The 57671-nt window shown below is 62.3% G+C and carries 46 protein-coding genes (2 of these 46 cut by a window edge); 25 read left to right on the plus strand and 21 right to left on the minus strand.

Annotation, left to right across the window (positions count from 1 at the left end; translation table 11 throughout):
• The 11 genes in view from GM668_RS10825 to GM668_RS10875 are tightly spaced (at most 19 nt apart) and all read right to left on the minus strand, a layout consistent with a single transcriptional unit that may run on beyond the window.
• Positions 1 to 162, minus strand: the beginning of a protein-coding gene (locus GM668_RS10825) for an XrtA/PEP-CTERM system amidotransferase (RefSeq protein ID WP_155438962.1). 1737 nt of this gene lie to the left of the window's left edge; only the first 162 of its 1899 coding nucleotides appear in the window; the start codon lies at positions 160 to 162; the stop codon falls past the left edge of the window.
• Positions 163 to 177: 15 nt separating this feature from the next.
• On the minus strand, positions 178 to 1326 hold the full coding sequence (locus GM668_RS10830) for a TIGR03088 family PEP-CTERM/XrtA system glycosyltransferase (RefSeq protein WP_155438963.1): 1149 nt from the start codon (positions 1324 to 1326) through the stop codon (positions 178 to 180).
• Between the two features lie 12 nt (positions 1327 to 1338).
• On the minus strand, positions 1339 to 2904 hold the full coding sequence (gene xrtA, locus GM668_RS10835; RefSeq protein WP_155438964.1) for an exosortase A: 1566 nt from the start codon (positions 2902 to 2904) through the stop codon (positions 1339 to 1341).
• Positions 2898 to 4100 carry a TIGR03087 family PEP-CTERM/XrtA system glycosyltransferase gene (locus GM668_RS10840; protein ID WP_155438965.1) on the minus strand — a complete coding sequence of 401 codons (1203 nt, stop codon included), beginning with the start codon at positions 4098 to 4100 and terminating at the stop codon, positions 2898 to 2900. The genes xrtA and GM668_RS10840 overlap by 7 nt, the downstream gene beginning before the upstream one ends.
• A 2-nt stretch (positions 4101 to 4102) precedes the next feature.
• Positions 4103 to 5188: a FemAB family XrtA/PEP-CTERM system-associated protein gene (locus tag GM668_RS10845; RefSeq protein WP_155438966.1), complete on the minus strand. Its 1086-nt coding sequence runs from the start codon at positions 5186 to 5188 to the stop codon at positions 4103 to 4105.
• A gap of 3 nt (positions 5189 to 5191) precedes the next feature.
• A complete protein-coding gene (locus GM668_RS10850; RefSeq protein WP_155438967.1) occupies positions 5192 to 6043 on the minus strand; it encodes an XrtA system polysaccharide deacetylase in 852 nt (283 codons plus the stop codon).
• A complete protein-coding gene (gene wecB, locus GM668_RS10855) occupies positions 6040 to 7197 on the minus strand; it encodes a non-hydrolyzing UDP-N-acetylglucosamine 2-epimerase (protein WP_155438968.1) in 1158 nt (385 codons plus the stop codon). Before wecB ends, GM668_RS10850 begins: the two co-directional genes overlap by 4 nt.
• A gap of 7 nt (positions 7198 to 7204) precedes the next feature.
• Entirely contained in the window at positions 7205 to 8230 is a 1026-nt protein-coding gene (locus GM668_RS10860) for an XrtA/PEP-CTERM system-associated ATPase (protein WP_155438969.1), read from the minus strand.
• 13 nt (positions 8231 to 8243) lie between these two features.
• Positions 8244 to 9827: a TIGR03016 family PEP-CTERM system-associated outer membrane protein gene (locus GM668_RS10865; RefSeq protein ID WP_155438970.1), complete on the minus strand. Its 1584-nt coding sequence runs from the start codon at positions 9825 to 9827 to the stop codon at positions 8244 to 8246.
• The gene (locus GM668_RS10870) at positions 9808 to 10797 is read right to left on the minus strand and encodes an XrtA-associated tyrosine autokinase (protein ID WP_155438971.1); all 990 of its coding nucleotides are present in this window, start codon (positions 10795 to 10797) and stop codon (positions 9808 to 9810) included. The genes GM668_RS10865 and GM668_RS10870 overlap by 20 nt, the downstream gene beginning before the upstream one ends.
• Before the next feature lie 19 nt (positions 10798 to 10816).
• On the minus strand, positions 10817 to 12355 hold the full coding sequence (locus GM668_RS10875; protein ID WP_155438972.1) for an XrtA system polysaccharide chain length determinant: 1539 nt from the start codon (positions 12353 to 12355) through the stop codon (positions 10817 to 10819).
• A gap of 291 nt (positions 12356 to 12646) precedes the next feature.
• On the opposite strand from GM668_RS10875, the gene GM668_RS10880 reads away from it, so the two are divergent.
• The 8 genes from GM668_RS10880 (at position 12647) to GM668_RS10915 (ending at position 19827) form a co-directional block, all read left to right on the plus strand.
• Positions 12647 to 13414 carry a S1 family peptidase gene (locus GM668_RS10880; protein ID WP_155438973.1) on the plus strand — a complete coding sequence of 256 codons (768 nt, stop codon included), beginning with the start codon at positions 12647 to 12649 and terminating at the stop codon, positions 13412 to 13414.
• A gap of 99 nt (positions 13415 to 13513) precedes the next feature.
• Positions 13514 to 14122 (plus strand): XrtA/PEP-CTERM system exopolysaccharide export protein, encoded by a 609-nt coding sequence (locus GM668_RS10885; RefSeq protein ID WP_155438974.1) that lies wholly within the window; start codon positions 13514 to 13516, stop codon positions 14120 to 14122.
• Between the two features lie 205 nt (positions 14123 to 14327).
• Entirely contained in the window at positions 14328 to 14966 is a 639-nt protein-coding gene (locus GM668_RS10890; RefSeq protein WP_155438975.1) for a hypothetical protein, read from the plus strand.
• Entirely contained in the window at positions 14966 to 15247 is a 282-nt protein-coding gene (locus GM668_RS10895; protein WP_155438976.1) for an HPr-rel-A system PqqD family peptide chaperone, read from the plus strand. Before GM668_RS10890 ends, GM668_RS10895 begins: the two co-directional genes overlap by 1 nt.
• Positions 15220 to 16158, plus strand: coding sequence for an HprK-related kinase A (locus GM668_RS10900; RefSeq protein WP_229499166.1), 939 nt, complete (start codon positions 15220 to 15222; stop codon positions 16156 to 16158). Before GM668_RS10895 ends, GM668_RS10900 begins: the two co-directional genes overlap by 28 nt.
• Entirely contained in the window at positions 16155 to 17267 is a 1113-nt protein-coding gene (locus tag GM668_RS10905) for a nucleotidyltransferase domain-containing protein (RefSeq protein WP_155438977.1), read from the plus strand. Before GM668_RS10900 ends, GM668_RS10905 begins: the two co-directional genes overlap by 4 nt.
• A gap of 82 nt (positions 17268 to 17349) precedes the next feature.
• Entirely contained in the window at positions 17350 to 18195 is an 846-nt protein-coding gene (locus GM668_RS10910; RefSeq protein ID WP_155438978.1) for a lytic transglycosylase domain-containing protein, read from the plus strand.
• Positions 18196 to 18201: 6 nt separating this feature from the next.
• Entirely contained in the window at positions 18202 to 19827 is a 1626-nt protein-coding gene (locus GM668_RS10915) for an FAD-binding oxidoreductase (protein ID WP_155438979.1), read from the plus strand.
• Between the two features lie 54 nt (positions 19828 to 19881).
• On the opposite strand, the gene GM668_RS31160 is transcribed toward GM668_RS10915, so the two are convergent.
• From GM668_RS31160 to GM668_RS10945, 6 genes are all read right to left on the minus strand, one after another.
• Entirely contained in the window at positions 19882 to 20670 is a 789-nt protein-coding gene (locus tag GM668_RS31160) for a PEP-CTERM sorting domain-containing protein (protein WP_229499168.1), read from the minus strand.
• Between the two features lie 243 nt (positions 20671 to 20913).
• Complete coding sequence (locus GM668_RS10925; RefSeq protein WP_371868682.1) at positions 20914 to 21564, minus strand: N-acyl amino acid synthase FeeM domain-containing protein; 651 nt, start codon at positions 21562 to 21564, stop codon at positions 20914 to 20916.
• Between the two features lie 51 nt (positions 21565 to 21615).
• Entirely contained in the window at positions 21616 to 22377 is a 762-nt protein-coding gene (locus tag GM668_RS10930; RefSeq protein ID WP_229499170.1) for an N-acyl amino acid synthase FeeM domain-containing protein, read from the minus strand.
• 106 nt (positions 22378 to 22483) lie between these two features.
• Positions 22484 to 25255, minus strand: a complete 2772-nt coding sequence (gene prsT / locus GM668_RS10935) for an XrtA/PEP-CTERM system TPR-repeat protein PrsT (protein WP_155438980.1) — start codon at positions 25253 to 25255, stop codon at positions 22484 to 22486.
• A 181-nt stretch (positions 25256 to 25436) separates the two neighbouring features.
• A complete protein-coding gene (locus GM668_RS10940) occupies positions 25437 to 26687 on the minus strand; it encodes a pyridoxal-dependent decarboxylase, exosortase A system-associated (protein WP_155438981.1) in 1251 nt (416 codons plus the stop codon).
• Positions 26688 to 26689: 2 nt separating this feature from the next.
• Positions 26690 to 28267, minus strand: coding sequence for an acyl-CoA ligase (AMP-forming), exosortase A system-associated (locus tag GM668_RS10945; protein ID WP_155438982.1), 1578 nt, complete (start codon positions 28265 to 28267; stop codon positions 26690 to 26692).
• Positions 28268 to 28363: 96 nt separating this feature from the next.
• On the opposite strand from GM668_RS10945, the gene GM668_RS10950 reads away from it, so the two are divergent.
• Genes GM668_RS10950 through GM668_RS10980 form a run of 7 tightly spaced genes read left to right on the plus strand, consistent with a single transcriptional unit; the run spans position 28364 to position 32776 of the window.
• Positions 28364 to 29395, plus strand: coding sequence for a GNAT family N-acetyltransferase (locus GM668_RS10950; protein WP_155438983.1), 1032 nt, complete (start codon positions 28364 to 28366; stop codon positions 29393 to 29395).
• Between the two features lie 3 nt (positions 29396 to 29398).
• Positions 29399 to 29650 carry an acyl carrier protein gene (locus tag GM668_RS10955; protein ID WP_155438984.1) on the plus strand — a complete coding sequence of 84 codons (252 nt, stop codon included), beginning with the start codon at positions 29399 to 29401 and terminating at the stop codon, positions 29648 to 29650.
• Positions 29647 to 30510, plus strand: coding sequence for a hydrolase 2, exosortase A system-associated (locus tag GM668_RS10960; RefSeq protein WP_155438985.1), 864 nt, complete (start codon positions 29647 to 29649; stop codon positions 30508 to 30510). Before GM668_RS10955 ends, GM668_RS10960 begins: the two co-directional genes overlap by 4 nt.
• Entirely contained in the window at positions 30500 to 31417 is a 918-nt protein-coding gene (locus tag GM668_RS10965; RefSeq protein WP_229499172.1) for a hydrolase 1, exosortase A system-associated, read from the plus strand. Before GM668_RS10960 ends, GM668_RS10965 begins: the two co-directional genes overlap by 11 nt.
• Before the next feature lie 28 nt (positions 31418 to 31445).
• Entirely contained in the window at positions 31446 to 32168 is a 723-nt protein-coding gene (locus GM668_RS10970) for a tetratricopeptide repeat protein (protein ID WP_155438986.1), read from the plus strand.
• Between the two features lie 3 nt (positions 32169 to 32171).
• Positions 32172 to 32489, plus strand: coding sequence for a hypothetical protein (locus GM668_RS10975; protein WP_155438987.1), 318 nt, complete (start codon positions 32172 to 32174; stop codon positions 32487 to 32489).
• A 2-nt stretch (positions 32490 to 32491) separates the two neighbouring features.
• On the plus strand, positions 32492 to 32776 hold the full coding sequence (locus tag GM668_RS10980) for a 2Fe-2S iron-sulfur cluster-binding protein (RefSeq protein WP_155438988.1): 285 nt from the start codon (positions 32492 to 32494) through the stop codon (positions 32774 to 32776).
• Between the two features lie 2 nt (positions 32777 to 32778).
• On the opposite strand, the gene GM668_RS10985 is transcribed toward GM668_RS10980, so the two are convergent.
• A complete protein-coding gene (locus GM668_RS10985; RefSeq protein WP_155438989.1) occupies positions 32779 to 33105 on the minus strand; it encodes a hypothetical protein in 327 nt (108 codons plus the stop codon).
• A gap of 123 nt (positions 33106 to 33228) precedes the next feature.
• On the opposite strand from GM668_RS10985, the gene GM668_RS10990 reads away from it, so the two are divergent.
• Entirely contained in the window at positions 33229 to 33498 is a 270-nt protein-coding gene (locus GM668_RS10990) for a ubiquitin family protein (protein WP_155438990.1), read from the plus strand.
• Between the two features lies 1 nt (position 33499).
• Positions 33500 to 34585 carry a WD40/YVTN/BNR-like repeat-containing protein gene (locus tag GM668_RS10995; protein WP_155438991.1) on the plus strand — a complete coding sequence of 362 codons (1086 nt, stop codon included), beginning with the start codon at positions 33500 to 33502 and terminating at the stop codon, positions 34583 to 34585.
• Here the strand turns inward: GM668_RS10995 and GM668_RS11000 are convergent, their stop codons facing one another.
• The gene (locus GM668_RS11000) at positions 34586 to 35584 is read right to left on the minus strand and encodes a D-2-hydroxyacid dehydrogenase family protein (RefSeq protein WP_155438992.1); all 999 of its coding nucleotides are present in this window, start codon (positions 35582 to 35584) and stop codon (positions 34586 to 34588) included.
• 354 nt (positions 35585 to 35938) lie between these two features.
• Here GM668_RS11000 and GM668_RS11005 point away from each other — a divergent pair, with 354 nt between their 5' ends.
• Together GM668_RS11005 and GM668_RS11010 are read left to right on the plus strand one after the other, a co-directional pair.
• Entirely contained in the window at positions 35939 to 37792 is a 1854-nt protein-coding gene (locus GM668_RS11005) for a phosphoenolpyruvate carboxykinase (GTP) (protein ID WP_155438993.1), read from the plus strand.
• Positions 37793 to 37908: 116 nt separating this feature from the next.
• A complete protein-coding gene (locus GM668_RS11010; RefSeq protein ID WP_155438994.1) occupies positions 37909 to 38631 on the plus strand; it encodes a hypothetical protein in 723 nt (240 codons plus the stop codon).
• Between the two features lie 3 nt (positions 38632 to 38634).
• Here GM668_RS11010 and GM668_RS11015 read toward each other — a convergent pair whose 3' ends face one another.
• Positions 38635 to 39144: an Mpo1 family 2-hydroxy fatty acid dioxygenase gene (locus GM668_RS11015; RefSeq protein ID WP_155438995.1), complete on the minus strand. Its 510-nt coding sequence runs from the start codon at positions 39142 to 39144 to the stop codon at positions 38635 to 38637.
• Between the two features lie 89 nt (positions 39145 to 39233).
• Here GM668_RS11015 and GM668_RS11020 point away from each other — a divergent pair, with 89 nt between their 5' ends.
• Positions 39234 to 39929 carry a Crp/Fnr family transcriptional regulator gene (locus tag GM668_RS11020; protein WP_155438996.1) on the plus strand — a complete coding sequence of 232 codons (696 nt, stop codon included), beginning with the start codon at positions 39234 to 39236 and terminating at the stop codon, positions 39927 to 39929.
• On the opposite strand, the gene GM668_RS11025 is transcribed toward GM668_RS11020, so the two are convergent.
• A complete protein-coding gene (locus tag GM668_RS11025; protein ID WP_229499174.1) occupies positions 39930 to 40814 on the minus strand; it encodes a substrate-binding periplasmic protein in 885 nt (294 codons plus the stop codon).
• Positions 40815 to 41058: 244 nt separating this feature from the next.
• On the opposite strand from GM668_RS11025, the gene GM668_RS11030 reads away from it, so the two are divergent.
• The 5 genes from GM668_RS11030 to GM668_RS11050 form a co-directional block, all read left to right on the plus strand.
• Positions 41059 to 49224: a hypothetical protein gene (locus GM668_RS11030; protein ID WP_155438997.1), complete on the plus strand. Its 8166-nt coding sequence runs from the start codon at positions 41059 to 41061 to the stop codon at positions 49222 to 49224.
• Positions 49225 to 49240: 16 nt separating this feature from the next.
• Positions 49241 to 52666: a hypothetical protein gene (locus tag GM668_RS11035; RefSeq protein ID WP_155438998.1), complete on the plus strand. Its 3426-nt coding sequence runs from the start codon at positions 49241 to 49243 to the stop codon at positions 52664 to 52666.
• A gap of 9 nt (positions 52667 to 52675) precedes the next feature.
• A complete protein-coding gene (locus GM668_RS11040; protein ID WP_155438999.1) occupies positions 52676 to 56581 on the plus strand; it encodes a phospholipase D-like domain-containing protein in 3906 nt (1301 codons plus the stop codon).
• A 32-nt stretch (positions 56582 to 56613) separates the two neighbouring features.
• The gene (locus GM668_RS11045) at positions 56614 to 57231 is read left to right on the plus strand and encodes a TetR/AcrR family transcriptional regulator (RefSeq protein WP_155439000.1); all 618 of its coding nucleotides are present in this window, start codon (positions 56614 to 56616) and stop codon (positions 57229 to 57231) included.
• 187 nt (positions 57232 to 57418) lie between these two features.
• A protein-coding gene (locus tag GM668_RS11050) for a 2-hydroxychromene-2-carboxylate isomerase (protein WP_155439001.1) crosses the window boundary here: on the plus strand, positions 57419 to 57671 show its 5' end (the start). The gene runs 440 nt beyond the window's last position; only the first 253 of its 693 coding nucleotides appear in the window; it begins with the start codon at positions 57419 to 57421; the stop codon falls past the right edge of the window.

Here is a 57671-nt window from a genome sequence, read left to right on the forward strand (position 1 = left end):
GATCACGGACAGGCGGCGGTGGCCCATGCCCAGCGCTTTTTCCGTGTACAGCTCGCCCTCATCCGGCCCGCGGTGATGCTGGCTTTCATTCATGCGGTGCAGCGCCGCGCGGTCGATGTCGCGCGTGCCATGGGTATCAAAAATTCCGACAATTCCACACATGTTGCATTCCTAAAGTCAGTGGGCCGCGCGGCCGGCCTTGCGCAGGCACAGCGCATCGTACAGTCCCAGATAAGCGTCCAGCATAGCCGCCATGCTGTATTGCTGTAGCACGCGCTGGCGCGCGGCCGCGCCATGGCTGCGCGCCAGCGCCGGATCTTGCACATAACGGGCAAACGCGGCGGCCAGCGCTTCCGTATCGCCTTGCGGCACCAGGCTGCCTTGCATGCCATCGGTCATGACTTCCGGGATGCCGCCCACGCGGGTGGCCACCACGGGCATCGCGCACGCCATCGCTTCCAGCATCGAGACCGGCGTGCCTTCGGCCAGCGACGGCAGCGCAAACAGCGAAAAGCCGTGCAACTGGCGGGCAATGTCGCTGCGCGCGCCGGGCAGCCACACCACGTCCGTCAAACCCAGTTGCGCCACCTGGGCGCGGACTTTTTCCAGCAGCGGGCCATCGCCGATGATACTGAGGCGCAGCCGGCCTGCCTGGTCCGGCAATAGTTCGCGCAGGCGGGCAAACGCCTGCACCAGGCCCGCATGGTTTTTCACGTCCTGCACGCGCGCCACGGTGCCGATGACGAAATGTTCGGCTGTCCAGGGCGCATCGCAGGCATCGAATGGCGCCGGCGAGAATTTGTCCGTATCGACGCCATTCTTGATCAACAGCGACTTGTCGGCGGGGATGCGCACCACCTGGTCCAGCCATTTTTTCAAGTCGTCCGACACGGGGATATAGCGGTCGACGAACGGCAGCATCAGGCGGCGCAGCAGGTTGTGCTTCGGATTGAGGCCGTGCGGGTCGCTGGCGTCGCGGCCATGTTCCGCGTGGATGCGCACCGGCGTGCCGGCCAGCATGGCCGCTGCCGCATATTCCAGCGTCGCGAGGTTATACGTGTGCAGCACCGTGGGTTTCAGGCGGCGCAGCAGTTTCCACAACGTGACGTGGATGCCCAGCGCCAGGCCGGGCGGCTTGTTCAGCGCAATGACTTCCACGCCGGGCTGCGTGATTTTTTTCACGAAATCGGAATAGCGGGTCAGGCACACAACGGCATGCCGGTATTTTTCCGGCGGCATGCGGTTGATGCAATCGACCAGCAGGGTTTCCAGTCCGCCGACGTCGAGCGAATACACGAGGTGGACGACCAAAGGGCGTTGAACCATGCCAGGTCCTCCTTAGCGGCGCTGCGCTGCTTGCAGCGCGCTGTCGATGGCAGGCAATTGCGCCTGCAGGAAAGCACGCAACGTGGCGCGCGCTGCTTCGGCCCCTTCCGCCGTCGGGCGGGCCAGCGGTGTCGATACCAGCACGGTGGCGCCGTCATCGCCGCGCCACGTCAGCTTGTACCACGCCTGCCACAGCTTGCCGCCATAGTTGCTGGCGGTATCGTGGCCGCCTACGCGCAGCCAGTACCACACCAGCTGGTCGCCTTCCGGACCGCTGATGCGCGCTTCGCGCAGCGCCAGCGTGCGGCCATTCACCGCCACCTGGGCCGTGCCGTTGGCCACCACGTGGTTCGCCTCTTTTTCACCGGTCAGCTTGTTGGAAGAGCTGATCAGCGCCTTGCTGTTGCTCTGGTTACGGTAAGCCATGATGTGGACGGCCACGGGCGCGCCATCGGCTGCCTGCACCACCTGGCTGATGCTGGCGTCGGCCGGCATGTAGCGCGGCTCCCAGGTGGAATATGGCTTGGCCGGCGGCAGTGGCAGCGACAGCGCCAGTTGCGGTACGGCGGGGTTGTAGTTGACGTGGTCGTTGTATGCGGCCATGACCGGCCAGATGGCGGCCACCGCCACCGTCACCAGCGCGGCAATGGCGCTAGTGCGCGTCGGCACGGCAGGCTGCGCGGCCGCCGCCTGGATGGTGGCCGGCGCCGCCGCCTCTTCATCTTCGCGCCAATAGCCGCCGATCCAGAACATCAGCAGCATGACGAGGCCGAAGAACAGCCAGCCATAAATCAAGTGATCGACGCCGACCGCCAAGGTCATGCCGCTGTAGTGGCCCAGCAAGACGATCATGACGGCCCGCAAGCCATTGGCAATCACGGGCACCACCAGCGACAGCAGCACGAAGCAGGCGCGCCGCCACGTGCTGGTGTACGTCAGGTACGCGTACAGGAAGCCCAGCGTGATCGACGACACCAGGTAGCGCAAGCCGCTGCACGCTTCCACGACGGACCAGTTACCGCTGGGGATTTCAAAGTGCGTGCCGTTGCGCAGCACGGGCATGCCCATCAACTGCAACGTCCACACCGTGAAGTCCGCCGTGAAATTGATCAGCGGGTCGATCAGCACTTCGCCAAAGGGCACGGCAGCCAGCAGGAACAGCAGCGGGAACGCAAACGAGCGCGCCAGCTGCACGCCGACGATGGCCAGCACGGCCAGCGGCAGCATGGCGACGAATGCATATTGCATCACGACTTGCACTTCACCCATGCGCGCCAGCAGCCACGCGGCGCCGGCCAAGCCCAGGGCCACCAGCGCAGGCCAGTATGGACGGGGCGGATACAGCGCCAGGTTGTCACGGCGGCGCCAGATCAGCCACAGGCTGATGGGCAAAATCACGTAGCCGTGCATGAAGGTTTCCGAACTGTTCCAGATCGCCACCAGCGAGGCGGCGGTGGCGAAGTACAGCGCCACCATCAACAGCAGCGCCGCTGCCGCCAGCACGGCGGCATGGCGGGCAGCGGGCGGCGCCGATGGAATGGAGATGGCCGGCGCGGCGGCGGGGGTATTGGTCAGCATAGCTTGGCCTCGATGCTGGCCAGGTTGGTTTGCCAGCTATAGCGTTGCAGCACACGCGCACGCGCGGCCGCGCCGACGGCGCGCGCACCATCCGGCTGTTGCAATTGAGTGATGACGGCTTGCGCGAAATCGTCCGGACTTTCCGCCAGCAGCAATTCGCTGCCCGGCGTCGCGTCGATGCCTTCCAGCGCTTGCGGCGACACGATGCATGCCTTGGCCATGGCCATCGCTTCCAGCACTTTATTCTGGATGCCGCGCGCCACGCGCAGCGGGGCGACCGACAGTTCCGCGTGCGCCAGGTAGGGCCGCACGTCGGGCACGGTGCCCGTCACGATGACGCTGTTGGCTTTCGCCAGCGCCTGCACGGCGGGCGATGGACGCGCGCCGACGATGTAGAAACGCAGGCCGGGCACGGCTTGCTGCACTTTGGGCAGTACTTGCGCCGTAAACCATTCGACCGCATCGATATTCGGCCAGTAATCCATCGCACCGGTAAACACGATGGCGCGCTCGCCATCGGCAAACGGCGACGCATACGCATGGTCCGGCGAAAAATACGCGGTATCGACACCGTTATTGAAGTAGCCGATGCGGGACGTGCTTTCCGGGGCCAGGCGGGTAAACAGCGCCGCTTCCGGCGCGGACACGAACAGCGCCGCATCGCTGCTAGCCGCCACTTCGCGCTCATAGCGCAGCAATTGCGTGGCTTCATAGCGGAACAGCAGGCTGGCCGGCCACGGTTTTTTCTCCGCGTATTCGCGCCATTTTTCAGAATCCACGTCGACGAAATCCACCACGCGGTGCGCTTGCGGATAATCGGCCGCATATTGCGCCATGGCCGAGGAAAACACGACGATGCGGTCGATCTTGTTCGCGCGCACGGTCTGGTCGACCCACGCGCGCAATTTGCTGTCGCGGTAATAGTCGAGCGACAGTGAGCGGCGTCCCAGCAGCGCGCCCAGGCTGCGCACGCGCGCCAGCTTCGGGTTCAGGTTGGCGAAATGGCTGCTGGCGCACAGTTGCTGTACGTGCGGCACGTGCTGCCAGTCATCCGCGTCATCGATGAACGTGGCCAAATGCACGCGGTAGCGCTGCGACAAGTGCTTGAGGATATGGTACGAGCGGATCTTGTCGCCCTTATTTGGCGGATAAGGGATACGGTGGACCAGCAACAGGAGATCTTGTTGGGCTTGCATGCTTATCCCAGGCTGCGGACGATGAACGGGCCGAGGAAATTGGCCACCGGCAGCGGCAGCTTTTTCCACATTTTGATGAACAACTGGTATTTCGGGTTCAGCGGGTTATTGTCCGGCAGTTCCGTCGACGCGATCAGCTTGTATTCATAGGCCAGTTGCGTCGGCTCAAAGCCCCAGTTCTTCTTGAAGTCGAATGCGCCCGTGCCGCGCTTGCTGCGGCCGAAATCAAAGATGCGCACGCCGCGCGAAGCTGCATATTGCATCAGGTTCCAGTACATGAAGTCATTGCCCGCGCATTCGCGCGCCGCTGGCAAGCTGCCGCCGTAATACGGCAACACTTCATCGCGCCAGTAAAAACTCATGACGCCGGCAATCAATTCATCGCCGCGCAAAATCACACGGATTTCGCATTCCTCGCCAAACACTTCCTTGATGACGGCAAAGTATTTTTTGGAAAACACGGGCGTGCCAAGGCGGTGCACACTGACGGAATACGCGGTGAAGAAACGGTCGACATTGTCTTCCACGACAGCGCGCAAGCCGCACTTGATGCCTTTACGGACCATCGCGCGCTGCTTGCGGGGAATCGCATTCATATTGGTTTCATCATCCGCCGAGATTTCTTTGCGGAAGGTGACGTACAGTTCTTTCTGGTACCACGATGCATCGCCGGGATGGGCCGGCGACAGGTTGCGGTATTCCAGGTGGCCCACATTCAATTCGCGCGCCAGCTTTTCCGCTGCCGCATCGAGCATGGGACGCGCCGCGTCATCGGTGGCGGCCACGCCGCCCAGCACGCAAAACGGCAGCGACGCCAGCGAGTGGCCAAATAAACGGCTTTTGACTTCCGCCAGGCACAGGATGCCGACAATGTGGCCATCGCGTTCCGCATAATAAAACCACGTCTTGTGGCCATACACGCGGTCGATAATGGTTTGCCAGCCGGCGCGGTGGAAGAACGTGGCTTCCGGGCAGGCGGCCACAAACGCGTCCCAGCGCGCCATGTCGGCCGGCTGCATCAGCTTGACGGTCAGGGCGCGCGTGCCGGGCGCGGCCGGAGGGGCCGCAGCGTGGTCTGCTAATTGCATGGTTTATGCCTGTTTCAGGAAAATGCGGTCCATCCGGTCCCACGCGAAGTCGCGCGTCAGGGCCTGGATGCGGCTATCCATTTTTGCCAGGTTGACGTAATGACGGAAGCGGGTTTTCAAGTTGATGCCGTCCGGGCGCGGCTGGCCAGGATCGATTTCCCACGGGTGGAAATAGAAAATCGCGGGCTGGCCATCGCGCTGGTTCACTTGCTGCATCATCCAGCGCGACAGCGCGTACGGGAACAGGCGGAAATAGCCGCCGCCGCCGGCCGGCATGTTGCGCTGGCCCATGCGGACCGTCGTGATCGGCACTTCCAGCAAGCCTTCGCTGCCATTCGGGTGCCACGCAAAGCGGGGCGCATCGGGCATGCCGTAGTGGTCGTGCTGCACGGGATAGATACTGGAACTGTAGCGGTAGCCGGCGTCATGCAGCGCTTCCAGCGCCCACAGGTTGCCGGGGCCGATGGAAAAGCTGGGCGCGCGGTAACCCAGCACTTGCTGGCCGCCGATATCTTCCAGGATGGCCTTGGCCGACCCGATGTCTTGCATGAATTGCGCACGGTCCTGGTCCGATGCGCGCAAATGGCCATAGCCATGGCTGGCCAGTTCGTGGCCGCCCGCGACGATGCGCTTGACCATGGCGGGATAGCGTTCGGCAATCCAGCCCAGCGTAAAGAACGTGGCTTTGACATTGCCTTCTTCGAGGATGGCCAGGATGCGGTCCACATTGCGTTCGACGCGGCATTCGCGCGTGGGCCAGCTGTCGCGTTCGATATAAGGGGCAAACGCCGACACCTGGAAGTAATCTTCCACGTCGATGGTCATGGCGTTGCGGATAGGAGCTGATGTACTCATGGTCGTCCGTTCTGCAGCCAGGACAGCGTGGCTTGCGCGATGCGTACCGCCGCCTGGCCGTCCCAGTAGTGCGGCACGCGTCCGGCTTTGCCGCCGCCTGCCAGCAATTGATCATAAATGGCCAGGATGCGCTGCGCATCCGTGCCGGCAATGGTATTGGTACCCTGTTCGACCGTGATGGGCCGTTCAGTGTTGTCGCGCAAGGTGATGCAAGGCACGCCGAGCGCAGTGGTTTCTTCCTGGATGCCGCCGGAATCCGTCAGCACGACGCGCGCCGACCGCATCAGTCCCAGCATTTCCAGGTAGCCCTGGGGCGGCAGCAGCAGCACATCTTGCCGCGCCAACAGGTGTTGCAAGCCGTGCCGCTCGATGGCGGCGCGGGTGCGGGGGTGCAGCGGCAGCACCACCGGCGTACGGCCGGCTATGTGCGCCACGGTGTCCAGCAAGCCACGCAACACGGCCGCATCATCGACGTTTGCCGGACGGTGCAAGGTCACGACGGCATAGCCGTCGGGGGCCGACGTGAAGCCGGGGCGGCCTGCCGCAGCCACGGTCTGTTCCGCCGGCGCCGCGTTGGGCAAGTTACCCAGCAAGGTATCGATCATCACGTTGCCCACGTAATGGATGCGCTCCGCTGCAATCCCTTCGCGCAGCAAATGGCCTTGCGCGGCGGGCTCCGTCGTGAACAGCAGCGCGGCAATCTGGTCCGTCAGCACGCGGTTGATTTCTTCCGGCATCGTGCGGTCAAAACTGCGCAGACCCGCTTCCACGTGGATCACGGGGGTACCCCGCTTGACGGCCACCAAGGTGCAGGCCAAGGTGGAATTCACGTCGCCCACCACCAATACCGCGTGCGGCTGCAACGCGTCGAGCACAGGTTCGAACTTGCACATGATGTCGGCAGTTTGCTGCGCATGGCTGCCGGAGCCTGCCGCCAGGTTCACGTCCGGTTCGGGAATACCCAATTCAGCAAAGAATTGCGCACTCATGGCTTCGTCGTAGTGCTGGCCCGTATGCACGAGCTTGACGTCCACTTGCGGGCCCAGCGCCTGCAGCGCTTTCATGACCGGGGCAATCTTCATGAAATTCGGCCGTGCACCGGCCACGCAGGCGATACGGTACGGCAGGGCGACACTGTCCGGCGGCAGGCTCATGGTGCAATCAATCGTTGTTGTCCTGGCTGGACGGCGTGCTGGCGCCGGCCGGCTGGGCGACAATTTTTTTCAAGATATTCAATACCGACACGACCGACTTTTCCAGCCGCATCATGCGTTCATCCATGGCATCCGGATAGCTGGCAATCGCGGCAGCCAGCTCCGCTTCGTCGCTGTGGCGCGCATCAGGGGCGGCGGCAGCCACTGCTGCCGGCGGCGGCTGGAATTCCGCCTGGATGTCGCGGATCACATCATCGACATGTTTGTCGTTGAACTCATGCAACTCTTCCAGGAAGCCCATCAGCATCAAACGGTCGCACAAATGGTTCGTCATGCGGGGAATGCCGCCCGAATATTCATAAATCGCCGCATGGGCTGCCGGCGTGAACGACGGGTTATTGTTCCAGCCCACCGTATGCAAGCGGTGTTCGATATACGCCTGGGTTTCCACGGCGTCCATCGGACCCAGGTGATACGTGGCAATCACGCGCTGGCGCAATTGCTGCATGTCCGGGCTGTGCAGCGTCGTGCGGAATTCCGGCTGGCCCAGCAGGAAGGTTTGCAGCAGCGATTTATCGTCGGTCTGGAAGTTTGACAGCATGCGCAATTCTTCCACCGTGCGCGGCGACAGGTTTTGCGCTTCATCGACCACCAGCAGCGCGCGCTTGCCTTGCGCATCGCACGTGCGCAGGAACGTTTCCAGGCGGCTCAGCAGGGCGCTCTTGTTGGCGTCTTCGGCCGGCAAGCCAAACGCGGACACCACCATGCGCAGCACGTCTTCCGCATTCAAGTGCGTATTGACCAGGTGCGCGGCTACGATGTGCTGCGCTTCCAAGGTGCTGAGCATGTTGCGCACCAGCGTGGTCTTGCCTGCGCCGACTTCACCCGTGATGACGATAAAGCCTTCGCCTTGCGACAAGCCATATTCCAGGTAAGCCATGGCCCGTTTATGGCCTTTGCTTCCAAAGAAGAAATGGGGATCGGGGCGCAGTCGGAACGGCTTGTCGCTGAGCCCATAATAACTTTCATACATCCTGCAGACTCCGCTAGAACTGTTTGTTAAGGGTCGCTGAGACAGCGTTTTCCGTGTACTGGGCGATGCCCAGGCCGCCCTTGATGCGGCGCAAGTCGATCGCGGCGCTCAGCTTGGGCTGCAATTGACGTGTCAGCCCGACGCGTATGCTGCGGTTGAGGTTGCTGGTATGCGCTGACAGCGAGCGCATGCGCGACACATCGGCCGTGGCCCGCAAGCCGTCGCGCGACGTCAGGCGCCACGTCAGGGTCGCGTTGGCGCCCGTCTGGCTGGTATTTTCATTCAATTGCGACAGCGAGCTACCCAGCAAATTCGAATCCACGACGGCGCTCGACAAGGCATTGCGGCGCATATCCTGCAGCGTCAGCACGGTGGTTGCATGGGCGCCATTCATGACCAGTGCTGCCTGGAATTGCTTTTGCAGGAAGTAGCGGTTGCTGAAGTAATTGATATTGTTGGCCAGCGACGATGGCAGGCCGGCCGCCTGGATATACGCTTCCACCACCTGGCGCCGCGCAACGGGATCCGCGATGGTGGAAGAAAACATCCGGTCCAGCGTCGTGAACGTATCGATGGTCGACGGCAGCAGGAATTGCTGGCGCGTACTGGTCACGGCATCGTTGTAATTCAGTGTCCAGATCGACGCGCGGGCACGGTATTGCGCTTCCAGCAAGTAGCTGTTGCCGTAGAAATGCCTGCCGGCGCTGGCTTTCACGTGGGTCCGCGTGCTGGGCTGCCATTCCATCCCGACTTCCCACGCCGCACCGCTATTGCGGCCGCCCAGCGCCTGATAATCAAAGCTGTCATAGCCGGCCTGGGCCGTTAAGTTGAATTGTGCACTGGCCAGCCAGCGCAGATTGGCGCTGGCATTTTCACTGGTGGACGAACCGCCCACGGCCGTCGTGGCCAATCCCTGTTGTTTGCTCTTGCTCGCTTGCAATCCCCAACCCAGCTGGCGGAATGCCGTGCCGCTGTTGATACTCAGCGAATACGTATCGCCGGTCGAATTATTCAAACCGGATTTGGACGACGTCACGCGGTCATAGGCATAGCGCAATTCCGCATTGGCATACGGGCCAAAGCGGTGTTTGAAGTAAGGGCTGACGCGGGCGGTTTTGACTTCCACAAAATTGTCGGTCGCAAACGAGTTGCCTGCGGTCGGCGACAGGGCGCCAAAGATCGACACGTTTTGCTGCGAAATGTTGGCCGTCGCGTCCACAAACAGCAATTCTTCGATCAGCTTGCCTTTGGCTTCAGCGGACAAGTTCTGGGTGCCATGCTGCGTGCCGCCGACTGCCTTGTCGGCATATTCGTAAAACTGCTTGCTATAAGTGGCGTGCAAATCCAGGCGCGGCCCTTTATTGTCCAGGCTGAACGCCGGCGACAGGGTCGTGACCCAGTTCTCCTGCGCGACCGGGCGCAAGGCAATGTTGTCGGAATACGTTTCTGACAATGAAAATTGCGGGATAAATTTCCAGTCTGCCCGGCATGCGGGCGACAGCGCCAGCAGGGCCAGGGCGACAGCTGCCGGCGCCGGCGCCAGCCGTGGCGCGCGCGGGACGGCACGGCCGAGCCAATTAACCGTAGTGATAGTCATACGTTTCCGTACCTGGGAACTCGCGGGTCTTGTTGTAAATCAGATTAACGTTCGGCAACCCTTCCAGCTGGCGCAGCGATTCTTTCACGGCGTGCTGGGTCGTACGTTCCGCTTCTACCACGACAACAATCTGGCCCATGTGACCGGCCAGCACGTGGGCTTCACTGGTCAGCAGCAGGGGCGGCGAGTCGAAAATCACGATACGGTCAGGATAGCGGTTGGCAATTTCATGGACCAGATTCGTCATCGTCTGGCTGGCCAGCAATTCCGTAGCGCGGGACGAGTTTGTACCCGCAGGCAAGATCGTGAAAGTATCGACATTGGTCCGCAACATGACTTCCTGCATGTCGAGCTTGTCGTCGAGCAGCAAATCCATCAAACCGCGCTGGGCCGGCAAGCCCAGCGTGCGCAGAACGGAAGGGCGCGCCACGTCGGCGTCCACCAGCAGCACGGTATGGTCCAGTTCCATGGCGATACTCATCGCCAGGTTGATGGAACAGAAGGTCTTGCCTTCGCCAGGCAGGGAGCTGGTGACCATGATCAGGTTGCCTGGATTTTCCCCCGGGTCGCGCTGCGCCAGGGCGCGCTTGATCAGCGGGCGCTTGATGATACGGAAATCCTCGACCAGCATGGTGCGGCCGCCGGCGGCAGTCACCAGGCCGATTTCCTGCATGCGCTTCAAGTCTAGTTCGACGCGCTTGGTGTTACGGCGCACGGGTTTTTCAGCGGGGGCGGCAGCTGCTTCGGGTGCAACCGCCGGTGCTGCCGGTTCCTGCGCTGTCACCGGCGTTACCGGCGTTTCCGCCACGGCCGGCGCGGCTGCCAGTTCCGCCGCTGGCTGCACTGCAGGTTGATCCACGGGCTGGGCTACCGTCTTCCCTTCCAACGGGGCTTGCTGTGCGGGCGCATCCGGTGCAGCGGCGGGCTGTTTGTTTTCCAGGCGGCTTGCCGCCCGTTCAATAATGCTCATTTCGTTCCCCGTACAAGGACTAAGACTTCAGCAGCAACGCTGCCATGACGCCGCCATAGGCTGTAAACAACAGGGCGACTGCCGCAGAGAAGGCATACAGGCGGCGGCGGCGGCGGATTTTTTGCTCGTCGGTCCAATTCATGCTGATACTGCCCAGGATGGGCAAGCCGGTCGCGGCTCGCAACGCATTTTGCGTCACGAAGGTTGGGCGAACCTGGCTCATCAGTAATGCCACGCCCAGGCCCGCAACCAGCGCACCGGCAAACACCAGCGACATCAGGCGCGGACGCTGCGGGCCGGTCGGCACGGTCGGCGCTGTCGGCGGGTCAATCACGCGGAAGCTCATCATGTCGGTGGCGGACGTCAAGTCGCCCGACAGGCGGGCCGCTTCACGGCGTTCCACCAGTTTCGTATAGTTTTCCTTGTTCACCGCGTAATCGCGGTTCAGCTGGGCCAGTTGCGCTTCCACTTCCGGCGCCGCAACGCTCTGCGTGCGTGCCGAGCCCAGGCGCGATGCATATTCATTGACGCGGGCCTTCAGCGAGGCCACGCGCGCTTCTTCGACGGACAGGGCAACGTTCATTTGCTGCATCATCGGGCTGAAATTCGCGCCCGGATCATTCGGCCGCCCGCCGCGCTTCTTGGCTTCTTCCTTCTTGCGTGCTTGCAACTGCGCCAGCAAGCGCTTGCTCGACACGATGTCCGGATGCTCTTCCGTGTATTGCATGCGCAACTGGTCCAGATTCTTTTCCAGCGCCTGAATGCGGCCGTCGAGTTCCGGATTGATGGAATCAGTGTCCGACGTGGTGGCGGCAGCCACAGGCGCCGGATCTTCGCCGGCGATCTGCCGTTTCAGTGCATTGCGCGCCTGCTCCGCTTCCGCCAGTTCCAGCTTAGCTTGGCTCAGCTTGTCGGACAGATCCGTGATGATGGAGCTGTAATCGCTGCCCTGGCGCGGCAGCACGTTCATGTGCTGGATTTTGAATTCCTTCAGCGCATTTTCACCGGCAGCCAGCTTTTCTTCGTACGTCTTGATTTGCTCGTCAATAAATTGCACGGCCTTGTCGGACTCTTGTTTCTTGCCGCCGAATGAGCCTTCCACGAAGATCGTCAGCAGCGACTGCACGATTTCCTTGCCCAGCTTGGGATTGGAATTGCTATAGGAAATCGTGTAAATGTCGTCGCGTTCCGTACCCGTGATTTTGATGGCCGAAGTCAATTCGTCGACCATTTGTTCATGGTCTTGCACCGTCTTGTTTTTGATGTCGAGGTCGACCATGCGCATCACGCGCTCGACGTTCGGGCGGCTGATCAGCGTGCGGCGCATGAATTGCACCTGCTGTTCCACGTTGGGCACCGTGGTCATGGTGGAGAGCAGCGGTTTCAAGATACTTTGGGTATCGACATACACGCGTGCGGATGCCTGGTAGGAATCCGGCAACCGGTAGACGACCGTCCAGCCGATCACGGAAATTGCCCACGTGATCCCAACCGCGTACCAGCGGTATTTGCCTATCGCCTTCAGGAACGTCAGGATAAGGGCCTGTAATTCTGCCATGCGTCTATCTCACCTAAGGTGCTGTAGCAAGCCTGTACTTGCCTAAAATACATCAAAACTGTTCTATGATACAGGAGAAATGATTGCTTGTTGCTACTAATATGCATGGGAACTCAGCTGTGCGGCGGGGATAGCGGAGATCATGAATTCTGAAACAATCATTTCTGATAGAACAATTTTGCCCAAGTATGGATTGTGACAGGAAGTGCCTGCCATGTGTGGGTATTCTCCTATCGTGCTGCACGGAAAATCTGATATTGTGACGGCGCCCCAACTACCCGCCACGCCGCCATGCCGATCCGCTTGCTGTGCCTCTGCTTCTCGCTGTTTTTTGCACTGGAGCCGGCCCGTGCTGCGGATCTGAGCACCACCATTGCGGCAGTCAAGCCCTCCATCGTTGCCATCGGCACATCATTGCCAACCCGTAGCCCGGCCGTGATTTTCTTTGGCACCGGATGGGTGACGGGCGATGGCCTCAGTGTCATCACCAACGCCCACGTGGTCAGCAATGCCATTAAAGCGGACCAGAAAGAAAGCCTGGGCATCGTGATTGCGGGCGAGGGCAATACCATTGCATTCCGCGCCGCCACCTTGGCCGGTGTCGATCCCGACCATGACCTGGCGCATTTGCGGCTGGCGGGCGGCCCGCCGTTGCCAGCCTTGAAACTGGGCGATTCCGCAACGTTGCGCGAAGGACGCGAACTGGCGCTGACCGGGTTTCCTCTGGGAATGGTACTAGGATTGCACCATGTCACGCACAGGGCGACGCTGTCCGCCATCACGCCGATCATCATCCCATCGATCGGGGCGCGCCAGCTCGATGCGCGCGCTATTGTGCAATTGGCGCGGCCTTTCGATATCTTCCAGCTGGACGGAACCGCCTATCCCGGCAATAGCGGCAGCCCTGTCTACGACCCGGCTGACGGCACTGTCTACGCTGTTATTAATATGGGGTTCGTCAAAGGCTTCAAGGAAGCCGCCATTACCAATCCCAGCGGCATTTCCTATGCGATTCCCGGGCGCTATGTGTCCGCACTGCTGCAAAGAGCTGCCCAATAGTAAATATTCCTGCTAGCATACATGGCAAACATGTAACAACAGGCCGGTACATTGCTGTGCCGCAGACCCGTGAAGAGGACCCGAGTGAAAATTTTCAAAATGCAAACTTTCAAGTGGCTGGCATGTGGCGCGGTCGCGCTGGCTGGCCTGATGCTGGGTGGATGCGCCACCAAGGCCACCTTGCCGACTGAACTGGCGCCTGTGGGGGATTACCTGATTGGCCCGGGCGATAACGTCAATATCGTCGTGTGGCGTAATCCGGAAGTGTCGCAAACCGTACCGGTCCGTCCGGACGGAAAGATCTCGACACCGCTGGTCGAAGATTTGCAAGCCAGCGGCAAGACGCCGACGGAACTGGCGCGTGATATTGAAAAAGCGTTGTCTAAGTTCATCCAGCAGCCTGTCGTGACTGTCGTGGTCACGGGCTTTGTCGGCACGTATGGCGAACAAATCCGCGTCATCGGCCAGGCGGCCAAACCGCAAGCCTTGCCTTACCGTGTCGATATGTCGCTGATGGATGTACTGATTGCTGTCGGCGGCGTGACGGAATTTGCTGCGGGCAACCGCGCCAGCATCATCCGCATGGTTGATGGAAAGCAGCAAAAATTTAATGTGCGACTCAATGACTTGATCAAGGATGGCGATATTTCCGCCAATGTCCCGATGCGCCCGGGCGACGTTCTTGTGATTCCGGAAAGTTTCTTCTAAGTAACGACTGTTAACAATGTCGAGATTTCTTACAGCTTTTGCGCTAGACTAAAGTGTGACGGTAACCAAGTTACTATTTCTTGCGCTAAGTCTTTGATACTAAACAAAGCTTAAGTACGCAAAGCTGTATGGAATAATTATTGCTTGATATTCGGCAAATAATTCCTGGCCGCTACCCGTGGCCTATCGATAGAGGACAGATATCGTGAGTAACCAAGAGCATCCAGAAGGGGGCGCAAGCGCCCCACAGGCCGACGCCCCGGTGTTTGCTGGTGCGGCGCGGCGCCGCTTTACCAAGGCGGGCGCAGTTGCGGTGGGTGCCGTACTGACGCTCAAGAGCCAGCCGGGTTTAGCGGAAGGCAATAGCTGCATCTTTGCCACGCCGTCCGCTGCCGGTTCGTTTGCCGTGACCCACAGCCGTGCCCCGACGGTAGGCAGCTGTGGCGGCCGGTCGCACGGCTGGTGGAAGCAATACAGGAACAAACCGTATTGGCCGGTGCGGGTGCCGCCGGTTGCGGGTGCGACCGCCATCAGCATGTGGGACTGGAAGTTCCAGTACCTGTTCCCATGCTCGTCGAGTTCCTCGTTTTACAACAAAACGCTGGGTTATGTGATTAACCTGGGCAGCGGCGACGCGCAAACCGTGGCCCGCCACTGTATTGCGGCCTGGCTGAACGCCAACGCGGGTTATTCCACCCCCTATCTGTCCGCCGATAAAGTTGTCGAGATCTGGACCAAGTATTGCACCAGCGGCTTCCAGCCTATCGCGGGCGGCAAGATCTGGACGGTTGACGACATTGCCCGCTACTTGCAAGGTAGCTGGGGGCAGGGCACCGGCTTTTAATGCCAGCGCTGTGGCGCCTGACGCCGGGATTAACCCTGCGCTACCGCACCTGGGATAACGAAGCGTACGTGCTGTATCACAATCTGACGAGCGATACGCATCTGATGGATGCGGCCGCCATTGAAGTACTGGAGGCGCTGCGCAGCGCGCCAGCCCCGATCGAGGCGCTGGCGCAAGCGCTCCGCCTCGATGCCTCCCACCTTGAACCGCTGAGCGAGCTACTTGCTGAGTTGCAAGAGATTGCTCTGGTTGAATGCCTGCCTGTTCCCTTGCCTGCATGACGACGATCGGCTCCCTGTCCCGCGCCGAATTGGGTGCGCGCATGGCCCGCGAGGGCATTGTCCTGCAAACCGGCTGTTTTTCCGTGCACCTGCGTTCGTCCGTGCCGGCGCTGGCCGATGGCATCGCGCTGATGTACCGCGATTTTCCCGTGCATGCCGCGGATGCGTTCTCGGATTTTCAAATTGAAATCGTGCGCCCCGCCACCTTGCGGCGCTGGTACCGGCCCCAGGTGAACATGCTGTTCGATGGCCATGCGCTGTTCCAGCCTTTGCCGCTGGCGCAAGCGTTTCCCATGTTTGAATGGGGGTTGAACTGGTGCGTGGCGAACCGGGCCCACCGTTACCTGATGATTCATGCCGCCGTGCTGGAACGCGGCGGGCGCGCCGTGATCTTGCCGGCGCCGCCGGGATCGGGCAAAAGCACGCTGTGCGCGGCACTGGCGCACCGCGGGTGGCGCTTGCTGTCCGATGAGCTGACCCTGGTGCGGCCGGACGATGGCTTGATCGTGCCCGTGCCCCGTCCCATCAGCCTGAAAAATGCGTCGATCACCGTCATGCAGCAATACCTGGATCAGCCAGTGTTCAGCCCCCCCGTGGCCGATACCATGAAAGGCACGGTGGCCCACTTGCGCACGCCCACCGACGCCGTGACGCGCGGCGCCGAATGCGCGCGGCCCGGATGGATCGTCTTCCCCCGCTACGAGGCCGGTGCAGCGTCCACTCTGGAAACACTGGAGCGCGCCCACACGCACATGGAAATGGCCAAGAACGCCTTTAATTACAGCTTGCTGGGCGCCCGCGGCTTTGACATGCTGGCCGACCTGGTCAGCCATGTGCGCAGTTACCGCTATACCTACAGTGCATTGGATGACGCCATGGCAGTGTTTGACGAGTTGGCGGCCCAGCCATGACAACCTTGCCGCTGGCCGTCATGGCCTTCCGTGATCCGCGCTGCCTGGCCGGACTGTCTGCGCCCGAATGGCACTTGCTGTTACGCCAGTTGATTGCCTGCAACCTCAATGCCCGGCTGTATTACATGCTGGAACAGCGCGGCGAACTGGCGCTAGTTCCGCCGCCCGTGCGCGAACATTTGGAATGGGTGCGTGTTATTGCCGAGAGGCACACGCAGGCAGCCCTGTGGGAAGTGCGGCAAATCCGTATGGCGCTGGCCGGCATCGGCGTGCCGCTGATCTTGCTGAAAGGCGCCGCGTATACGATCGCCCGCCTGCCGTCCGCGCCCGGACGGCTGTATTCCGACATCGATATTCTGGTCGATGAAGCGCAATTGCCGGACGTGGAGTCCGAGCTGATGCTCAGTGGCTGGGCCTCCACGCACCATGATGCGTATGACCAGCGCTATTACCGGGAATGGATGCATGAATTGCCGCCCATGGTGCATGTGCACCGGCAAACCGCCATCGACGTCCACCATGCCATCTTGCCCCGCACGGCGCCCGTGCATCCTGATCCTGCCAGGCTGCGCGCCGGCGCCGTACCGGTGCCGGACATGGAGGGCGTCTACGTGCTGGCGCCGGAAGACATGGTGCTGCACAGTGCGACCCACTTGTTCTTTGACGGCGACCTGGATCACGGCTTGCGCGACCTGGTCGACCTCGATGCGCTGTTGCGCCATTTCGCCAGCCGTCCCGGCTTTTGGGCGGGGCTGGCGGAGCGCGCCCGGCTATTGCAGTTAACGCGCCCCTTGTTTTACGCGCTGCGCTATACGTCCAGCCTGCTGGGTACGCCATTGCCGCCGGAAGCCGTGGAAGCCGGCGAGGCAGGCCGCCCTAATTCTTTGCTTCTGGCATTGATGGATGGCTTGTTTCACCGTGCACTGATGCCGATGCACACCAGCTGCAATGACCGGTGGAGTGGCACGGCCCGCTTCCTCATTTATTTGCGGGGCAACTGGCTGCGCATGCCGCCGCTCTTGTTGGCGCGCCATTTGTTCCATAAGGCATTTATTTCGCCCAAGAAAAAGGACGAAGACTTGTTGGCGCGCGCAGAAGGTGATGCGTAACGCGCGTCTTACGTTAGCTCAAATTTACGCTGTTCAGTTGCTACAATGACTGTTGTGCTGTCTGTCATGGGGAGCAGCAGTCATGAAGCGAGAGACGTGCTTTATCGTATTGTGGGCAGCATGTGCCGCCGGCGCGGCTGCACCATCCGATGACACGGCAGCGGACCTGATGGCCAGCGCCGCCCGTTATGAACATGGCGAAGGCGTGGCGCGCGATCCTGCCCATGCGCGGGAATTGTATTGCGAAGCAGCACGCATGGGATCGGCGCCGGCCCAGTATGCGCTGGGCTGGATGCTGGCCAATGGCCGCGGCGGTCCCCGCGATGATGGCAGCGCCCGCCACTTGTTTGCGCTGGCTGCAGCCCAAGGTCACGCGCAGGCGCAAACCATGATGGGGCAAATGACGGCGCTGCCCGTCGCGCCGGCTTGCCTGTTGCCGGCATTGCCACCCCCGCCGAAATTTGAATTGCCGCCTGTGTCGCTGTGGACGCCGAATCCGCAAGTGGCGCGGCTGGTGGGGCGCCTGGCGCCGGAATTCAATGTCGATCCCTTGCTGGCGCTGGCCATCATTTCCGTTGAGTCCGGTTTTAACAGCCGCGCGGTCTCACCCAGGCAGGCGCAGGGCCTGATGCAGTTGATTCCTGAAACCGCGCAGCGTTTCCAGGTGCGGGATGTGTTCAATGAGGAACAAAACGTGCGCGGAGGTCTCGCTTACCTCCGCTGGCTGCTGGCTTATTTCAAGGGCAATGTTACTCTAGTGACAGCCGCATATAATGCTGGTGAGAAAGCCGTTGACCGTTATGGTGGTGTGCCGCCGTATCCGGAAACGCGCGATTACGTGAAAAAAATTTCCACCTTGTATCACCAAACCGTCCACCCTTATCAACGCGACCTGTTGCCAGTGACATCGCCCATAGCCGCCAAGTGAGTCCATATGACCCCGCCACTCGACCCTAATCCTCTCGACCTTGCCTGCGCCGCCTGGCGCGCCATTCCCGGCGTTGCGGAAGTGTTGTCGCAAGAAGCCGCCCAGCAAGCTTATGGCGCGGATACGGGCGGCAGCACCCGCACCATCCGCGCGGCTGTCCGTATCGTCCAGAATGACGGGGAAGATACCTGCGTCTCGGCTGTCATGCGTGTTGCCAGTCAGCATGGCATTGCCGTTCACCCGATCAGCACGGGCCACAACTGGGGGTACGGCACGGCCTTGCCGGCCGGCGACGGCAGCGTGATCCTCGACTTGGGCGGGCTGAAAGAAATGAATTTTGATGCGGAGCTGGGCGTAGTGACGTTGCAGCCTGGCGTCACGCAGGCAATGCTGGCGGAATTCCTAGATGCCAACAACCACCAATACATGGTGCCGGTCACCGGCGCCGGCCCCAGCTGCAGCTTGCTCAGCAATGCGCTGGAGCGGGGTTATGGCGTGACGCCGCACACGGACCACTTTGGCGCCGTGACGGATATCGAAGCTGTGCTGGCCGATGGCAGCCTGTACCGCACGACGTTGCGCGAAGCGGGGACGAAAGAGCTGGCGAGCCTGTTCAAGTGGGGTCTCGGCCCGCATACGGCGCCACTGTTTACGCAAAGCGGGTATGGCGTCGTGACGCGCATGAGCATTGTGCTGGCGCGCCGGCCCGAAGTCGTCAAAGTGTGCCTGTTCAACTTGAAAGATGATGCGCTGCTGGAAACTGCAGTGGAACGCGTGCGCCATATCCTGCGTTCGCTGCCGGGCACGGTGGGCGGTATCAATTTGATGAACCGGCACCGCGTGCTGGCCATGAATGCGCCGTATCCGGATACGCCGCCGGACGGCAATGGCCAGATTCCGCTGGACGTGATTGAAACCCTCGGCCGCCAATACCAGATCGCGCCGTGGACTGGCTTTTGCACGCTGTATGGCACCAAGACCATGGTGGCGGCCGCGCAAAAGGAAATCAAACGGGCGCTGGCCGGCGTTGGCACGCGCATGTTGTTCTTGAGTCCTGGCAATGCCCGCACGTTGGCCAAGCTGGCGAAATTGTTGCCTGGTGGCGCCGGGCAGCGGCTCGGCAGTACGGCGGCGACCCTGGCCAAGTCGCTGGACCTGGTGGCGGGGCGTCCCAATGAAACCGCGCTGCCGCTGGCGTACTGGCGCAATCCCGGCAAGCAGCCGGATGATGGACGCGATCCTGGCCGCGATGGCTGCGGCTTGCTGTGGTACGCGCCGCTGGTGCCGATGCGGCCGCAATATGCGCGAGCGTATGTGAATCTGGTGACGCGCGTGGCGAAAAAGCACGGCATGGAACCGCTGCTGACGTTTACTTCCGTTAATGAACGTCTATTCGACAGTACGGTGCCGCTGCTGTTTGACCGCAGCCAGCCGGAAGCGGTGGCGCGGGCGCGTGCTTGTTACAAGGAATTACTGGAAGAAGGGCGCAAGATCGGCGTGTTCCCATACCGGGTCGGCGTCGATACCATGGCCGCCATTAAGGTCAACCAGACGCATTCGGCAGCTTTCCATGCCAAACTCAAGCAAGCGCTGGATCCCGCCAACCTGGTGGCGCCTGGACGTTACCAATAAGCCGAAAAAAAACTGCCCGGCATGCCGGGCAGTTTTACTGGTCGAACGAGACGATTAAGCCTTGTTGCTGCGGCGACGCACAGCGCTGGCGCCCAGCAGGCCCAGGCCCAGCAGTGCCAGCGAACCTGGCTCAGGAATGGTGTTGCCTTTCAGCGAACCGTTACCGCCAGCCGAATAAGCCGTGTCAGGCTCGAAGAATGCATTCGCCGTGTACGCGAGCGTATTTGGCATGAAATTGCCGGCAGCAGAACCGCCGATCACTTCCAGAACCGCGCTGACGACGCCGTCGGTCACGTCACCGCTCTTGAAGGCAACGGAATTGATCTTCAGGTCGAGCCACAGCGAACCCGAGACGGCATCGTTAACTGCAGCTTGGCTGTCAACTGGAGGGTTGAAGTCAGGGGTCAGGCTGTTGACATACAGGCGTGCCCATGCGTTGGTAACATCAAAAGTTTGATTGTTGTTCAAACCGATGCCGCCAAAGGCGTAGGTCACTTCGCAATTCGTGCAGAAGTTTTTGCCGTTAGCGTAGCTGTTGGCATTGACGCGATAAACTTGGCCAGCGCCCTTCAGGTAAAAACCGGTAGCGGACGACGAGCCATTCAGGCTGGAGAAAACGGTGCCGATCGAGACCGCGTCAGTGAAATCAGGGGCGGTGCCAGCAGTCTCAACTTTGGTACCGAACCATTGGGTGAAGTCATACTGAGCGATGAAATCTTTCTCCGAACCTTTTACATAGTCCGGATCCCAGGTCACGCCACCAACCGTAATCGGGGTAGCTTGTGCAGCGGAAAAGGCCAGTGCCAGCGCAGAACCGATCATCGCTTTTTTGAGCAGTTTCATAAAAAATCTCCTTGTTGGATTCAAAACGCTTGCCATATTGGCCAGCACACTCAACATTAAGCAATTCGCATGCCAAGCAGTGAAAAGATTTGCAAGTATTTGAATTAATAGGATTTTGAAAAAAACATGCGCGAATGCGAATGGATTTCAAGTCAGCAGCTGTAAAGAATTCCGACACATTGATCCAGCGTATCGCCGGGGCGTGACCATGCTCATGGCGCTGGCTTCGCGCAGCCGGAGACCTTACTTGGTTTTGTTGAGCAGGCGGTCGGTCAAGCTGGCAGCGTCGGCCGGCGGCAGGAAGTGCGGATACAGCGAACGCACGGTACTGGTGGGAGATGCGGTGCCGCCCAGCTTGGCAATTTGCTCAGCCACGTGGTCCATGCTGGTCCACAGCAGGAAACTGGGTGCGTTGACCCGCTTGTTGATGCGCTGTTCGCCCAGGCACTGGAAGCCCAGCATGGTTTCGTAATAGCGGCGGTGGCGTGGATTGACTTCAATAAACACGTCCGTACAGCGGTGCTTGGTATGGCTGTAGATAAACATCACGTGGCACAGCGATGCCAGTGTCTGCCGGGAATTGGCGCCCGGCGCGATGGCCAGCTTGGTGATTTCGCACACGCGGCCTCCCTGCATGCGGTAGCCGTCAATCACATCCTTGAAATCCGCGTCGGCCAGCAAGCCCTCGGCCGAGTCAAAACCCAGCGTCACCGTGCCTACTGTTTCGCCCCGTTCCGTGGCAAACAGTGTGACGCGATGCGGATGTTCTTCCACCCGGTGCGTGCCGGCATAGCCGCGCCACGCGTACATCTTCCCCAGCAACTGACTGGCGGAAAATCGCGTTTCGTCGGTATCGGCAAGGCGGATGCTATGCGCAGGGTCAGGGATAGTCACCGGGAAAATATAACAGAACCCGCATGATGCGGGCGCACGGCTGAGGCTGCCTCAGCCGCCAGGTTGATCCAATTTCAGCAAGCGGTTTGCCAGGCCGGTTTCTTCTCGGCGCGACAGGAAGTACGGATACAGTGAGCGTTCATTGCCCGGATGGTCGCTGGTACCGCCCAGCCGCGCAATCTCCGCATTGACGTGCGCCATACTAACCCATAACAGGTACGCCGGGGCATCGACTCGCGGATTCGTGCGCACATCGCCGATCGCCTTAAATCCCAGCATGGCTTCGTAATAGCGGCGGTGGCGCGGATTGACTTCAATGAACACGTCTGTGCAATGGTGGCGGTAATGCGCAAAGATAAATAAGACGTGGAACAGCGAGGCCAGCGCCATTTTGGAGCGCAGCGTGGGATCAAACGCCAGCTTGGTAATTTCGCAGACCTTGCCGCCGCGCAAACGCACTTTCTGAATTTCGTCGTGGAAAATCTCATCGGCCAGTATGCCGGCATCGGAATCAATGCCGATGGTGACGGTCCCAATCACATTGCCCTTGTCCGTGGCAGACAAGGTAATGCGGTTGGGATTTTCTTCGACCTTGTGCTTGTCGCCATAGCCACGCCAGCCATACATCTTGTTGATCAACATGCTGGCGGAATTACGTCCGACATCGGTGTCGGCAAGACGGATGGCAAAATGATCTTGCTGCATGATGACTTCGTTGCCAAGGGCAAGCGGTTCCATGCAGACGACGTGGGATCGGGGGGCCGGCGGCTTGATGGTCAAGCCGTGCTCTGGCGCCTCGTCATTGTGGTCCATGGGATTTCTCCTGGGTACTGCGTCGGTAGGGAAGAGGGGCGGGCTGAAGCTTATCGTACCGCTCCCTTAGCACATCGGCAAATCAAATGTCTGCCGTGCGCCACCATTATTGCAATTGTTTCAGCAATGCGCGTGCATCGTCGGCTTTGCTGAACGGGGCATTGCTGGCCAGCGCTTGTTCCACTTCTTTGCGCGCACCCGCTTTATCGCCCGACTTGAACAATGCCATCGCCAAGTGATAGCGGATTTCACTCGATTGCGGCGCCTTGGTGCTGGCTTGCTGCAACAGCTGCGTCGCGCGTTTGACGTCGCCGCCCTGTTCCACGAGGATCCAGCCCAGCGTATCCATGATGGCCGGCTCCGTGTTCGCTGCCTTGTAAGCGGCTTCTGCCGTTGCCAGCGCGCGGCTATCCTTGGTCTGCTGGTACGCAAAGGCCAGGTTATTCAAGACCGCCGGGTTATTCGGCGCATCCTTGGCCATGGCTTCCAGTTGCTCGGCAGCTTGCTTGTATTGCTTGTCACGCAGGCTCAATTCCACTTGGAGGAATTGCAAGCGCGCATCTTTGGGGAATTGCTGAATGGCCTGGGCCAGGCGCTTGTCTGCTTCCGCGTTTTTGCCGGCGGCGCGCTGCGCATTGATGACGCGGGTCAATGAATCAATGGATTTCGCCATCGCCAGCGATTTCTCATACAGCGGTAGCGCTTGGGCCGGCTTGCCTGTCTTCATCAGGATATCGCCTTCCACCAGATACCCGGCTGCCGCTTCTGGATGTTTCTTTTGAATGGCGCGGGCCTGGGCAAGAGCCTGGTCGACTTGTTTTTTGTTGAACAGCAATTCCGCATAGGCGATCTGGGCAACAGGATAATCCGGCTGCAATTGCAGGGCTTTCTTGATGTCGTCTTCGGCGGCCGTCGGATTTTTCAACATCATGTGCAGGTTGGCAATGGCAACTTGTACCGCAGCATTTTTCGGCTGGGCGCCGGCCAGCTTGCTGTACGTTTCCAGCGCGCCATCCGTATCTTTATTGGCCATTTGCGATTTCGCCAGCAATTCCATCAATTCCACATTGTTGGGATTAGTCGCCAACATCTTGCGCGCCAAGGTCAATGCTTTTTGCTGCTGGTTAGTCGACAGATATTGTGTAATCAAACGGCTGGCAGGACCCACTGCATCCGGATTTTCCGTCTGTGCCAATTCCAGCCAGCGGGTTGCTTCCGGAACATTTTTCTCCATCGCAGAGAGCGCCGCCATGGCCGTCATGGCGTCAATGCTCTTCTTGTTCTTGTCGAGGAAGCGCTGCAACGCGGCCTTGGCTTCGGCAGGTTTTTTCTCCGCCATGGCCAGCAGCGCCAGGTTGCCCGTTGCAGAGTAATAATCCGGCTTCAAGCTGGCGGCTTTTTCAAAGCTGGCTTTTGCGCCGGCAAGATCTTTCTTGCCGACTTGCACCAAGCCCTTCAACTCAATGACCACTTCATTGTCCGGGAATTTCTTTTCCAGTTCCGCCACCGTGTTGGCGGCCTTGTCGAAATTCTTTTGGGCCAACTGCGCGCGGGCCAGCACCATGCCTGCCTGCGGCGTCTTATCGAGTTTCACAGCCGTCTCGAGTTCCGCCATGCCTTTGGCTTCCTCGCCTTTTTGCAGCTTGCTGATGCCCAGCTGCACGTGCAAACCAGCCGATTCCGGCGCCTTGCTGGACGCTTTTTCAAAGTATTCCGACGCCTTGTTAAAGTCGCGCGCCTGCATATAAGTTTCGCCTGCCAGTGCATACACTTGCAGGTCGTCGGAATCGCCTTTCAGCGCCGGTGTCAGCACACTGAGCGCATCCGGGCTCTGGCCGGTTTTCAACAGGGCGCTAGCCAGCATCTTGCGGGCGTAAACGTTGTCCGGGTTTTTTTCCAAGTACTTGCGCAGATGCTGTTCCGCCTGCTGCACGGAACCCATACGCAGCGCGAGTGCACCCGCCAGCAAGATGGTGGGCATATGGTCCGGCGCCACACGCAAGACTTTTTGCACGCTTTCCTGGGCCGCTGAATTCTTGTTTTGCGAGAAATCCAGCAACGCTTGCGTGTAGGTGACCAGCATGCTGCCCGGGGTGATTTTCTTGGCCTTGTCCAGGTCAGCCTGGGCTTTGTCGTACTGGCCGGCCGTCAATTCCAGATAGGCTTTTTCAATGTGCGCGGAGCGGTGGTTAGGCTTGGCGGCAATGACTTTATCGTACTGGGCAATGGCTTCGTCCGTCTTGCGCTGCACGCGCAGCAAGTCGGCTTTGAACATCAGCGCTTCCGGGCTTTGCGGCGCGACAGCCAATGCCTCGTCGGCCAGGCGCATGGCGCCTTCTTCATCGCCATTGATCTTTGCCAGGCGGCCTTTGGCAGCCAGCAGCAGCGGATTTTTAGGTTCGGCTTGCAAAGCCTGGTCCAGCAAGGCAACGGACTCTTCCCGCTTGCCCAAGGCCAGCAGCGCTTCCGCGCGGTACAGCGTCAGGTCGCCGCCCATCTTTTTCGATTCTTCCGCCGTTTCGTCCAGCACTTTTTGCGGCTGGTTTTGCAACAGCAGCGCGCGCGCCAGGATGGGGGCGGTTTTGTCGGACGCATACTTGAGGCTGATGGCGCGGCGGATTTCTTTTTCCGCGGCGGCGCCATCGCCATTTTCAATATAGGCGGACGCCAGCATGAAGCGCGCTTCCGCATCGTCGGGGTTGGCCAGCAGCGCGTTTTTCAACTGGATCATGGCGGCGTTGATGTCGCCTTTTTGCTGATACTGCTTGGCTTGCGCGACCAGCGTCTCACTCGATTCTTGTTTTTTGCATGCAACCAGTCCGGTGGACAGGGCTGCGACCATGGTGGCGAGCGCCAGCTTATTTACGCGATGGGACATACGATTCCTTTGAGTGAAGGGCTGCACACGATGGACGTGAGCTTGCCAACATACCATCCATTATGTTGGCATGTAACACGCGGTGTAGCAATAGAAATAACAATGCATGGCAGGCACTGCGGGCGATATAGTTACCCAGCTGTCACACTGTCGTCATCGAGCGGGTGGTAGCGCCCAACAGTCAGCCGCGGCGGCCAACCAGCACTTCCGCCGCAGCCGGGTGGCTGAGGAACGCGCCGGGGCTGGCGCTCAAGCCGTAGGCGCCCGATTGCAGCACGGCCACCAGGTCGCCGGGGCCTGCCTGCGCCAGTTCCATCTGGTCCGCCAGCAAATCCAGCGGCGTGCACAGCGGGCCCACGACGGTCGCCGTTTCACGGGGCCCTTGCTGCACGCGGTTGCCGATCACCACCGGATAATTCTTACGGATCACCTGGCCGAAATTACCGGATGCGGACAAGTGGTGGTGCAGGCCGCCATCGGTGACGAGGTAAGTGCGGCCGCGCGACTCCTTGCGCTCGATGATGCGGCTGACGTACACACCGGCTTCCCCCACCAGATAGCGGCCCAGCTCGATCACGATTTGCACGCCGGGCAGTGCGCGCAGCACGTCCGGCAGCATGGCGCGCAAGCCATCGCCCACTTGCTGGATATCCAGCCGTTCTTCGCCCGGGAAATACGGGATGCCGAAGCCGCCGCCGATATTCAGCGTGCGCAGCGGCGCGGGCGCATGGGCTGCCAGGCGCAGCGCCAGGGCAAACGTCTTTTCGTGGGCTTCGCGCAGCGCGGCAGCTTTCAAATTCTGCGAACCGCTGAAGATGTGGAAGCCGTGGAAATCCACGTCCAGTTGCGCCAGCCGTGCCAGCACATCGGGCGCGATTTCCGCATCGATGCCGAATTGCTTGGGGCCGCCCCCCATTTTCATGCCGGACGATTTCAGTTCAAAGTCGGGGTTGATGCGCAGCGCCACTTGCGGGCGCACGTGCAGTGTCTTGCCGATGGCGGCGACGCGTTCCAGTTCGCCGGCCGATTCCACGTTCAATACTATCCCGGCCGCCACCGCACTGGCCAGGTCCGCAGCGCTCTTGCCGGGACCGGCAAAGCTGATGTGCTGCGGATCGATGCCGGTGTCGAGCGCCACGCGCAATTCGCCGCCGGACGCCACGTCGAGCCCGTCCACCAGGTCCGCCATATGCTGGACCACGGCCGGCATCGGGTTGGCTTTCATGGCATAGTGCAGCGCGATTTCCGGCGGCAGCGCCGTGCGTAATGCCTGCACGCGGCGTGTCAGCGCGCCCCGGTCATACGCATAAAACGGCGTCTGGCCCACTTGCGCCGCCAGGCGCGGCAAGGGCACGCCGCCCACCACCAGGCAGTCGTTCACGATGGGGAATTGTTCGAGCGGGGCGTGTTGCGGGCGGACAGGCGTGGTCATCTTCAAGTCTGGAAACAGTCTGCGTATTGCAGGCTCAATAATTTGCGGTCGATTTTACCGTTGGGATTGCGGGGCAGGGCAGCGTCCGCCATGACGATACGCTGCGGCAGCATGTAGGCAGGCAAATGCGGTTTGACGGCCGCCAGCAACGCTTCCGCCGTGGCGCCGTCAGCGCCCTGGGCAATGACGACGATCGCTTGTCCCAGCGTCGGGTGCGGGGCGCCGATGGCGGCCGCTTCCAGCACGCCGCCCTTTGCATAGACGACTTCTTCCACTTCAGTCGGGCTGACGCGGTAACCCGATGTTTTAATCATTTCATCGGTGCGGGAAATGAAATACAGGAAGCCTTCCGCATCGCGGCGCACCGTGTCGCCCGACCACACGGCCCATTCCTGCACCGTCAATCCGGCGCCGTTAGGCTGCACGTAGGGCTTGAAGCGCTCGGCGGTCTTGGCGGGATCATTCCAGTAGCCCAGCGACACCAGCGCGCCGCGGTGCACCAGTTCGCCCGGTTCATTCGCATCGCATTCGCTGCCATCGGGACGCAGCACCAGTACTTCCGCATTGGGAATCGCCTTGCCCATGGAATCGGGGCGGCGCTGCAGCTCGGAAGGCGGCAAATACGTGGAACGGAATGCTTCCGTCAAGCCATACATCAGGTAAGGCTGGGCGTTCGGCAGCGCCTGGCGCAGTGCATCGAGCGTGGGGCGCTGCATGGCGCCGCCGGAATTGGTCCAGTAGCGCAATGTGCAGTCAGCAGGCCAGCTCAGCGGCGCCAGTTGCAGCCACAGCGGTGGTACGGCCGCCAGGCCCGTGATGCGTTCCGCCGTGACGGCTTTGACGACGTCGCGCGGCAGCAAGTGGTTCAACAGCACGGCCGTGGCGCCCACGCGGAAGGCCGTGGTCAGCTGGCTCAAGCCATAGTCAAAGCTCAGCGGCAAAACAGCGAGCAGGCGGTCTTGCGCTGTATTGTTCAGGTACGTGGACACGCTGACGGCGCCGGCCACCAGGTTGCGGTGCGACAGCACGACGCCTTTGGGTTTGCCCGTGCTGCCCGACGTATACAAAATCGCCGCCATGTCCGTGTCGATGCCAGCGCGCGGCGGCGTGCCTGGCGGTGCGGCCAGTGCGCTATCCCAGCTCAGTACGGCAATACCTTCGACTTCAGGCATTGCCGCGCCGGACGGATTGACGGCAATCACCGTCGCCAGGTCAGGGCATTGCGCCAGCGCAGGCGCCAGCAAACGCAGGCGGTCGGCGCTGGTGACCAGGATGCGCACGTTGCAGTCGGCCAGGATATAGGCGACCTGTTCCGGTTTCAGCAGTGGATTGACGGGCACGAACACGCCGCCGGCCGCGGCCGCGCCAAACATGGCCGCCACGTTTTCCACATTTTTTTCCATGCAGACGGCGACCCGTTCACCCCGCTCCAGGCCCAGCGCAGCCAGCGCGTCGGCAGCGCTGCGCACGGCGCCGGCCAGCGCGGCATAGTCGAGGCGGCGCGCGCCATAAACCAGCGCTTCCGCGCCCGGTGTGCGGCGCGCGCTGTCAAATATGAAATCATGTATCAGGTCGCTCATGGGGCCGCATGGTACGCGCAGGCTGGGGGGCTGTCCATCGCCTGGGCAAGTCGATTGTGATAAAGTGGCAACTATTTTCCGCTCTTTTTGCGCTCCATGACCTGGACCCTGACCCCGGCAACAGACTTCGCCGCCCATGCGGACCGCTGGAATGCGCTCAATGCTGCCGGCGCTGCGGCGCCCCTGCTGGAAGCGGATTTCGTTATTCCCTTGCTGCAACACTTTGATGACGGCCGCGCGTTGCTGGCCACGTGCGAACACGGCGGCCGCGTGGTGGCGATGGCCGTGGTGGTGCAACAACGCCAGGGGGTATGGGCCACGTTCCAGCCGGCGCAGCAACCGCTGGCCATGTGGCTGCAATTGCCGGGCGAAGATGCGGCGCAGTTGCGCAGCAGCTTGCTGGGCGCATTGCCCGGCGGCAAGCTCATTTTAGCGGTCATGCAATGCGATCCCGTGCTGGCGGCGCGTCCGCTGGATGGCGGCCGCGTGCAAACGCTGGATTACATCGAGACGTCGTGCATCACCATCCACGCGTCGTACGACGATTACTGGGCGGGGCGGGGCAAGAATTTACGCAATAACTTGAAAAAGCAGCGCAGCCGCCTGCAGCGCGAAGGCATTGCGACGCGCCTGGAAATCTGTACCGCGCCGAAACAGATGGCCGCCGCGGTTGCCGATTACGGCCGGCTGGAAAGCAGCGGCTGGAAGGGCGCGGAAGGCACGGCAGTCCATGCGGACAATGCGCAAGGCCGCTTTTATACGGACATGCTGGCGGCGTTTTGCCGCCGTGGCGCGGGCAGCGCGGTGCGCTACTGGTTCAATGACCGGCTGGTGGCGATGGACTTGTGCATTGAAGGCGGCGGCGTGCTGGTGGTGTTGAAAACCGCCTATGACGAAAGCGTGGAATCGCATTATTCGCCCGCGCTGCTGATGCGCGATGAAAGCTTCCGGCTGCTGTTTTCACGGCCCGGCCTGCGGGTTGTGGAGTTTTATGGCAAGGTATTGCCCTGGCACCGTCAATGGACTGACGAGGTGCGCACCATGTACCATATCAACCATTATCGCTGGCCCTTGTTGCGGAAGCTGCACCAGCAACTGCACGCCATGCGGCGCACATCCTTGGAGTAAGTAATGTATTTGCAAGAAATTAAGACCATCCTGGCCGACACATTGAGCCTGCCGCCCGGCGCCGCCGATGCGCTGACGGCGGATTCGGCGCTGATGGGCAGTATCCCGGAACTCGATTCGATGGCCGTGGTCCAGCTGATTGCCACTTTAGAAGAACAATTCGGTTTTGCCATCGATGATGATGAAATCGATGCCAGCACGTTTGCCACGGTAGGTTCGCTGGCAAAATTCGTTGAATTCAAGCTGACTGCATGATCCCTTCCGGCGCCGCTGCGCCGGCCGCGCCCGCGCTCCCTCCACCCGCACCGTTTTTTCTGCCCATTGCCGGGCAGGGCGCCCGCTTTTGCCTGTACCATGCGCCAGCCGGGCCGGCTTCGGCGGCGCTGGTGTACGTGCATCCGTTTGCGGAAGAAATGAACCGCAGCCGCCGCATGGCGGCGCTGGCGGCGCGCGCGCTGGCGGCGCAAGGCGTGGCCGTGCTGCAAATCGACTTGCTGGGCTGCGGCGACAGCAGCGGCGATTTCAGCGATGCGCGCTGGGAATGGTGGCGCGCCGACGTGGCGCATGCCGTGTCATGGCTGCGCGAACGCAGCGGACAGGCGCCGGGCCTGTGGGGCTTGCGCATGGGCGCGTTGCTGGCGCTCGATTGCGCGCGCGAGTTCGCTTGTTCCCGCCTGCTGCTGTGGCAGCCGGTGCACAGCGGCGCCGCGTACCTGACGCAATTCCTGCGCCTGCAACTGGCTGCCGACATGCTGGACCAGCAGCAGGCGGCGCGCACAACCACGGCGGCATTGCGGGCATCGCTGCGCGATGGTACGCCGCTGGAAATTGCCGGTTATACGCTGGCGCCCGCGATGGCCGATGCACTCGACGCGCTGGACAGCAAACAACTGGCGCCGCCGTGCGCCACGCACTGGTTTGAATTGGCGGCCGACGCCAGCCGCCCGTTGACGCCAGCCAGCAACGCTGTGCTGCAAACGTGGCGGCAGCAGGGGGCCTCGGTGCAGGCGCAAGTGGTGGCGGGGCTGCAATTCTGGGGCACGCAGGAAGTCACCACCAGTTCCGCGCTGGTGGGGGCTACGGTGGCCGCAATGGGAGCGCGCCATGCACAGTGACATGCCGTATTACGAGCAGGCGCTGGCCTTTGCCTGCGGCGCGGACTCTCTGCCGGCCATCGTCACGCTGCCGCAGCAGCCAGGACCGCGCGGCGTGCTGGTGATCGTCGGCGGTCCCCAATACCGGGCCGGCAGCCATCGCCAATTCACCTTGCTGGCGCGCAGCCTGGCCGCGCAAGGCATCCCCGTCATGCGCTTCGATGCGCGCGGCATGGGCGATGGCGAAGGGACGCCGCGCACATTCGAAGATATCGGCGCGGATGTGCGCGCCGCCGCCGATTGCTTCATGCAGGCCGTGCCGGGATTGCGCGATATCGTACTGTGGGGGCTGTGCGACGGCGCTGCCGCCGCCATGCTGTATGGCGCGGATGACGCCCGCGTCAGCGGCCTCGTGTTGCTGAATCCGTGGGCGCGCGATGAAGGCAGGCTGGCCAAAACCATGCTCAAGCATTACTACTTGCGGCGCCTGGTGGATCCCGCGCTGTGGCGCAAAATATTGAGCGGCCGTTTCGATGTGCGCGGGTCAGCCGCTTCGCTGGCCGAACAAGTGCGCAAGGTTTTGCAGCAGACGCCGTCGGCTGCCGTTACCGTGACGGCCTTGCCGGATGATTTGCTGTCCGTGCACGCGGCGCCCGCTGCCGTGCCGCCCCCTGCGCCGCCGCTGGGCCCACGGCTGTATGCGGGCTTGCAGCGCTTTCACGGACCGGTGTTGTTCGTCATCAGTCCGGCTGACATGACCGCCATGGAATTCCAGGAATTGGCGGGCAGTACCAAAGCGTGGCGCAAGCTGATGCAGGCGCCCCGCATCACGCGCCGGGAGTTGCCTGGCGCCGACCATACTTTCTCCAGCCGCGCATGGCGCGACCAGGTCGCGGAATGGACTGGACAGTGGCTGCGCTCGTGGTAAATTACTGCAGGAAATATGTGGAGACCCCATGAAATGTTTATCTGCGCTGGCGGCTGCCTGCCTGCTGGCCGCCGCAGCCGCTCCGGCAATGGCTGCGTCAAAAATTTGCGGCGCACTTGACGAACCGGCCACTTTGTCGGATTACCGCAAAGGCAGGACGGAATTTGCCGCCCGGCTTTCTCAGGTGGAAAAAACAGCGTTCACACCGGAAGTGGAAAGCGGCGCCCGTGGCATGGCCGGCGGTACTGCGCTGGAAGCGACGCTGGCCGCGTTTCCCAACCATGCTCCCGCATTGAATGCGCTGACGCGGCTGGCGCTGAAGGAAAAGCGCGCCACGATACCCGGCATGAAATATCCGGTCGAGTGCTATTACGACCGCGCCCAGCGCTTTGCGCCGGATGATGCTGCCGTGTATGCAGCGTATGCCGGTTACCTGTTCGGGCTGGGTTTGAATGACAAGGCTGTGGAAATGTATGTGCGGGCCGTCGAACTGGATAGCCGCAATGCCGTCATCCACTACAACCTCGGCCTCGCGTATTTCAAACTGAATAATTACGAGCTGGCCAACAAATATGCGCAGCGCGCGTATAACGCGGGGTTCCCGCTGCCAGGCTTGCGCACCATGCTGCAAAACGCGGGGAAGTGGCGCTACATGCCGGAAGAAGTCATGCCGCCGCCACCTTTGCAGGAGGGGGAGGCAGCGGATCCCGAACCGGCGCCTAAGCCGGCAAAGCCGCCCGTCAAGGAGTAAGCGATGCTGAAATATGTCACCACGGGGATGACCTTTGCGCTGCTTGCCGCCGCAGCACACGCGGCATCCGATCCGCGCCTGGATGGATTGAAGCGGGTCGAGCGCAGCCGCTGCGAACGGGCCGGCAATACCGGGCCGGGCGCGCCGAAAAATTTGAAACTGGTGCCGAAATATTGCGAGTGCGTCGCCAATAATTATTACGACAACTTGCCGAAAGAAGAAGTTGACCAGTTGCTCAGTGCGGGCCAGTCCGAATCCATCGATGAGCGCCGTGAAGTGCGCCTGGCGCAAGCGCGCACGGCGTGCAAGGTGCAGCCATAACCATGCGCGCCACGCTGGCGTCGCAAGGCTGGACGTTTGACGCGGACGGCGCCACGGCATTGTTGAAAGCAGCGGAGCAGGGCGGTATCCGCTTGCCCAGTTCATGCCGCAATGGCACGTGCCGCACGTGCCTGTGCAAGCTGGAAAGCGGCGCCATCCGCTACCTGATCGAATGGCCCGGCGTCAGCCGCGAAGAAAAACAGGAAGGCTTGATCTTGCCGTGCGTGGCGGTGGCGGAAACCGACGTCGTGCTGAACGTGCCGGCCGCCCGCCAAATCAGCCGCTGACGCTATGATTCGCCGCTGCCCGGATCTTTGCCTTCGCGCAGCCTGCTCAGCAGCGCATTTGCTGTTTCACTCATCGGCAAGCCGTGGCGGCGCAGCAGCTGGATGTGCAGCACCATATTTTCCAGCACCAGCTTGGCGGCCACCGCCAGCAATGTCAGGCGCCGGTCTTCCTCGCTGAATGACTCCATCGCATCGGCCATTTCACACAAGTGGTTGGCCACCAGCGCGCGCAATTCATGCTCGTCGAACGGCAAGTCGGCAAAGTCGATCGGGTCTTCCTGCTCCACTTCCTGCATTAAAGATTGCAAGTCTTGCGGGGTGATTGCCATGTGTGGCTTTCAGAGTTGCCGTGATTTTATTTTAGCGCTAAGCCGCGATAAACCGCGCTAGAATTTCCATTCAGACAAAGGTGCAGGGCCTTTAGGGCGGGCATCCTCATTCTAGGACTTACCTTGGCGCAAATTATTTTCACCCAACAACTCGCGCGTTTTTTGCCGGTGCCGGAATTATCGACGCAGGCAAGCAACTTGCGCAGCGCGCTCGATGGCGCGTTTGCCGGGAATGCGCGGCTGCGCGCGTACGTGCTGGATGACCAGGGGCATTTGCGTGAAAACGTCGTGATTTTTATTGATGGCAAGCGTAGCCGCGACCGGGTGTTGCTGGATGATGCGCTGCAGCCTGATTCGAAAATTTATATTTTGCAGGCATTATCCGGAGGCTGACATGACAGACCGCGCGTATATCGCGACCCGCAAAGGCTTGTTTGAACTGGCGAATAAAAATGGCGAATGGGAAATCGACGCCCGCCACTTTTTAGGCGAGCCGGTCAGCATGGTCTTGCCCGATGCGCGCGACGGCACCGTCTATGCGGCGCTGAACCTGGGCCACTTCGGCGCCAAGCTGCACCGGCGCGATGCGGGCAGTGCCGAGTGGACGGAAATCAGTGTGCCTGTGTATCCGGAAAAGCCGGCCGATAGCACGGACAAGACGGAATGGAAACTCAGGCAAATCTGGTCGCTGGAAGCCGGCGGCGCGGATGAACCGGGTGTGTTGTGGGCGGGAACATTGCCGGGCGGCCTGTTCCGCTCCAGCGACCGCGGCGATTCGTGGCAACTGGTGGAGTCATTATGGAATATGCCGGGGCGCCCCGACTGGTTTGGCGGCGGCTATGACACGCCGGGCATCCACAGTATTTGCGTGGATCCCCGCAACAGCCGCAGCGTATTGATCGGCATTTCGTGCGCGGGCGCGTGGCTGACGACGGATGGCGGCGCCACGTGGGCGCTGCGCGCGCAAGGCATGCAGGCGCGCTACATGCCGCCCGACATGATGGACCAGGGCGTCGTGCAAGACCCGCACCGCATCGTGCGCTGCCCGGCCGAGCCGGACAAGCTGTGGTGCCAGCATCACAGCGGTATCTGGCGCTCCATCGACAATGGCGCCACGTGGACGGAAGTCACGGCGCCCTTATCGAGTTTTGGTTTTGCCGTGGCCGTGCATCCGCGCGATGGCGAGACGGCGTGGTTTGCGCCGGGCGTGGCAGACCAGCAGCGCATCCCGGTCGATGCGGCGATGGCCACCACCCGCACCTCGGATGGCGGCCAAAGCTTCACCGTGCAGCGCAACGGCTTACCGCAGGACCATTGCTATGACCTCGTGTACCGCCACGGTTTAGTGGTGGCGGACGATGGCAAGACCTTGCTGATGGCATCGACGACAGGCAGCGTGTGGCTGTCGTCGAACGGCGGCGATTACTGGCGCACGATTTCACAAAATATGCCGCCCGTGTACGCCGTCCGCTTTGGCTGATTACTGCCTGGCGTTGGCCGCGTATTCCGGATTCAGGATGCCGGCCGGTGTGCCTTGTGCAAAGGCCACGACATTTTTAAATGCCGCATTGAAATACAGTTCATAACTGTCTTTTTCCACGTAGCCCAAATGCGGCGTGGCCAGCACGTTCGGCACTTTCAGCAAAATCGAGTCCGGCTGCAGCGGTTCCTGTTCAAATACATCGAGCGCGGCCGCACCGGGGCGGCCCGCGCGCAGCGATGCTTCCAGCGCGCCTTCGGCCACCAGTTCCGCACGGCTCGTATTGACGAACAGTGCGGTGGGTTTCATCCGCTGCAAATCGTCCGCTGTGACGATGCCGCGCGTAGCATCGGCCAGCCGCAAGTGCAAGGTCAGCACATCGGCCTGTTCAAAGAATTGTTCGCGCGTTTCAGCAGCGCTATAGCCATCGGCGACTGCGGCATCACGGCTGGACTGGCTGCCCCACACCATCACGCGCATGCCAAACACTTTGGCATAGCCGGCAATCAGCTTGCCGATTTTGCCGTAGCCCCAGATCGCCATCGTGCGGCCTTTGAGGACGGTGCCCACCGTGTTGTATTCCGGCAGCGACGACGACGTTTGCCACAGGCCGTTTTTCAAATGCATCGCATACGGCACGATCTTGCGCTGGGCAGCCATGATCAGCGTCCACGTCAATTCTGCTGGCGCCGTGGGCGAGCCCACGCCTTCTGCAATGGCGATTCCCAATTCCGTGGCGGCCGCCACGTCGATGTGCCCGCTGACCTTGCCCGTCTGGGAAAGCAGCTTCAAATTAGGCAATTTTGACAGCAGCGCCCGGTTAAATGACGTGCGCTCGCGGATCAGTACCAGCGCGTCAAACGGCGCCAGCCGGGCGGCCAGTTGGCCCACGCCTTTGGGGGAATTATTGAAGATTTTGACATCGTGTCCTTCAAGCAATTTCATGCATTCAAGGCTACGAGTTGCTTCCTGATAATCGTCGAGAATGGCAATTTTCATAGGTGTTGACAAAGAAGAAACATCATTTCGTAGTGTAATAACAGGATTCAAAAATCAACCAAATAGCCTACTACAAAAGTCAACCAATTCTCCTACATTTCTGTCGGAATCGGCCGATGACAGGTGTACAATCGGCGCAGATTTCAGACCCAACAGCGGGTCTGCGCAATACGTTCCATCAGTCCGGATGCATAATATGGACTGGGCGCCCGTGAATTTTTCCAGGCGCACCGACAAGACCGCCGTACCGCCGAAGCATACTGAAATGCCTTCCTGAGCGCATAGCCAAAAGCTGACGACGATCCTGCCGTGCCGGGACAAGACAAAGAATTCTTTATTGGCATTGGAGGTACTATGAATCAGCCCATCATGGGTGGCGTTGCAGCCCTGAACGTCCCAGCTTACGTCAAGCATCAAGGTCTTATTAACTGGGTTGCCGAAATCGCGGCGCTGACCCGTCCTGCCCGCATCTACTGGTGCGATGGCTCGCAGGAAGAATATGACCGCCTGTGCGGTGAAATGGTTGCCGCCGGCACCATGAAAAAACTGAATCCGGAACTGCGTCCGAATTCTTACCTGGCGTGCTCGGACCCGACCGACGTGGCCCGCGTGGAAGACCGTACGTTCATCTGCTCGCAAACCAAGGAAGCCGCCGGCCCGACCAACAACTGGATGGCCCCGGCTGAAATGCGCACCACGTTGAACGGCCTGTTCGATGGCTGCATGGCTGGCCGCACGCTGTACGTGGTGCCATTCTCGATGGGCCCGCTGGGTTCGCCGATTGCGCACATCGGCGTGGAACTGTCGGATTCGCCATACGTTGCCGTCAACATGCGCATCATGACCCGCATGGGCAAGGCTGTGTTCGACGTGCTGGGCGCCGATGGCGACTACGTGCCATGCGTGCACACCGTGGGCGCGCCGCTGGCTGCCGGCGAGAAGGACGTGCCATGGCCATGCAACAGCACCAAATACATCGTGCACTTCCCGGAATCGCGTGAAATCTGGTCGTACGGTTCGGGCTACGGCGGCAATGCGCTGCTGGGCAAGAAGTGCTTCGCACTGCGTATCGCATCGAACATGGGTTTCCAGGAAGCGCAGCAGGGCGGCAAAGGCTGGCTGGCAGAACACATGCTGATCCTGGGCGTGGAATCGCCGGAAGGCAAAAAGCACTACGTGGCAGCGGCATTCCCATCGGCTTGCGGCAAGACCAACTTCGCCATGCTGATTCCGCCGGCATCGTTCAATGGCTGGAAAGTCACCACCATTGGCGACGACATTGCATGGATCAAGCCGGGCGCCGATGGCCGCCTGTACGCGATCAATCCGGAAGCCGGCTACTTCGGCGTGGCGCCGGGCACCAACACCAAGACCAACTCGAACTGCATGGCTTGCCTGGGCGAAGACACCATCTTCACCAACGTGGCGCTGACCGATGACGGCGACGTGTGGTGGGAAGGCTTGACCAAGGAAGCGCCTGCGCACCTGATCGACTGGCAAGGTAAAGACTGGACGCCTGCGTCCGGCACCAAGGCTGCGCACCCGAACGCGCGCTTCACCGTGGCTGCCACGCAGAACCCGGTGATCGACCCGGCCTGGAATGATCCAGCCGGCGTGCCGATTTCCGCCTTCATCTTCGGCGGCCGCCGTTCCACCACCGTGCCGCTGGTCACTGAAGCGCGCAACTGGGTGGAAGGCGTGTACATGGCTGCCACCATGGGTTCGGAAACCACCGCTGCTGCCGCTGGCCAGCAAGGCGTGGTACGCCGCGATCCATTCGCCATGCTGCCATTCATGGGCTACAACATGAGCGACTACTTCCAGCACTGGCTGAACCTGGGCGAGAAAATCGGCGCGGCTGCGCCGAGGATCTACTGCGTCAACTGGTTCCGTACCGATGCCGAAGGCAAGTTCGTGTGGCCAGGCTTCGGCGACAACATGCGCGTACTGAAGTGGATGCTGGACCGCATCGAAGGCAAAGCCGGCGGCGTGGAAAACGTGTTTGGCACGACGCCGGAATTCGGCGACTTGAACTGGGACGGCCTGAACTTCACGCAAGAACAGTTCAACCAGATCACGTCGATCGACAAGGCAGCGTGGCAGGAAGAATTGAAATTGCACGCAGAACTGTTCGACAAGCTGGCTTACCACTTGCCGAAAGAGCTGGTGGAAACCAAGGCGGCGATTGAAAAGCGTCTGGCGAACTAAGCTGTAGCATTTCTGCATCAACAATGCGCCCGGGTTGAGTCTCCCGGGCGCATTTTTTTTGGCTTGCCGATATTGCAATGCGTTATCATTTTGCTTTTTTGCAAATGGATAATCAGATGGCGGAATTGGAAGTGGCCAAGCACGGCAAGAATGTGATCCACATGGCGGTCGCCAAGGAACACGGGATTGGCCACAAGTTGCGGGAAATCGCGCTGGAAATCGCCATCATCGTGTTCGCCGTCAGCATCAGTATCTGGTTCCACAGCATGAGCGAGCACCGCCATGAACAGCAGCAGGTGAAATCATTCCTGCTGGGCCTAAAAGCTGATTTGGCGAACGATGCGGCCAACCTGGCGGGCCTGGCGCAGTCTTACCACGAAGCCGACGCCAATTACAAATACCTTGCAGCGCTGGATCCGAAAGGCCGTCCGGATGGCGAGAAATTCATGCAGGCGTATGCGCTGATGGATACGAACCGCTTTTTCAAGCCGGAGCGCAGCCGCTTTGAAGGATTCAAAAGCGCCGGCAAGCTGACAAATATTGAAGATGCCGCCCTGTTGAATGACATCCTGGACTTGCATCAGGCGTTGCTGCCTTCCATACAATCTTCCGAGAACTTCTGGCGCACGAGCCAGGAAAAGCTGCGCGCTTATATGGACATTTCGCTGGATCAGGGTGATGAACCGGCGCAGCTTTACGCGGCGCTGACGACACCGAAGGCCAAGCGCTTGCTGCGCCGTATGGCTACTTCTCCTGAGTTGTACGAGCGCTACCAGAAGTACATCGCGCTCAGCCAGAAAATCATCCAGCAAATCGACGCAGCCTATCCCGGCGCCTGACCCTTACCGTGCGCTGCGCAACGCTCCCGCGTGGCGCACGATATCGGCTTCCAGTCCTTTATACAGGCCCAGCACGAACAGCGCTTCCGCCACGACGAACAGCGGCCCGATAATCAGCCCGCTGAGGTCGTCGACAAACGCGGGTTTGCGGCCTTCGTAGTAATGGCCGATAAACTGGAAGGTCCAGCCCACGACGAAGCCGCCCACGCCCAGCATCAGCCACGTGGCCGTGTCTTGCGCGGCGCTCCATTGCCCCAGCCATAAGGCTGCCACCATCAGCGCCGCCATGATGACGCCGAAGCCGAGATCCAGTATGAAGTAATACGCCACCGCCGCCATGGCCAGCACTGTGGCGGCAGACAGCGTGATGCCGCCTGCATGGAACGCGGGGCGCGACAGCAGGATGGCCACGGCCGCCACGATCATCGGGATGCCGATGAAATGCGTGGCGATGTTGCGCTTGTCGCGGTGGTATGCCGCGTAGGCCGATAATTGTTCGGTGATGGTTTTCATGGGCGTCTCCAAAAGGTGGGAAAGCGCATCATGCGTTTCACGGCGCGGCGGCGCTGTCGGGTAGCCGACACAAGCCGTAAAATGGCCGCATGAACACTCACACTCCGGCCGGCTACCGCGCACTGCTGCGCACGGGCAGCTGGTTCCACGCGCTGGAACCCGCGCTGCAAGACCAGTTGCTGGCGCTGGCGCACGTGCGCCGTTTGCGCAGCGGCCAGCGCCTGTTTGCACGCGGCGACGCGCCCGACGGCATGTATGCGATTGTCGATGGCGCCGTGCGTGTGGGCGGCTTGTCGGAAACCGGCAAGGAAGCCGTGCTGGCGCTGGTGGAGCCGCCGCACTGGTTTGGCGAAATTTCACTGTTCGATGGCCAGCCCCGCACGCACGATGCGTGGGCGGAAGGTGACGTGACCTTGCTGCACGTGCCGCAGCAGCCATTGCTGGCGCTATTGGATGCGCAGCCTGTGCACTGGCGCGCGCTGGCGCTGCTGATGACGCACAAGCTGCGGCTGACGTTCATGGTGATGGAAGAAACCGCGCTGCTGCCAGCGAGCGCCCGCCTGGCGCGCCGGCTGGTCACGATGGCCGAAGGCTATGGCGACTGGAAAGACCGCAACCGCCGCATGCTGCACGTGCCGCAAGAACAGCTGTCGCTGATGCTGTCGCTGTCGCGCCAGACCGTCAATCAAATCCTCAAGCAATTCGAAGCGCAGCACGCCATTGCGCTGGTGCGGGGCGGGATTGAAATCCTCGATATCGCCAGGCTGCGCCTGCTGGCACAGTAATCAAGGCACTTTTTTCAAGTCTTCCAGCCGGAACCACAATTCCTTGCGCGCCAGCGGCGTTTCCGGCGGCAGCAAAGGATTGGCCAATTCAATCACGCGCCGCTTATCGAGCGCCGCTTCGCGCAGCAGCGCGCCGTAATGGCGGTAAAACAGCTGGTCCATGGAGCCGTCCGCAATGGCTGCTTCGAGCCCCAGCCGGATTTGCTCGGCCAGCCTGGTATTGTTGCGGTTGACGAAGAAATAGTCGGCGGCCGGATAACGCAGCACCAGGTAGGGTTCAATCGCCAGGTCCGGATGGTGCGCCGCTTCCGCCCAGATTTCCTGCACGGAGCGGGGCAGGTAATCAATGCGGCCTGCTTTCAGCATGCCGAACAGGCTGTTGTAGCTGGACACGGGCGCCGGGTCGGCGCCATTGGCGCGCAAGATTGCCAGGTCCGGCCAGTCATGGCCTTGCGCCACTCTGTAAGGCGCCAGGTCGGCCACGGCGCGGACATCACGATACAGGTTGTGCTCACCGTGCCGCACCAGCAGCAGCCGCCAGCCGATCAAGCCTTTGCTGATCGGGATACGGACTGGCAGCAGTTGCTGTTCCCGTTCCACGGATGTCATGGTGGCCGTGATGTGGACTTTACCCGTGTCTTTCGCCACTTCGATGATCGAGCGGTTTTGCTGCATATAGTGCGGCGACATGACGACTTGCTGGCCGCTGCCTGCTTTGATCAGCGCCAGTTGCAGCAACTGGAACGGGTAATCGCCGCGCGCATCGTCCAGGCTTTCCGGGCGCGGATAAAACAGCACTTCCGCCATCGCGCATGGCAAGGCGGCAATGCTGCTTAAGACACCGGCAAAGAAGCCGGCCATTAAACGGGACCTGGCCTGCAACATGCGCGGCTCCGACAAGGGGTAGTAATTGATAGTCGCTCAATGCTTGATGAGAGTCAAGATTCCTGCATCTAATTGCGAAAATTTAACAATTCATTCCTAATGGAAGCAAAGAAACCCGCGCAGTATATGGATGAGATCAATATGCTGTGACTTGCATTTCACAATGTTTGTGTTGTAGCAATGTGATAGTTTTTCCATTGTTTTTCGTTCATGATTGCACTCACTGATCAGCCGGGGAGATGCCATGAGCGTGCGCAGGGGGATGAACATACTGGACTTGTTGCCGATGACGACGGGCCTGGCGCCGGTTGTTCCAGACGGCATCCTTGAACAAATTGCCTTGCTCAACATCGTTGATCATCGCTCCACGGCCAGTCCCGGCTTTTACCTGCACGAGGGGACGCTGCAATCCATTGCCGACCAGTTCGACCTGAACACGGCCAACTGGATCTTGAGCGTGCCGGGCGTATCGACCGGTTTGCCATTCCGCCTGTCCGTCACGCGCGCGGCGCCATTCCCTGCCACGTCGGGCGGTGCACCGGCGCCGGGCGGCTTCGTGCAGGAAGACATCCCCGTGCAATGGGCGCTCGACATCAAGGTCAATCCCGTGTCCGTGATTTTGCCGGGCTTGAACGCGGCCACCATCAACAGCAGCGACCCCATGAAAACGCCGTCGCTGCAGGCGGCAGGCGGTCCGCCGGCCGCGCGCCGCGTCACGCTGCAGGCATCGTGCGTGTTGCGCATCAGCGGCAACGGGGCCGGCACGCTGGTGCAATTGATGGATGCGCCCGACCCGCTGGACCCGAATGCGCCGTCCGGCGGCGTGGTGCGGGCCAATATGCAGCCGAACACGGCCGTGATCGGCAATTCGCAATTCGGTTTCAAGCTTGATACCTTGGTGGCCGACGTGTCGCCCACCTTCACTCCGGCGGAAATCGAAGCGCGCGGCAAGGATGAAAGTTTCATGGGCGTGTCGCTCAAGGAATTGACGTTCTTCCTGCCCTTAAATACGCCGCTGGTTGACAACATGACGGTGGGCGGACGCGATTTGCTGGTCGGCGTCCCGTTCGGCATGCAGGGTGAAATCGCGGCGGATTTCAGCAAGGATTTCCCGCAGCAGCTCAATACCTTTTTGACCATCGAACAGCTCAATGCGGGCAACTTGACGGGCGTGTCCGTGCAGCCTAATCCGCCGCTGTATGCGTACGCCGTGCCGACCGGGCCGCAGGCGCAATTGCAGCGCGTGCGCGCCAAGTTCAATTTGAATGCATCGATTGGCGGCGGCGTGGCTGACATGAAAGTCATCGGCGTGTGGTGGGAAATCCCCGGCGGCATCGAAGGCAATAGCGATACGACGCCGTGGTTCGATGCGCCGACCGACGCCGTGCTGCGCTACCGGCTGCGCGTGGCCGATGCCACCCTGGTAGGCCAGCCTGCGCCGCAACCCAGCCTGCCCAGTGCGATCCCATCCGGCCAGACGGAGCTGCAGCAAATCACCGTGACGTTCCCGCGCCAGAGCGGCAGCCCCAGTGGCGCGCCACCGGTCATTGACGCCACCGCCAATGGCGGCCCGCTGCGCCACAACGTGCTGCACTTGCGGGGCCCCGCGCACTTGCTGCGGCAAGTGGCGCTGGAAACGCGCGGCCAGGCTATTGCCGTGCGCTGGACGCTGGGCGGCGGCAGCGTGCCCGTGGTGGCGCGTTCCGCGTCCACGTTTAACCTGGCAGGGCTGCCCAACGGCAGCGGCCCGTTTGAATTACTGGTCACCGATGACAATGGCGAGCCGGGCGATACGCAAGGCGTGCGCCGCATCCGCATCGATGTGACGCCGGCCGGCCCGCTGGCCATCGGCCACCAGGAAACCGCCACGCCCACTTCGGCCGGCCTGGTCACGCTGGAAGGCGAGGCGTCGCCGCTGCAGCCGACCCGCGTCAGCGATACGTTCCTGGCGCGCGAATACCACACGACGGGCGCCCGCTCGACGGCCCCGGTCCCGGCGGCATTGGCAGGCGCCAAAGTCACGGCGCAGCAGGGCACCGATGCGGAAGTCGAAGTGCTGGTGCCGTCTGGCGACAATACGCCGATCCCCGTGCCGCCCACGCAGGATTTCATCACGCGCACCGTGCAAGTGCTGTACGAATATGGCGAATCCACGCCGATCGCCGTCAAGAATGAAGATGAAAATGTCACGGCCGCGCCGCCCGGACAGACTTTGCAAAAGCACCAGGCGCTCGCCTATCCGATGGCAATCAATTTCCAGGGCCGCAATGGCCCGCCGGGCGCCACGCTGGAACAGCAAATTGCCGCGTGGATTGCGGGGCTGGAAGCGGCCAATCCGGGCGCGGACCGCAAGTTCTATGTGGTGGGCCGCACCGATGACTTATGGTATGGCGCCAACCAGAGCGCCAACGAACAGCATAACAATGACCTGGCGGACCAGCGCAAGGAGCGTGCGATGGCTGCCGTGCTGGCGGTCGTCAACGACCCGGTCCGCGTCATGGGACGCCGCGAGACGGAAGCGCCTGTGAACTGGCCCACCGTGCTGCAAGGCGCGCCGCAGCGCATGATCGACACGCGCCGCCTGGCGCTGCCGCCGGGGAATGCGCCCGATGGCCAGCCATACCTGCAAACGGGCGCCAATGGCACGCCCGTGTGGCGCCATGACTGGACGCGCGACGCGACCGACAATATCCAGAGCGGCCAGCATGCGCTGGCGAAAGCGGACATGGACCGCGCCGGCTACCGCTGCGCGGAAATATTTGCCATTGAAGCGGGCCAGCAACAGCAGCCATCGTTGCCGGGACCGGATGGCCGCAGTTCGCGTGTGACCATGTTGGTGCCGGGCGCCGATGGCCCCATCACGCAAATTGTCACCACCACGCCTAGCAATGCGCAAAACGATTACCGCATCACCGTAAAAGTGCGCTGGGACAGTCCGTCCGCCACGGGGGCGGCGGATTTCATTCCCACGCTGGCGGAAGCCAAGGTGCGCTGGCGTCCAACCGACACCAACATGCCGACTGTCGGCGGCCAGCAGCCGGCGCTGTCGTCCACGCAGCCGGGCGGCCCTGATTACTGGGAAGTGCTGCTGAACTGGGCGTATGACGCCAGCACGGGCCAGACGGAAGCCACCGGCGCGCTCAGCATCCCGTATGGCAAGCTGCAATTGATCAGCGACGTGTGGGCCAGCGGCCTGGCATTCGGCCCCGCGCTGGCGGCCAAGCTTGACGAAGCCGATATCACGGGCACGGAAGCGGGCGACTTCGTCGGCGGCCTCGCCTGCATTGCAGCGGGCGCCGTGATCGGCCTGTTCATCAACAAGGATGCGGGGCCGGGCGACCACCACGGCAGCGTCGTGTTTGAAAAATTCACGCTGTCGTACAAGTGGAATGGCGCGCCGCATGCTGCCGCCACCACGGATTACACGGTGGACTTGCGCATCAAGACCGGCATAACCGGCGTATTTGTCGTGCAGGGCAATTTGAAGCTGAAGTACCAGGGCGTCGGCATCCAGTTCGATGGCAACAATACGGGCGGGCTGCAAGACATCAGCCTGTGCATGAAAAATTTGTCGGTGCAGGTGGTCGATCCGGGCACATGGACCTTGGGCGGTCCGCTGGGCGACTTGATCCGCGTGGCGTCCAGCCGCCTGGGCAACGGTTCCGACTGGATGGAATTCGACCTGGAATTCGCCATCGACCTCGGCGTGATCCGCCTCGAAGGCGCCGTGATCCGCATGCGCTTTGAAAGCACACCGGATAAATCCGCCGTGGAATTGCGCGGCTTGACGGCCGTCGTGGAAGTGCCGAACACCCTGAACGGCAAGGGTTCCGTGACGATCGGCGATGGCGGCGCTTTCCGCGCCATGCTGGCGCTGGAAGTGATCCCCGCCAAGCTGTCGGCGTACGGCGCACTGGCCGTTGACCATGATTTCGTGTCTGTCGAAGTGGGTATCCAGCTGCCGGTCGGTATTCCGCTGGGCGGCACCGGCTTTGGCTTGTTTGGCTTCATGGGCCGCTTCGTAGCCAATGGCACGCGCGACTTGACTGCGTGCACGCATCCGGACCCGGTGGAACGCCAGCTGCAATGGTATGGCTTGCAGCCCGATAAAAAATACAAGCGCTTGTCGGGCCAGTTTGCGTTTGGCGTGGGCGCCGTCATCGGCACCTTGCCGGACGGCGGTTTCAGCTTTAATGCGGAAGGGGCGCTGACGCTGGGCTTCCCGGATATTTCCGTCGTGTTCAGCATCGACGCGCACTTGATCACGCAGCGCAAGAGCCAGGCCACGGCGCAAGGCAGCAACAGCGGTTCGTCCACGCGCATCCTCGGCATGGTGGTGATTGAACCCGATGCGCTGATGATCGCCGTGCGCACCACGTACAAGATTCCCAAAGTGCTGGAATTGAAGGTGCCGATTTCCGCCTATTTCCCGCTGGCGGGCAGCAACCAGGCGTGGTACATCCGCGTCGGCAGCGACAATGGCCCGGGCCGCGCGGGCGACCCGGTCACCATCGTGCTGTTCCCCGAAGTGCTGGACGTGAAGGCGTGGGCCTTCCTGATGTTTGAAGAGCGCGAATTGAAGCACCTGGGCGGCACCTTGATTCCATCGTGGGCCAACCTTCCCGCGCTGGACTTCGACGGCTTCTCGATCGGCTTTGGCGCAGGTTTTGATTTGCGCTGGGAAGCGGGGCCATTCTCGCTGGAGATTTCCGCCTTCCTCCTGGTCGGCCTGGGCACGAAGCCATTGCTGTGCGCTGGCGCGGCCGGCGTGGCCGGTTCGCTGGACCTGGTGGTCGTCACACTGGACGTCAATGGCTGGCTTTACTTCCGCATTGAAGAAGGCAAGGACCCGTATGCCAAGGGCCACTTCTGCGCATCGATTGATTGCTGGCTGTTTGAGATTTCCGGCTGTGTCGATATTGAAATCGGCAATGACTCCAGTTCGGCCATCCCGAAACCAGCCGCGCCGATTTCCGGCATGGACCTGGTTGACCACCTGGCCATCGTCAAAGGCAAGGCGGCCGTCAATGGCAGCGGCGACGTGCCATCGGTGTGGCCCGATACCGTGGGCGTACTGAAATTCACGCACTATGTGGCGGACCTGGATCCGGGCGCCACCTTTACGCGCGAAGTGCCTGCGCCGGCCGCGCTGACGGCGTGGAGCGGTTCCAACCAGTTGAAATATGCGTACCGCATCACGAAGGTCGAGTTGCAGAAGTGGGATGGCGCGCAGTGGCAGCCCGTGGCCGGCCCGTTCCCGTCCGCGTGGTGGCTGCCGACACACCGCAAGGCGCTGATTGAAGCGGCGCCGGACGGTATTCCGCCTAGCAGCGAAGAGGGGCGTGAACTGGGCCTGTGGACTATCGACCCGGCGCCATGGGCGCGCTGGCTGACGCCGGAATCGCAAAATGTGCCCGGCAATCCGGCTGAAACCTTTGGCCAGCTGTGCGATCCCCGTCCGGCCGCCGTGCCGTCGTGCGCGCTGGGCAAGGACCGCGTGTGGGCATACGACGGCTTCGGCGCCTTCATTGCCGTGCCGCCTGCCAACACGCCATACCCCAGCAAATTCAAGGCCGTGGCAAAACTCGACAGCCACTACACGCTGGGCACATTGATTGCGCTCGGTTCCGCCGCAGGCTTTAACTATGTGCCGGGCGCCGTGGCGCCGCTGGCGGGGACCATCGTGCATGAAGGCATGCCAATCACGCAGGGCTGGCGCTTCCCGGCGTTCCGCAAGCAGGGCGCGATGGCGTGCACGGCGCCGCTGGCCTTCGATTTGTCGAAGACTTTGCTGGAAGGCGAATTGCTGCTGCAAGTGTGCATCGAGAAGGGCGCGCTGCCGCCGCCCACACGCCGCGTGTGCGACACCATGCCGGCCCATGACGGCACGATTTCCACGTTCACGGGCGCGTCCGGCGCCGTCTATGAAGGCAAGATGGAATGCGTGGCGGAAGGCAGCGAACGCGTGGTGCGCCTGTACAGCGTGTTGCAGGGCCGCCATGCCGCAGGCGCCGTCGATGAAGTGGCCGTCAACCTCGATCCGGGCAAGGATTCCGTGCTGTTGACGGCATTCGACGCCAATGGAAACGCCGTGGCCCGCATCCAGACGCGTGAAGCGGGCCGCCAGTGGCTGACGCTGCCGGGTCAGGGCATCGTGGCAATCCGGCTGGAAGCCACCATGGGCTTGCTGCCTATCCTTGTCTATACCGTGTGCTGGGGGGCGGCCGGCGAACCGGAACACGAGGGCCGCGTGTGCGACCGCATGCCGGAAAAAGAAGGGGAGTACAGCAGGTTCGCGGGCGCTTCCGGCGCCAGGTACGAAGGCAGGATGCTTGGCCGCAAAGCGGGCAGCGAATGGGTGGCGGCCCTGTTGAGCAAGGTGGCAGGCATGCACTTGTCGGCGCCCGTCGATGAAGTGGCGGCTGAAGTCACGCCGGAAGAGACGCCCACCACCAGCAACAACCCAGGCTGGGTCATGCTGGTGGCGATGGATGCGTCGGGCAATGTGCTGGACCGCGTGCAAAGCCAGGGCCCGGGCCGCCAGTGGCTGACCTTGCGCCATGCGGGCATTGCGCAAATCCTCATTGACCGCAACATGGAAGCCAAACAGCCGCCGCTGCTGCACACGGTATGCTGGGGCGCACAGACTGTCCGCACCACGCCATTGTCGCTGTATGACCTGGTGGCGGTGGAAGCCGCGCAGGCTTTGACAGTCACGGCCATCGATGAACAGCATGGCGTAGTGGCGCTGCAGGGTGAACCGGTGCCGTTCAAGGAAACCAGCCGGCTGCCGTGCCGCGTGTACCGCTACAAACTGCCTCCGCGCAAGGATGGCAAGGCGTGGAGGCGGATCGAAGTGGCGCCATGGTTCCGGGGTAACGTCAGCCTCGTGGCGCTGTGCGGCCTGACGCAGGAAGCATGGCAGGCGCAGCACGACGACCAGGCGTTCCAGGATGGCTTGATCGCGTGGGTGCAAGACCAGACGCAAAACCAGAACAACAATGAGCCGGGCAAAGAGACGGCGCTCGATGCGGCCAGCAGCTACAAGGTGTGCGTCACGTGGGAATACCAGGGCTGGCAAGCCCAGAAGCCCGATGACGATCCGCTGCCGCCATCGGCAGGCGGCTGGCTGGCGGGCGGCACGGAAGAATTCACGTTCAATACGGCGGCCTTTGGCGTGACGGATCCAAACAGCCTGCCATCGGCGCAGACCACGACATTGGACATGGATCCGGCGCAGGGCGGCCCCGGTTTCGATGAACGCACGTTTGATCCGCGCGGGCTGGCGCGCTACGTCACGCATGTGTCGCCGACCCATGAAGATCCGCCGCACTTCCTCGACGATCCGATCGGCTTCTGGTTCCGCGTCGACCATTTGCGGTCGCTGGTCAGCAAGTACGATGGCCGCGAATTGAAGGTCAAGGTCTACCATACGCGTCCGCCTGCCGGTTCGCTGCATGGCTACGGCTTGCACGTCGATGGCAGCCGCCACATCCTCGACGTGACGCGCGACGATCCCGCCTTGCCGGGCTACGTGGCCGACAACCCGCTGTGGCAAGTGACGACCGATGCGTGGACCGTGGTGGATGCGCAAATCCAGCAAGTGCTCGATGACTTGCCTTGCCTGAACGTCAATCCCGGCAGCGGCGCGTCCAAGGTCACGGTGATTGCGGACCTGGTGCCGAACAGCGAATATGATTTGCTGCTCAATACCGTCAAGCCGGGCGACAGCAGCGTCAAAGAAGTGCTGGTGGCGCGCAGCCACTTCCGCACGTCGCGCTACCACAATCCGACCGGCATGCTGCGCGCGCTGGGCTTTGAACCGGCGCCGGATGGCGGCACGCCGAACGACGCCATCACCACCTTCAACCTGCAAGCGAAATATGCGGCGCAGAGCGAGCCCGTGGTGTCCGACGCGGCGCTCGATGAAGCGCTGCGCGATTGCGGCATGGACCCATGGCCGCTGCCTCCCGCGCCGCGCACGACGGTGATCTGGCGCCAGACGGGCGTGGCGGCGACGCCGTGGGAAATCGCCGGCGTGCTGCTGGAAGCCGATGAACCGGTGTGGCGCGCCGGCATGCGCACGGGCGCCCTGAACGAGCCGGAACCGAAACCGCGGCTGGAAATTGGGTCGCTGGAGGTGTTCCACACGGACGATACGCAAATCATCGTCAATGGCCAGCCGCAATGGAGTTCATCACGTTCCAAGCTGGGCAGCTCGCTGAAGGAAGTGGTGCGCAACGCGGCCGGTACGCGAGTGCTGTTCGTGGCGGGGGCTTCGGCGCCGCGTCCGGCGCTGACCAGCCGCCTGTTCGATATCGAATTGAAGTTCCGCGAGCATGGCGCTGCCGGCGCGTCAGGCCAGATACAGATCTTCAACCGTCCCGCCACCGTGGCGCTTGAATTGTGATGAAGGAGACGTCCGTATGAGCACACTCGCTCCCGCATGGGCATGGATAGCTGGCGCCATCGATGGCGTTGGCGATAGCCACCTGCCGCCCGGCATCCACGTGCGCTGCCTGCCGGCGCCGCGCCTCGGCCTGCCCGCCACGCCGCTGATGGTGACGCGCACCATCATCCCCGCCGGCGTGCTGGAACAAATGGCGCGCAACGATGGCGTCGTGTGGATCGACAGCCAGGGCAACACCTTGTCACTGCCGTTCACCGTTACGCCGGACAACCCCGTGTATGGCTATTTCAGCGAACCGGATGTGATCTGGGCGCGGCTGCTGGTGCGGCCGGTGACCGCTCCAACGTCAGCGCCGACATCGGCCCCCACCACTGCGCCGACGTTTGCTCCGACCACGTTCCCTACGTCGGCGCCCACCTTTGGCCCCACGCTGGCGCCTACCCTGACGCCATTCCCAAGGCCCACCATCGGTCCGGTCCCGCGGCCCACCATTGGACCGATACCACGGCCGACCATCGGGCCGATTGCTGCGCCGACGTTGGCCCCCACGCCGGTACCCATCGCCGCGCCGCACACTGCGAACGTCGCGCCGGCCATCACGATTGCCGGTGTGGCCCATACCGCCATCACCACGGGCGCCCTGGCCGCCGTGGCGCAGGGACTGGTATTCGAAGCGCTGGCCGATACGGAACATGGTCCGACCGTGATCCAGTCCGACAACCGCGACCCATATGCGCTGTGCCACTGGTTCATCCCCCGCATCCGCGTGCGCGGCAGCGGCTATGTGGCGGGTATCCGCTGGATCGATGCGACAGCCGTGCAGCGCCATGGCGAAGGGCGGTTTTGGGAGTGGTGGAGCTTGCCCGTTGATCCGGCGCCCCGCTACACGCCGCCACCGAATGCCGATTCGGAAGCCGGGCACCGCGTTGACCGCGCCGCCGTCACGCGCCAGCCCATGTACGTCGCGTACACGGCAGCCAGTCCCGCGTCGGCGCCCGCTGCGGGCGGCGCGGAGGCGGCGCAGCGCGTGGCGCAAGTGCGCCCCCGCATCGATCAATGGCTAAAGACCCTGCTGCACGACTTGTCAGAGGCCACGTGGGATTTGCGCGACCAGCAAGCCATCAGCAACCAGGCAGCCGGTTCCCAGCCCGGCGAAATGGGTGTGGGCATAGAAACGTCGCTGCTGGCCAGTTCCATCGATCCGGACCTGGGCCACTTGCTGGGCCTGGGCGACGTGGACCGCGACGTGAAAGCGCCGGACGGTTCGCTGGTGCTGTACCGCATACGCGGCTTGTTCCGCTGGAATAGCGCGGCGTGGACCAAGGCTGAAGCCATGTCGTTCCTCGGCGCCCTGCGCACGGGCAAGGCCGATGCGCTGGCCCAGTTCCCGGAACTGGAGCAATTCAAGATCCCGCCTGCCGAAGATATCCCGTACCTGGATTTGACGCAGTGCGCCGTGGCTTTCGCCGGTTACCCGCCGCAGGGCATGGCTGCCCCCGTGATTGCCTCGTGCGATGACCGTGGCTGGCTTGGCACCCCGCCGCCACCGAATGTGCGGCGCGCATTGCGCCTGCTGGCCAAAGGTTTCCAGGCGCCGTCGGTGGCAGCCGTGGCGGCCCATGACCAGTACGGCGAACGCACGCTGCACGCCTTTGCCAATGGCAAGCGCATGGCCTTTGGCAGCAATGCCGCGCCGCCCGGCACGCCGCTGCCGTGGATCGTGACGCAGCCGGAAGACCCGGCCGAAGCAGGCGAAGCGCGCATGGAAGACCGCAACGGCGCACCGGGCGCGATTGATTACCGCATCGCCAGGGGCGACTGGTTTGGCCGCTGGTCCGGCTGGGGCAAGCGCACAGCGCCCGCCAAGCAGCGCACGGCGCCAATGCGTCCCGCGCTGCTGATTTTCCCGTCGCCGCCCGTGTTTGCACCGCCGCCCGCCGATCCGCCGGCCGGGCTGCTGGCCGGCACGATAGAAATCCGCATCCCGCTGCCGAACATTGCGGAATTGCCAGCCGGCGGCGCGGAATTGACGGGATTGGTGCTGCTGGAAACGTTTGGCGCCAACCCTGCCGCCAGCGCCTACTATGACCTGGCGAACTTGCCGAATACGCCGGGCAATCAGGCCAAGCTGGAACTCGATCCGTCCAGCGCGCCCGGCCATCCACAGCAATTGCTGGTCATTACGCGCACCGGGCCTGCATTGTATCCAGCGCAGCAGATCAAGGTCAGTTACACGGCGCGCTGGCGTGATGTGCTGAACCATGAATCGTTGAATGCCTATCCGGCCAACAAAACCATCACGGATCCGCGTCCGCCGGAAGCGCCCGTCATTATCCGGCCATTAACGTACACGTCGCGGCCTGATGCGATGGGCCATGCGCGCGCGGAGTTTTCGTTTAACGGTGCACCCGGCGTCGGCTACCGCGTGTACACCAGCACGGAATCCACGCTGCAGAAAGCGCTCGATGGCATCGACAGCGGCCTGGCCGACGACTTGCGCAACCTGGCGCTGATCAATGACCGCGCCGGCCTGCTGGTCGACCACAAGAACCTGTTCAGCTGGGACCACTTTGAAATGATCACGCCGGAACCGCTGCATGCGGGCGCCGATGGCAAGGTGCATTTCACGCACCGCGTGTCGGCCGGCTTGAATGTGGCCGTGTTTTACCGCGTGGTGGCGGAAGGGCCGAATGGCGGCTTGTCGGAATTGTCCAAGAGTTCCATGTTTGCCTTCGGTGTGCCAAACGTGGGCGGGCCGGGGCAGCCGCTGGTGGCCGTCGTCAACGTGCCGGGCAAGAACCCGGTCGAACATGGCGTGACCCTGCGCGTGCGCGTGCCGCATGGCGCCAGCGCGCCGAAAGCGTGGCGACTGCGGCGCACGTCGACAGCCGGCGCCGATCCGCTGCGCATGCCGACCGTGTTGTCCGGGGTGCTGCAGCCTGCGGACCTGGAATCGACTGATGAAGGCCACAGTTTCGACATCGTCGCGCCGCAGCCGTTGAAACCGTGGGTCAATTACCGCTTCGTGGTGGAAGTGCAGGGCGAATCGCCGCCCGGCGCCGATCCCGTGCTGGTGGCCGGTGAATGGGGCGACGCCAGCGGCCCCGTCAAGCTGGCGTCGGTGCCGAAAGGCGCGCCGCCGCCCGTGCAGCACGTGTCCGTCAGCGCGGCAGGCGGCGGCTTGAATATCACGGTGACGCCGCCGCCCGCGCAAACTTTGCAAGGCACCATGATGGGCAATTTCCGCTTCGATGCGTGGCGCATTGAAAAAGGCGCACGGCCCCGCAAGCTGGATTTGCCGTTCAGTTATGACCCGGTGGCGCAGACATGGCAAGCCTTTGATGCCAACGCCGTGCCGGCCGGCGCACTGACCAGCGTGTCCGTGCGCGTCATCGATCCGCTCGGCCGCTCGGGCGATGCCACGTTGTCCAACATTGTTTAGGAGACGCGCATGACGACTCTGTACCAGCCGCCCGTCAATACCTTGGGCATCATGGCGCCTGTGCTGGGCCCTTGGTTCACGGGCGGCAACGCCATGCCGATGCTGCCCGCGCTGCCGGGGCCCGCCAATCAGCCGAGCCAGCTGCATGTGCCGGTGGCGCTGAACAATACGAACTGGCTGCCGCCCGCCACGGGCAACCTGAGCCTGTATTACGTGCAAAACAATGCCGTGCCGCCCGCGCTGGACACCTTGCGCAACATCGATGGCAACAACCCGTTTGCCGCCAATGGCATTTATGCAGGGCAGACCCGTCTGGTGGCGTGGTTCCGCCTGCTGCCGGAAGTGGAACAGCGGCTGCACCAGTGCCTGGCGCTGTTGCCGCCGCCGACTGCCGCCGCATTGGGCGCGGCCGCGCCCGTGGCTGGCGTGCCATCGCGCCCGCAAGTGCGCAGCTTTATGATGGTGTTCCCGAATGCGGGCGTGACCACCGGTTTTATCGACGCCATGTTCAATGGCGCGCTCGATGGCGACAATGTGTTTGAACGCATGAATTGCGTGGGGCTGGTGACGTCCGATGGCGCCAACGTCACGGGCAACATGGCGCTGCCGATGACGCATTTGCGCCGTCCCGGCGGCCAGTCGCCTGACACGCTGGTCGCCAACATGACGGCGCAAGTGGATTTGTGGTGCTTCGACCGGCGCGGCCGTCCCATCGATCCGGGCGCCGTCGCATGCTGGTGGTCGTGGCTGCTCAACTATGGCATCGGCGAGACGGCGCCCGGCAATGGGACTTTCCAGCTGCTGGCGCCGAATATCCAGCTTGCCAACATGGCCACGCCGGGCGCTGTGCTGGCGCCCGTACCGGCAGCGGGCGCACCGGCCAGTTTGCCGCAGGTGGCAAATTTCGCGCCGGGGCTGACGGCGCACCTGGTCAATCCGCACGAGGGCGTGCTGGGCGCACCGTTCCTGTCCGTCGATGGCGATACGGCCGATACCAACAATGTGCAGCGCCTGACGTTGTCGGTGGGTGGTGCGGCAATTCCCAATCCCGCCACCAGCCTGGCCGGCGGCGGCGCGGGCGGCAATATCGTGTTGAATTTCACGGCCGCGCCCACGGTGTCCGTGCCCGCGCCGCCGGCCGGTTCGCCCAACGTGCCATACAACCCGCCCGCCGACAATGCGCCGCTGGCGCGCATCGCCGTGCTGCCGGGCGGCCCGTACACGGCGCCCGCGGCGGCAGGCGTCACGCTGTGGCCGGCCGGGCCGCTGCACACGAATCTCACGCGCGATTTCGTGCGCGTGGCCGTGGTCGATGAAGAAGCGTTTTTGGTCGGCTACCGGCGCCGCCGCAGCGATATGGCCGCGGCCAATCCCGCCTTCCCCGATGCGGCCGCGTTGAAGCCGGGCCAGCTGCGGCGCGAAATGGACCAGAACCGCCCCAGTACGCGCATCACGGTGGCGCCATCGGCGGGACCGGTTTTGCGCGCCACCAGCGGCGCCGTGGCGGCCGCCATGCTGGCCTTGCCCAATGCCCCTGCCAATCCGGCCCGCATGGTGCTGGGCGTCACCGATACCGGGTGGGGCGCGCCGTCCGCCCCCGCAGGGCTGGTGCCGCCAGTTCCCGCCGCCGCAAGTCCCTTCCCCGGCGCGCTGGCCGATGCCGCCAATACACCGCCTGCCGCGCTGGCCGTGGGCCAGTACCGCGTGCTGCCGCTGCAGGGCGATGGCGGCGTGCCGGCGGACCGCCAACTGGTGCTGCTGGAAGCGAACTTCGGCCCTGCCTGCGCAGGCGCCAATGTGCGCGCGTGGCCGCTGGGTTTTGACCTCGCCACCGGCAACCATTTCAGGCTGTCCGGCGGCTCGGCTGTCGTGGGCTTGAACGGCACGGCGTTTGCCGTGCTGGCGCTGCCCAATGGGCTTTCCAATCCGGTCGGCCAGATGCGCTTCGACGTGCAAGCCGTGATTCCCCGCGCAGGCGGCGGAGTCTTGACGCGCCGTTATGCGGCGCTGCCCTTTAACCGGCCGGCGGCGCTGGCTGGCGCGCCGGTGGCGGCCAACGCATTGGCGGGCAGCTGGGTCGTATGTGAAACAGGGCTGGTGGGCGCCGCGCCGCCATTGGCGCCGGGCAGTATTCCCGCCGGCGCCCATGTAGTGCAGACGGGCGCCCCGGCGATGCTCGTGGACCGCAATACCATTGCGGCGGCCAGCCTGGTCGGCACCTTGGCCAATTATTTGACGGCCAACCCGACCGCGCTGCTGTCGCTGACCGATCCTGCCTTTGGTTCCACGGCGGACCGCGCCGACAGCGTAGGCCGGCCGCTGCCCCGGGCGCATCCCAGCGTTCCCGCACCCGGTGCACAGCCGGGCGATTTGCCGCCGGGCCAGAATGGTCCGGGCGGCGGCGTGCTGGCCCTGGCCGGCAATGGCGTGCATTTGCTGGGACGCGGCGCGGCCGAAGCGGGTTCCGCGTCGCTGCCGCTGGGCTTGATGAACCGTAACGAGGTGGTGGGTGCATCGCTGGGCGCGGCGGCGCAGGCGGCTGTGATTGGCGCATCGCCACCCGTGCCGTGGGCGCTGGAACCGGCCACCAATCACTTCCTCGGCTATCCCGGCGTGCCGGCGTCGATCGAAGTGCATGGCACGGGCGCCGTGCTGTCGGGCGGCGCGGCCATCGCGGCAGGTGAATATGTGCGCGAGCGCACGGCGGGCCTGGGCATTGCCGCGTTCCGGGGCGTGGCCGATCCCACCTTGCGCGGCTTGCTGATGCAGTCGGAAGTGGCGCTGGTAGCGGAAGCGTCGATGACGTTATTGCCGCCCGCTGCCGCCGTGGCCGCGCCCAGCCCCGTGGTGGCCGTGCTGCGCACCAGCGCCATGGGCGTGGAAGGCTTGCCGCTGGTGTGCCAGGCCATCAACAGCAATGGCTATTACCCGACCTTGACCAACGTGCTGGACACGTTTTATGTGTGGCTCAATAACAATATCCCTGTACCGGCTGGTATTCCCGGCGGCGGCCCCGCGCCGGGCCAGCTGGGCACGTGGCTGAGCAACCAGAATCCGCCCGCCACCAATGCACTGGCCGCGTGCCGTGCGCTGGACCGGCGCATCCAGAGCAGCGTGTTTGGTTCGCGTGAAGCCTTGTATTCGCTGGTGGCCGCCATCAACCGCGCGGAAGACTTGATTTACATTGAGACGCCGGAACTCGACAACCTGGTGCTGCGCTGCGCCGATGGCAATCCGGCTGCCGCGGCGGCGGAAAATGTCAGCCTGTGGCAAGTGCTGCTGGCGCGCATGGCGGCGCGCCGTGGCTTGCGCGTCGTGCTGTGCGTGTCCAGCCTGCCGGCGCCGGGTACGCCGCAGCGTTTGCGCGAAGTGCGCGACCAGTCGCTGCTGGACGCCATCACGGCCGCGCGCACGGCGGCCGGGTCCCGCTTCGCCGTGTTTTCTCCGGGCGTGGGCGCGGGCCGCGCGCTGCGCATCGCCAGCACGTCGGTGGTGGTGGATGATGCCTATGCATTGACAGGCAGTACGCATTTGTCGCGCCGCGGTTTGAGCTGGGATACATCGCTGGCGGCCGCCGTATTCGATGAAAACCTCGTCGATGGCCGTCCGGCCGACGTGCTGGCGTTCCGCAACCAGTTGCTGGCCGACCGCCTCGGCATTCCGCTGGCCGCCGTGCCGATGGATGCGGCGGAACTGGTGCGCGCCATCACCGACCTCGATACGCAGGGTTCGAACCGCCTGTCGGCCGTGCCCATCGTGCCGCCCGCAACAGCCGTGACGCCGCTCGACCAGGATGTGTGGCTGCCGGACGGCAGCCTGTCGAGCGCCGAGCGCAGTGATTTGCCTGGCTGGTCAACATTATTCCTGCAAAGCACGGCGCTGACCGGCCCGGAACACGCCATCACGGAAGGCTAGCAAGTTTCGCACAGGTGTGCTAAAGTGGCTTCATGGATACCCTGACCAGTAAAAGCGAAGCCACTTACAGCGCCATCATCCAGGCCGCATATGAAATGGCGGCCGCCGAAGGCATTGGCAAGGTATCGCTGGGCGAGATTTCCAAGCGCCTCGGTATCAGCAAGAGCGGCGTGTTTTCCCGTGTCGGCTCGCTGGAAGCCTTGCAGGAAGCCGTGCTCAATGAATATGACCGCCGCTTTGCGCAGGATATTTTCATGCCGTCGCTGAAGCTGCCGCAGGGCTTGCCCCGGCTGACGGCGCAAATCCAGGCGTGGATCCGGCGCTGCTGCGAAACAGGGCCCCGCACCGGCTGCCTGTACACGGCGGGCGCGTTTGAATTCGATGATTTATCCGGCCCGCTGCGCGACCGCATCGAGCAGGGCGTGCTGCGCTGGCGCGCGTCGCTGCGCAAGACCGTGCTGCAAGCCGTGGAAGTGGGCCACTTGCGGCCCGATACGGATCCGGAACAGCTGGTATTCGAGATTTACTGCCTGATCGTGGGATTGCTGCATGACGCCCGTTTCATGCGCGATCCTTCCACGCTGAAACGCATTTCCGTGGCCTATGGCCGCCTGATTTCCACGTATAAAAGCTTTACGTACCAAGAGTGACCGTTGCCTCACCCAAGGTGGGGCATTTTTTAAACTAATTTCGCACACCTGTGCGAAACAAGGAGTGCATCATGACCAAGGTTTTGTTTGTCACCGTCGTCGCCTTCTTCCTGCTGATTAACCCGCGCTTTGCCGAAGCCCTGCAAGCGCTGCCCGATTCCAACGACGACTTCGGCGCGGTGTGATCATGGAACCCGTCGATTTTTATTTCGACTTTGGCTCGCCCTACGGCTACTTTGCGTCCACCTGCATCGATGAACTGGCGGCGCGCCACGGGCGCACGGTGCGCTGGCGTCCCGTCATGATGGCGGCCATGCTGCAGGCGACGGGCAGCACGCCGCTGCCGCTGGTGCCGATCAAGGGCGACTACGTGCGGCACGATATCCGCCGTACGGCGCGCTCGCATGGCATTGCGTACCGCCAGCCGGACGTGTTTCCGG

The sequence above is a fragment of the Pseudoduganella ginsengisoli genome (assembly GCF_009720865.1).
GTDB lineage: Bacteria > Pseudomonadota > Gammaproteobacteria > Burkholderiales > Burkholderiaceae_D > Rugamonas > Rugamonas ginsengisoli.

Coding starts and splice junctions, on each gene's coding strand:
- GM668_RS10830 (WP_155438963.1), bottom strand. CDS start 1,326: ATGGTTCAACGCCCTTTGGTCGTCCACCTCGTGTATTCGCTCGACGTC.
- xrtA (WP_155438964.1), bottom strand. CDS start 2,904: ATGCTGACCAATACCCCCGCCGCCGCGCCGGCCATCTCCATTCCATCG.
- GM668_RS10840 (WP_155438965.1), bottom strand. CDS start 4,100: ATGCAAGCCCAACAAGATCTCCTGTTGCTGGTCCACCGTATCCCTTAT.
- GM668_RS10845 (WP_155438966.1), bottom strand. CDS start 5,188: ATGCAATTAGCAGACCACGCTGCGGCCCCTCCGGCCGCGCCCGGCACG.
- GM668_RS10850 (WP_155438967.1), bottom strand. CDS start 6,043: ATGAGTACATCAGCTCCTATCCGCAACGCCATGACCATCGACGTGGAA.
- wecB (WP_155438968.1), bottom strand. CDS start 7,197: ATGAGCCTGCCGCCGGACAGTGTCGCCCTGCCGTACCGTATCGCCTGC.
- GM668_RS10860 (WP_155438969.1), bottom strand. CDS start 8,230: ATGTATGAAAGTTATTATGGGCTCAGCGACAAGCCGTTCCGACTGCGC.
- GM668_RS10865 (WP_155438970.1), bottom strand. CDS start 9,827: ATGACTATCACTACGGTTAATTGGCTCGGCCGTGCCGTCCCGCGCGCG.
- GM668_RS10870 (WP_155438971.1), bottom strand. CDS start 10,797: ATGAGCATTATTGAACGGGCGGCAAGCCGCCTGGAAAACAAACAGCCC.
- GM668_RS10875 (WP_155438972.1), bottom strand. CDS start 12,355: ATGGCAGAATTACAGGCCCTTATCCTGACGTTCCTGAAGGCGATAGGC.
- GM668_RS10880 (WP_155438973.1), top strand. CDS start 12,647: ATGCCGATCCGCTTGCTGTGCCTCTGCTTCTCGCTGTTTTTTGCACTG.
- GM668_RS10885 (WP_155438974.1), top strand. CDS start 13,514: ATGCAAACTTTCAAGTGGCTGGCATGTGGCGCGGTCGCGCTGGCTGGC.
- GM668_RS10895 (WP_155438976.1), top strand. CDS start 14,966: ATGCCAGCGCTGTGGCGCCTGACGCCGGGATTAACCCTGCGCTACCGC.
- GM668_RS10900 (WP_229499166.1), top strand. CDS start 15,220: ATGCCTGCCTGTTCCCTTGCCTGCATGACGACGATCGGCTCCCTGTCC.
- GM668_RS10905 (WP_155438977.1), top strand. CDS start 16,155: ATGACAACCTTGCCGCTGGCCGTCATGGCCTTCCGTGATCCGCGCTGC.
- GM668_RS10910 (WP_155438978.1), top strand. CDS start 17,350: ATGAAGCGAGAGACGTGCTTTATCGTATTGTGGGCAGCATGTGCCGCC.
- GM668_RS10915 (WP_155438979.1), top strand. CDS start 18,202: ATGACCCCGCCACTCGACCCTAATCCTCTCGACCTTGCCTGCGCCGCC.
- GM668_RS31160 (WP_229499168.1), bottom strand. CDS start 20,670: ATGAAACTGCTCAAAAAAGCGATGATCGGTTCTGCGCTGGCACTGGCC.
- GM668_RS10930 (WP_229499170.1), bottom strand. CDS start 22,377: ATGGACCACAATGACGAGGCGCCAGAGCACGGCTTGACCATCAAGCCG.
- prsT (WP_155438980.1), bottom strand. CDS start 25,255: ATGTCCCATCGCGTAAATAAGCTGGCGCTCGCCACCATGGTCGCAGCC.
- GM668_RS10940 (WP_155438981.1), bottom strand. CDS start 26,687: ATGACCACGCCTGTCCGCCCGCAACACGCCCCGCTCGAACAATTCCCC.
- GM668_RS10945 (WP_155438982.1), bottom strand. CDS start 28,267: ATGAGCGACCTGATACATGATTTCATATTTGACAGCGCGCGCCGCACA.
- GM668_RS10950 (WP_155438983.1), top strand. CDS start 28,364: ATGACCTGGACCCTGACCCCGGCAACAGACTTCGCCGCCCATGCGGAC.
- GM668_RS10955 (WP_155438984.1), top strand. CDS start 29,399: ATGTATTTGCAAGAAATTAAGACCATCCTGGCCGACACATTGAGCCTG.
- GM668_RS10960 (WP_155438985.1), top strand. CDS start 29,647: ATGATCCCTTCCGGCGCCGCTGCGCCGGCCGCGCCCGCGCTCCCTCCA.
- GM668_RS10965 (WP_229499172.1), top strand. CDS start 30,500: ATGCACAGTGACATGCCGTATTACGAGCAGGCGCTGGCCTTTGCCTGC.
- GM668_RS10970 (WP_155438986.1), top strand. CDS start 31,446: ATGAAATGTTTATCTGCGCTGGCGGCTGCCTGCCTGCTGGCCGCCGCA.
- GM668_RS10975 (WP_155438987.1), top strand. CDS start 32,172: ATGCTGAAATATGTCACCACGGGGATGACCTTTGCGCTGCTTGCCGCC.
- GM668_RS10980 (WP_155438988.1), top strand. CDS start 32,492: ATGCGCGCCACGCTGGCGTCGCAAGGCTGGACGTTTGACGCGGACGGC.
- GM668_RS10985 (WP_155438989.1), bottom strand. CDS start 33,105: ATGGCAATCACCCCGCAAGACTTGCAATCTTTAATGCAGGAAGTGGAG.
- GM668_RS10995 (WP_155438991.1), top strand. CDS start 33,500: ATGACAGACCGCGCGTATATCGCGACCCGCAAAGGCTTGTTTGAACTG.
- GM668_RS11000 (WP_155438992.1), bottom strand. CDS start 35,584: ATGAAAATTGCCATTCTCGACGATTATCAGGAAGCAACTCGTAGCCTT.
- GM668_RS11005 (WP_155438993.1), top strand. CDS start 35,939: ATGAATCAGCCCATCATGGGTGGCGTTGCAGCCCTGAACGTCCCAGCT.
- GM668_RS11010 (WP_155438994.1), top strand. CDS start 37,909: ATGGCGGAATTGGAAGTGGCCAAGCACGGCAAGAATGTGATCCACATG.
- GM668_RS11015 (WP_155438995.1), bottom strand. CDS start 39,144: ATGAAAACCATCACCGAACAATTATCGGCCTACGCGGCATACCACCGC.
- GM668_RS11020 (WP_155438996.1), top strand. CDS start 39,234: ATGAACACTCACACTCCGGCCGGCTACCGCGCACTGCTGCGCACGGGC.
- GM668_RS11025 (WP_229499174.1), bottom strand. CDS start 40,814: ATGTTGCAGGCCAGGTCCCGTTTAATGGCCGGCTTCTTTGCCGGTGTC.
- GM668_RS11030 (WP_155438997.1), top strand. CDS start 41,059: ATGAGCGTGCGCAGGGGGATGAACATACTGGACTTGTTGCCGATGACG.
- GM668_RS11035 (WP_155438998.1), top strand. CDS start 49,241: ATGAGCACACTCGCTCCCGCATGGGCATGGATAGCTGGCGCCATCGAT.
- GM668_RS11040 (WP_155438999.1), top strand. CDS start 52,676: ATGACGACTCTGTACCAGCCGCCCGTCAATACCTTGGGCATCATGGCG.
- GM668_RS11045 (WP_155439000.1), top strand. CDS start 56,614: ATGGATACCCTGACCAGTAAAAGCGAAGCCACTTACAGCGCCATCATC.